The 55,390-nt window shown below is 73.1% G+C and carries 57 protein-coding genes (2 of these 57 only partly in view); 37 read left to right on the top strand and 20 right to left on the bottom strand.

All coding sequences use genetic code 11. The annotated features are described in order from the left end of the window. Together FLL47_RS12350 and FLL47_RS12345 are read right to left on the bottom strand one after the other, a co-directional pair. Positions 1–1,288 carry the 5' portion of an HSP90 family protein gene (locus tag FLL47_RS12350; protein WP_144120633.1) on the bottom strand. Its footprint begins 503 nt before the window's first position, so 1,288 of the gene's 1,791 nt are visible here — the first part of the coding sequence; the start codon lies at positions 1,286–1,288; the stop codon falls past the left edge of the window. A gap of 123 nt (positions 1,289–1,411) precedes the next feature. Beyond that, positions 1,412–2,830 carry an aminotransferase-like domain-containing protein gene (locus FLL47_RS12345; protein WP_144120631.1) on the bottom strand — a complete coding sequence of 473 codons (1,419 nt, stop codon included), beginning with the start codon at positions 2,828–2,830 and terminating at the stop codon, positions 1,412–1,414. Here FLL47_RS12345 and FLL47_RS12340 point away from each other — a divergent pair. Next, positions 2,829–4,064: an aminotransferase class V-fold PLP-dependent enzyme gene (locus FLL47_RS12340; protein ID WP_144120630.1), complete on the top strand. Its 1,236-nt coding sequence runs from the start codon at positions 2,829–2,831 to the stop codon at positions 4,062–4,064. The two genes, FLL47_RS12345 and FLL47_RS12340, sit on opposite strands and share 2 nt — an antisense overlap. 93 nt (positions 4,065–4,157) lie before the next feature. Here FLL47_RS12340 and FLL47_RS12335 read toward each other — a convergent pair whose 3' ends face one another. Further along, positions 4,158–4,622: a hypothetical protein gene (locus tag FLL47_RS12335; protein ID WP_144120629.1), complete on the bottom strand. Its 465-nt coding sequence runs from the start codon at positions 4,620–4,622 to the stop codon at positions 4,158–4,160. 258 nt (positions 4,623–4,880) lie between these two features. Continuing rightward, a complete protein-coding gene (locus FLL47_RS12330) occupies positions 4,881–6,125 on the bottom strand; it encodes a serine/threonine-protein kinase (RefSeq protein ID WP_144120628.1) in 1,245 nt (414 codons plus the stop codon). Between the two features lie 125 nt (positions 6,126–6,250). Here FLL47_RS12330 and FLL47_RS43610 point away from each other — a divergent pair, with 125 nt between their 5' ends. Further along, on the top strand, positions 6,251–7,270 hold the full coding sequence (locus FLL47_RS43610; RefSeq protein ID WP_222106042.1) for a HEAT repeat domain-containing protein: 1,020 nt from the start codon (positions 6,251–6,253) through the stop codon (positions 7,268–7,270). A 5-nt stretch (positions 7,271–7,275) separates the two neighbouring features. Here the strand turns inward: FLL47_RS43610 and FLL47_RS12320 are convergent, their stop codons facing one another. From FLL47_RS12320 to FLL47_RS12310, 3 genes are all read right to left on the bottom strand, one after another. Then, positions 7,276–8,190 (bottom strand): serine hydrolase, encoded by a 915-nt coding sequence (locus tag FLL47_RS12320; protein ID WP_144120626.1) that lies wholly within the window; start codon positions 8,188–8,190, stop codon positions 7,276–7,278. A 128-nt stretch (positions 8,191–8,318) separates the two neighbouring features. Further along, positions 8,319–8,975, bottom strand: coding sequence for a flavodoxin domain-containing protein (locus tag FLL47_RS12315; protein ID WP_222106041.1), 657 nt, complete (start codon positions 8,973–8,975; stop codon positions 8,319–8,321). Continuing rightward, the gene (locus tag FLL47_RS12310; protein ID WP_144120625.1) at positions 8,972–9,223 is read right to left on the bottom strand and encodes a dsRBD fold-containing protein; all 252 of its coding nucleotides are present in this window, start codon (positions 9,221–9,223) and stop codon (positions 8,972–8,974) included. Before FLL47_RS12310 ends, FLL47_RS12315 begins: the two co-directional genes overlap by 4 nt. 409 nt (positions 9,224–9,632) lie before the next feature. On the opposite strand from FLL47_RS12310, the gene FLL47_RS12305 reads away from it, so the two are divergent. From FLL47_RS12305 to lexA, 6 genes are all read left to right on the top strand, one after another. Next, on the top strand, positions 9,633–9,962 hold the full coding sequence (locus FLL47_RS12305; RefSeq protein ID WP_144120623.1) for a nucleoside triphosphate pyrophosphohydrolase family protein: 330 nt from the start codon (positions 9,633–9,635) through the stop codon (positions 9,960–9,962). Positions 9,963–10,088: 126 nt separating this feature from the next. After that, positions 10,089–10,562 carry a hypothetical protein gene (locus tag FLL47_RS12300; protein ID WP_222106040.1) on the top strand — a complete coding sequence of 158 codons (474 nt, stop codon included), beginning with the start codon at positions 10,089–10,091 and terminating at the stop codon, positions 10,560–10,562. After that, positions 10,555–10,779 (top strand): helix-turn-helix transcriptional regulator, encoded by a 225-nt coding sequence (locus FLL47_RS12295; protein ID WP_144120622.1) that lies wholly within the window; start codon positions 10,555–10,557, stop codon positions 10,777–10,779. Before FLL47_RS12300 ends, FLL47_RS12295 begins: the two co-directional genes overlap by 8 nt. Before the next feature lie 59 nt (positions 10,780–10,838). Beyond that, a complete protein-coding gene (locus FLL47_RS12290) occupies positions 10,839–11,951 on the top strand; it encodes a threonine aldolase family protein (RefSeq protein ID WP_144120621.1) in 1,113 nt (370 codons plus the stop codon). A 13-nt stretch (positions 11,952–11,964) separates the two neighbouring features. Further along, a complete protein-coding gene (locus FLL47_RS12285; RefSeq protein WP_144120619.1) occupies positions 11,965–12,576 on the top strand; it encodes a nucleoside/nucleotide kinase family protein in 612 nt (203 codons plus the stop codon). A 202-nt stretch (positions 12,577–12,778) separates the two neighbouring features. Beyond that, on the top strand, positions 12,779–13,408 hold the full coding sequence (lexA, locus tag FLL47_RS12280; RefSeq protein WP_144120617.1) for a transcriptional repressor LexA: 630 nt from the start codon (positions 12,779–12,781) through the stop codon (positions 13,406–13,408). Here the strand turns inward: lexA and FLL47_RS12275 are convergent, their stop codons facing one another. Next, on the bottom strand, positions 13,409–14,281 hold the full coding sequence (locus tag FLL47_RS12275) for an SHOCT domain-containing protein (RefSeq protein WP_144120616.1): 873 nt from the start codon (positions 14,279–14,281) through the stop codon (positions 13,409–13,411). A 93-nt stretch (positions 14,282–14,374) separates the two neighbouring features. Here FLL47_RS12275 and FLL47_RS12270 point away from each other — a divergent pair, with 93 nt between their 5' ends. Then, complete coding sequence (locus tag FLL47_RS12270) at positions 14,375–15,502, top strand: sigma factor (RefSeq protein ID WP_144120615.1); 1,128 nt, start codon at positions 14,375–14,377, stop codon at positions 15,500–15,502. A gap of 61 nt (positions 15,503–15,563) precedes the next feature. Here the strand turns inward: FLL47_RS12270 and FLL47_RS12265 are convergent, their stop codons facing one another. Beyond that, the gene (locus FLL47_RS12265) at positions 15,564–16,535 is read right to left on the bottom strand and encodes an ROK family protein (protein WP_144120614.1); all 972 of its coding nucleotides are present in this window, start codon (positions 16,533–16,535) and stop codon (positions 15,564–15,566) included. 144 nt (positions 16,536–16,679) lie between these two features. Between FLL47_RS12265 and FLL47_RS12260 the strand changes: the two genes are divergently transcribed. Together FLL47_RS12260 and FLL47_RS12255 are read left to right on the top strand one after the other, a co-directional pair. Beyond that, complete coding sequence (locus tag FLL47_RS12260; RefSeq protein WP_144120711.1) at positions 16,680–17,669, top strand: LacI family DNA-binding transcriptional regulator; 990 nt, start codon at positions 16,680–16,682, stop codon at positions 17,667–17,669. 101 nt (positions 17,670–17,770) lie between these two features. Further along, positions 17,771–19,183, top strand: a complete 1,413-nt coding sequence (locus FLL47_RS12255; protein ID WP_144120613.1) for a DUF7003 family protein — start codon at positions 17,771–17,773, stop codon at positions 19,181–19,183. Between the two features lie 60 nt (positions 19,184–19,243). Here FLL47_RS12255 and FLL47_RS12250 read toward each other — a convergent pair whose 3' ends face one another. After that, positions 19,244–20,047, bottom strand: a complete 804-nt coding sequence (locus FLL47_RS12250) for an SGNH/GDSL hydrolase family protein (RefSeq protein WP_144120612.1) — start codon at positions 20,045–20,047, stop codon at positions 19,244–19,246. A 335-nt stretch (positions 20,048–20,382) separates the two neighbouring features. Here FLL47_RS12250 and FLL47_RS12245 point away from each other — a divergent pair, with 335 nt between their 5' ends. The 3 genes from FLL47_RS12245 to FLL47_RS42850 all read left to right on the top strand — a co-directional run bounded on the left by FLL47_RS12245 (position 20,383) and on the right by FLL47_RS42850 (position 22,081). Then, on the top strand, positions 20,383–20,928 hold the full coding sequence (locus FLL47_RS12245) for a PH domain-containing protein (RefSeq protein ID WP_144120611.1): 546 nt from the start codon (positions 20,383–20,385) through the stop codon (positions 20,926–20,928). A 108-nt stretch (positions 20,929–21,036) separates the two neighbouring features. After that, on the top strand, positions 21,037–21,381 hold the full coding sequence (locus FLL47_RS12240; protein WP_144120610.1) for a cupin domain-containing protein: 345 nt from the start codon (positions 21,037–21,039) through the stop codon (positions 21,379–21,381). Positions 21,382–21,430: 49 nt separating this feature from the next. Next, positions 21,431–22,081, top strand: coding sequence for a hypothetical protein (locus tag FLL47_RS42850; RefSeq protein WP_186315685.1), 651 nt, complete (start codon positions 21,431–21,433; stop codon positions 22,079–22,081). Here the strand turns inward: FLL47_RS42850 and FLL47_RS12235 are convergent, their stop codons facing one another. After that, positions 22,082–24,427: a DUF2339 domain-containing protein gene (locus FLL47_RS12235; RefSeq protein WP_144120609.1), complete on the bottom strand. Its 2,346-nt coding sequence runs from the start codon at positions 24,425–24,427 to the stop codon at positions 22,082–22,084. A gap of 110 nt (positions 24,428–24,537) precedes the next feature. Between FLL47_RS12235 and FLL47_RS12230 the strand changes: the two genes are divergently transcribed. Beyond that, positions 24,538–25,473: a nucleoside hydrolase gene (locus FLL47_RS12230; protein WP_144120608.1), complete on the top strand. Its 936-nt coding sequence runs from the start codon at positions 24,538–24,540 to the stop codon at positions 25,471–25,473. Between the two features lie 29 nt (positions 25,474–25,502). Next, on the top strand, positions 25,503–25,688 hold the full coding sequence (locus tag FLL47_RS12225) for a hypothetical protein (RefSeq protein ID WP_144120607.1): 186 nt from the start codon (positions 25,503–25,505) through the stop codon (positions 25,686–25,688). Between the two features lie 105 nt (positions 25,689–25,793). Here the strand turns inward: FLL47_RS12225 and FLL47_RS12220 are convergent, their stop codons facing one another. From FLL47_RS12220 to FLL47_RS12210, 3 genes are all read right to left on the bottom strand, one after another. Further along, positions 25,794–26,822 (bottom strand): DNA polymerase IV, encoded by a 1,029-nt coding sequence (locus tag FLL47_RS12220; protein WP_144120606.1) that lies wholly within the window; start codon positions 26,820–26,822, stop codon positions 25,794–25,796. Between the two features lie 679 nt (positions 26,823–27,501). After that, positions 27,502–28,236: a GNAT family N-acetyltransferase gene (locus tag FLL47_RS12215; RefSeq protein WP_246157841.1), complete on the bottom strand. Its 735-nt coding sequence runs from the start codon at positions 28,234–28,236 to the stop codon at positions 27,502–27,504. Positions 28,237–28,245: 9 nt separating this feature from the next. After that, positions 28,246–28,911: a DUF3159 domain-containing protein gene (locus FLL47_RS12210; RefSeq protein WP_144120605.1), complete on the bottom strand. Its 666-nt coding sequence runs from the start codon at positions 28,909–28,911 to the stop codon at positions 28,246–28,248. Between the two features lie 112 nt (positions 28,912–29,023). Here FLL47_RS12210 and FLL47_RS12205 point away from each other — a divergent pair, with 112 nt between their 5' ends. The 3 genes from FLL47_RS12205 (at position 29,024) to FLL47_RS12195 (ending at position 31,606) form a co-directional block, all read left to right on the top strand. Next, a complete protein-coding gene (locus FLL47_RS12205; protein ID WP_144120604.1) occupies positions 29,024–30,331 on the top strand; it encodes a M20/M25/M40 family metallo-hydrolase in 1,308 nt (435 codons plus the stop codon). Positions 30,332–30,390: 59 nt separating this feature from the next. Next, on the top strand, positions 30,391–31,041 hold the full coding sequence (locus FLL47_RS12200) for a hypothetical protein (protein WP_144120603.1): 651 nt from the start codon (positions 30,391–30,393) through the stop codon (positions 31,039–31,041). 79 nt (positions 31,042–31,120) lie between these two features. Beyond that, complete coding sequence (locus tag FLL47_RS12195) at positions 31,121–31,606, top strand: hypothetical protein (protein ID WP_144120602.1); 486 nt, start codon at positions 31,121–31,123, stop codon at positions 31,604–31,606. Positions 31,607–31,635: 29 nt separating this feature from the next. Here FLL47_RS12195 and FLL47_RS12190 read toward each other — a convergent pair whose 3' ends face one another. The 3 genes from FLL47_RS12190 to FLL47_RS12180 all read right to left on the bottom strand — a co-directional run bounded on the left by FLL47_RS12190 (position 31,636) and on the right by FLL47_RS12180 (position 33,529). Then, the gene (locus tag FLL47_RS12190; RefSeq protein WP_186315684.1) at positions 31,636–32,097 is read right to left on the bottom strand and encodes a GNAT family N-acetyltransferase; all 462 of its coding nucleotides are present in this window, start codon (positions 32,095–32,097) and stop codon (positions 31,636–31,638) included. Between the two features lie 153 nt (positions 32,098–32,250). Beyond that, positions 32,251–32,442 carry a DUF5703 family protein gene (locus FLL47_RS12185; protein WP_120315679.1) on the bottom strand — a complete coding sequence of 64 codons (192 nt, stop codon included), beginning with the start codon at positions 32,440–32,442 and terminating at the stop codon, positions 32,251–32,253. A gap of 118 nt (positions 32,443–32,560) precedes the next feature. Further along, a complete protein-coding gene (locus FLL47_RS12180) occupies positions 32,561–33,529 on the bottom strand; it encodes an aldo/keto reductase (protein WP_144120600.1) in 969 nt (322 codons plus the stop codon). Between the two features lie 166 nt (positions 33,530–33,695). Here FLL47_RS12180 and FLL47_RS12175 point away from each other — a divergent pair, with 166 nt between their 5' ends. From FLL47_RS12175 to FLL47_RS12160, 4 genes are all read left to right on the top strand, one after another. Continuing rightward, the gene (locus FLL47_RS12175; protein ID WP_144120599.1) at positions 33,696–34,787 is read left to right on the top strand and encodes an acyltransferase family protein; all 1,092 of its coding nucleotides are present in this window, start codon (positions 33,696–33,698) and stop codon (positions 34,785–34,787) included. 85 nt (positions 34,788–34,872) lie between these two features. Continuing rightward, on the top strand, positions 34,873–35,925 hold the full coding sequence (locus FLL47_RS12170) for an LLM class F420-dependent oxidoreductase (RefSeq protein ID WP_144120598.1): 1,053 nt from the start codon (positions 34,873–34,875) through the stop codon (positions 35,923–35,925). Positions 35,926–35,931: 6 nt separating this feature from the next. Next, positions 35,932–36,762, top strand: coding sequence for an undecaprenyl-diphosphate phosphatase (locus FLL47_RS12165; RefSeq protein ID WP_144120709.1), 831 nt, complete (start codon positions 35,932–35,934; stop codon positions 36,760–36,762). Between the two features lies 1 nt (position 36,763). After that, the gene (locus FLL47_RS12160) at positions 36,764–37,456 is read left to right on the top strand and encodes an MSMEG_4193 family putative phosphomutase (RefSeq protein WP_144120597.1); all 693 of its coding nucleotides are present in this window, start codon (positions 36,764–36,766) and stop codon (positions 37,454–37,456) included. 274 nt (positions 37,457–37,730) lie between these two features. Here FLL47_RS12160 and FLL47_RS12155 read toward each other — a convergent pair whose 3' ends face one another. Beyond that, positions 37,731–38,357 carry a TetR/AcrR family transcriptional regulator gene (locus FLL47_RS12155; protein ID WP_144120596.1) on the bottom strand — a complete coding sequence of 209 codons (627 nt, stop codon included), beginning with the start codon at positions 38,355–38,357 and terminating at the stop codon, positions 37,731–37,733. A 177-nt stretch (positions 38,358–38,534) separates the two neighbouring features. Here FLL47_RS12155 and FLL47_RS12150 point away from each other — a divergent pair, with 177 nt between their 5' ends. Then, a complete protein-coding gene (locus FLL47_RS12150; protein WP_144120595.1) occupies positions 38,535–39,521 on the top strand; it encodes an LLM class flavin-dependent oxidoreductase in 987 nt (328 codons plus the stop codon). Positions 39,522–39,548: 27 nt separating this feature from the next. Here FLL47_RS12150 and FLL47_RS12145 read toward each other — a convergent pair whose 3' ends face one another. Continuing rightward, positions 39,549–41,123 carry a PucR family transcriptional regulator gene (locus tag FLL47_RS12145; RefSeq protein ID WP_144120594.1) on the bottom strand — a complete coding sequence of 525 codons (1,575 nt, stop codon included), beginning with the start codon at positions 41,121–41,123 and terminating at the stop codon, positions 39,549–39,551. A gap of 105 nt (positions 41,124–41,228) precedes the next feature. Here FLL47_RS12145 and uraD point away from each other — a divergent pair, with 105 nt between their 5' ends. The 13 genes from uraD (at position 41,229) to FLL47_RS12080 (ending at position 54,738) form a co-directional block, all read left to right on the top strand. Continuing rightward, entirely contained in the window at positions 41,229–41,726 is a 498-nt protein-coding gene (uraD, locus tag FLL47_RS12140) for a 2-oxo-4-hydroxy-4-carboxy-5-ureidoimidazoline decarboxylase (RefSeq protein WP_144120593.1), read from the top strand. Positions 41,727–41,822: 96 nt separating this feature from the next. Further along, positions 41,823–42,149 (top strand): hydroxyisourate hydrolase, encoded by a 327-nt coding sequence (uraH, locus tag FLL47_RS12135; protein ID WP_144120592.1) that lies wholly within the window; start codon positions 41,823–41,825, stop codon positions 42,147–42,149. Beyond that, positions 42,149–43,030 carry a factor-independent urate hydroxylase gene (gene pucL, locus FLL47_RS12130; protein ID WP_144120591.1) on the top strand — a complete coding sequence of 294 codons (882 nt, stop codon included), beginning with the start codon at positions 42,149–42,151 and terminating at the stop codon, positions 43,028–43,030. The genes uraH and pucL overlap by 1 nt, the downstream gene beginning before the upstream one ends. Next, on the top strand, positions 43,030–43,881 hold the full coding sequence (locus FLL47_RS12125) for an FAD binding domain-containing protein (protein ID WP_144120590.1): 852 nt from the start codon (positions 43,030–43,032) through the stop codon (positions 43,879–43,881). The genes pucL and FLL47_RS12125 overlap by 1 nt, the downstream gene beginning before the upstream one ends. Beyond that, entirely contained in the window at positions 43,872–44,351 is a 480-nt protein-coding gene (locus FLL47_RS12120) for a (2Fe-2S)-binding protein (RefSeq protein WP_144120589.1), read from the top strand. The genes FLL47_RS12125 and FLL47_RS12120 overlap by 10 nt, the downstream gene beginning before the upstream one ends. Then, positions 44,348–45,700: an 8-oxoguanine deaminase gene (locus FLL47_RS12115; protein WP_144120588.1), complete on the top strand. Its 1,353-nt coding sequence runs from the start codon at positions 44,348–44,350 to the stop codon at positions 45,698–45,700. The genes FLL47_RS12120 and FLL47_RS12115 overlap by 4 nt, the downstream gene beginning before the upstream one ends. Beyond that, complete coding sequence (gene pucD / locus FLL47_RS12110) at positions 45,697–47,967, top strand: xanthine dehydrogenase subunit D (RefSeq protein WP_144120587.1); 2,271 nt, start codon at positions 45,697–45,699, stop codon at positions 47,965–47,967. The genes FLL47_RS12115 and pucD overlap by 4 nt, the downstream gene beginning before the upstream one ends. After that, the gene (gene aceB, locus FLL47_RS12105) at positions 47,968–49,488 is read left to right on the top strand and encodes a malate synthase A (RefSeq protein WP_144120586.1); all 1,521 of its coding nucleotides are present in this window, start codon (positions 47,968–47,970) and stop codon (positions 49,486–49,488) included. It abuts the gene before it with no gap. Continuing rightward, complete coding sequence (locus FLL47_RS12100) at positions 49,488–50,720, top strand: DUF6986 family protein (protein ID WP_144120585.1); 1,233 nt, start codon at positions 49,488–49,490, stop codon at positions 50,718–50,720. Before aceB ends, FLL47_RS12100 begins: the two co-directional genes overlap by 1 nt. Next, on the top strand, positions 50,717–52,018 hold the full coding sequence (gene allB, locus FLL47_RS12095; protein WP_144120584.1) for an allantoinase AllB: 1,302 nt from the start codon (positions 50,717–50,719) through the stop codon (positions 52,016–52,018). Before FLL47_RS12100 ends, allB begins: the two co-directional genes overlap by 4 nt. A 49-nt stretch (positions 52,019–52,067) precedes the next feature. Next, a complete protein-coding gene (gene alc, locus FLL47_RS12090) occupies positions 52,068–53,054 on the top strand; it encodes an allantoicase (RefSeq protein WP_144120583.1) in 987 nt (328 codons plus the stop codon). Positions 53,055–53,057: 3 nt separating this feature from the next. Then, positions 53,058–53,609, top strand: a complete 552-nt coding sequence (locus FLL47_RS12085) for a nucleotidyltransferase family protein (protein ID WP_144120582.1) — start codon at positions 53,058–53,060, stop codon at positions 53,607–53,609. After that, the gene (locus tag FLL47_RS12080; RefSeq protein ID WP_144120581.1) at positions 53,602–54,738 is read left to right on the top strand and encodes an XdhC family protein; all 1,137 of its coding nucleotides are present in this window, start codon (positions 53,602–53,604) and stop codon (positions 54,736–54,738) included. The genes FLL47_RS12085 and FLL47_RS12080 overlap by 8 nt, the downstream gene beginning before the upstream one ends. An 81-nt stretch (positions 54,739–54,819) precedes the next feature. On the opposite strand, the gene FLL47_RS12075 is transcribed toward FLL47_RS12080, so the two are convergent. After that, positions 54,820–55,390: the final stretch of an Lsr2 family DNA-binding protein gene (locus FLL47_RS12075; RefSeq protein WP_144120580.1), read on the bottom strand. It continues 602 nt past the right edge of the window; 571 of the gene's 1,173 nt are visible here — the last part of the coding sequence; its start codon lies beyond the right edge, outside the window; the stop codon is at positions 54,820–54,822.

The following is a 55,390-nucleotide window of genomic DNA, read 5'->3' as shown; positions in this document are numbered from 1 at the left end:
GGGCGGGCAGGCGCGACAGCAGCTCGGCGTCGTACACGTAACCGGCGTTGACGACGGCCAGGCCCTGCGCCGACGCGACGGCGGCGATCTGCCGGAACTCGTCCAGCGACGGCACGAAGCGCACCACGCCGTAGGTGTCGCGGAACTGGGCAAGGGTCATCGGACCGACCGTGGTCTCGAACGGCCACCACTGCTCGACCAGGCGCAGCATGTCGTCGTCGTGCACCGCGAGGGCCTTCACCCCGAGGTGGTGGATGCGCAGGAAGTGCTGCAGCTTCGCCTCGTCGACCGTGCCGAGCCGGGTCATCCAGCCGCGCAGCTGGTCGCCCAGCGACTCGCGCACCTGGGCGAGCAGCGCGTCGTCGTACAGCGCCTCGCGGCTGGCGGTCGGGCGCAGCTCGGTGGTGTCGATGACGCAGCGCACGAAGAACGCCCACTCCGGCAGCAGTCCCTCGACACCCTCGCTGAGCAGCATCTGCTTGAGGTAGACCCGGTGCGCGACGCGGGCGGCCGGGTTCGACGGCATCGGCAGCACGAACGCCACCCCGCGCAGCCCCGCCTCCGCCACGTTCAGGTCGATCACGTCGAACGGGGTGAACCCGAAGGCGTCCTCGGCGTACGACAGCAGCCGCGCACGGCGCGCCACCTGCGCCTCGCCCTCACCCTTCTCCCACGGCGCGAGCCCGGTGGTGACCGGCTCGCCGTCGACGCGCACCCCGATCGGCAGCATCGACCCGTACAGCCCGGCCAGCTCGCGTACGGTCTGCGGCAGCAGCCACTCCTGCGCGCCGTGGCGCGGCTGCAGGATCACCACGGTGCCCGGCGCGGCCAGCGCGTCGTCGCCGTCGAGCACCCGCACCTGGTAGCTGCCGTCGGACGAGCCCAGCCACTCCACCGTGGGCTGGTCGCCGCACCGGGTGCGGACCTGGATCGTGTCGGCGACCAGGAAGCACGACAGCAGGCCGATGCCGAACTGCCCCAGGAACTCGTGCCGGGCGAAGCCCAGGTCGTCGCGTTTGGAACTGCGGCCGATCGTGGCCAGCAGCTCGTGTACCTGCGGCTCGGTCAGGCCGATGCCGTTGTCGGTGATGGTCAGCGGCTGCCCCGGCTCGCGCGGGGTGCTGATCTCGATCGAGCCGGCGTGCTCCGGGTCGTTCACCCGCACCGCGGTGATCGCGTCGACGGCGTTCTGCATCAGCTCGCGGACGTATACCCGCGGGCTCGCGTAGAGGTGGTGGCTCAACAGGTCGACGATGCCGCGCAGATCGACGTGGAAGGTGTACGACACGAGCAGATCCTCCGTGATCGGTGTTCGCGGGGGCCGACCCTACCGTCCGCCACCGACGATCGCGGACCGGTTTTCCGTCCGGAGGTGCGGCCGGCACCGATGCGGCCACCAGGTGCGGACAGGTCACCGCTCCGTCGATCCGGCGGCTTCTCCGGCGGCTGCCTGGGCCAGCCGGCCCACCCCCGTGATCAGCTCAGCCGTGTCGGCGGCCGCGGCGAAGGACAGCCGCACGAACGCGCCCGGCGGCTCGGCGGCGAAGAACTTGCGGCCGGGGTTGACCGCGACGCCGAGTTCCCGCGCGGCCAGCGCGAGCCGCTGCTCGCTGCTCCCGGACGGGAGCGCGGCCCACAGGTGCAGCCCGCCCTCCGGGAGCGCCACGGTCCAGTCCGGACACTCGCGGCCGAGGGCGTCGGCCAGCACCCGGCAGCGTTCCCGCAGCGCCGCGGCGAGGTTGCGCAGGTGGCGGTCCCAGGCCGGGGAGGTGAGCAGTTCGACCGCGGCCTCCTGCAGGGGCCGGGCGATGAACGCGTCGTCGACCAGGCGTACCGCGCGGATGCGGGCCATCACCGGCCCGCGCGCGATGATCGCCCCGACGCGCAGGCTGGGCGCGGCGGGTTTGGTCAGCGAGGTCACGTGCAGCACGGTGCCGTCGCGGTCGTCGGCGGCCAGGGGCGGCGGCACGGTGCGGCCGTGGGTGAGGAACCGGCTGAAGTCGTCCTCGATCACGAACGCCCCGGCGGCGCGGGCGATGTCGACGATCTCGCGGCGGCGCTGCGGTGACAGCACCGCGCCGGTGGGGTTGTGGAAGTTGGGCTGGCAGTAGAGCACCCGTGCACCGGTCATCGCGAACGCGTCGGCGAGCAGGCCGGGGCGCAGTCCGTCGCCGTCCACGGGCACGGGGACCGGCCGCAGCCCGGCGGCGCGGGCCGCGGCGACGACGCCCGGATAGGTCGGCGATTCGACCAGGATGGGGCTGCCGGGCGCGGCGACCGCCCGCAGCGCCATCGACAGTGCACTCTGCCCACCCGCGGTGACCAGGACGTCGTCGGCGGTGACGGTGCCGCCGGCGCTCGTCGCGAACAGGCTGCGCAGCGTGGCGAGCCCGGCGGCCGGGGCCCGGTCCCACGCGCCGGGGCGGCGGCCGGCACGCCCGAGCGCCGCGCTCAGCGCCGCGGTGGGGCGCAGCGAGGCGTGCGGGTAACCGCCGTCGAAACGGATCGTGCCCTCCGGCGGCGGGCCGAGGTCGTCGATGACGGAACCGGTGTCTACGGTCCGGTCGGTGAGCGCGACCGTCTGCCAGCCGGTGTCGGCGCGGGCGGCGGGCTGCCGCGGGCGCGGCGCGACGTAGGTGCCGCTGCCGGGCCGGGTCACCACAGCACCCTCGGCAGCCAGAAGCGCTATCGCGCGGGAGACCGTCGCCGGGCTGATCCGGTGCCGGTCCACGAGATCGCGGCTGCTGGGCAGGCGTTCTCCGGGCGCCATGGTGGACAGCAGTACACGGAGTGTCGCGATCAGACCGTCGTAAGTGCTACTCTCTGACATGAATCAGCATGATAGCGCTACTGCGCCGACCGGAGAACCGCTACTGCTCGACGTCGCCGCGCTGCGGGCCGACACGCCCGGCTGCGAGCACGTGGTCCATCTCAACAACGCCGGCTGCGGCCTGACTCCCCGGTCCGTGCTGTCCACCGTGGTGGAGCACCTGGAGCTGGAGGCGCGGATCGGCGGCTACGAGGCCGCGGCGGCCCGTGCCGCCGCCGTCGCCGACTTCTACACGCAGACCGCGGCGCTGATCAACGCCGGGCCGGGCAACATCGCGTTCGCGGGCAGCGCGACCCACGCGTACTCCACCGCGCTGTCGGCGATCCCGTTCCAGCCCGGCGACGTCATCCTCACCACCCGCGACGACTTCGTTTCCAACCAGCTCGCGTTCCTGTCGCTGGGCAAACGCTTCGGGGTGCGCCTGGTGCACGCGCCCGACCTGCCCGGCGGAGGAGTGGACGTGGCGGCGATGGCCGGGCTGATGCGCGCGCACCGCCCGCGCCTGGTCGCCGCCACCCACATCCCCACCAACTCCGGCCTGGTGCAGCCCGTCGCCGAGATCGGCCGGCACTGCCGCGAGCTGGACCTGCTGTACATCGTCGACGCCTGCCAGTCGCTGGGCCAGCTGCCCGTCGACGTCGCCGAGATCGGCTGCGACCTGCTCACCGCGACCTGCCGCAAGTTCCTCCGCGGGCCGCGCGGCTCCGGCTTCCTCTACGTCGCCGACCGGGTGCTGCGCGCCGGATACGAGCCGCTGTTCATCGACATGCACGGCGCGCGCTGGACCGGCCCGGACAGCTACCGCCCGGCCGACACCGCGGCCCGGTTCGAGGACTGGGAGTTCCCCTACGCCACCGTGCTGGGCTGCGCCGAAGCCACCCGCTACGCGCTGGCCGTGGGCGTCGACGCGGTCGCGGCACGAACCCCGGCCCTGGCCGCCCGCCTGCGGGAGAAACTTCAGGACCACCCGGGCGTACGCGTCCTCGACCGCGGCCCGCAGCTCGGCGCGCTGGTCACCTTCGCGGTGCGGGGACGGCAGCCGCAGGAGTTCAAGGCCGCCCTCGACGCCCGCGGGATCAACTCGGCGCTCAGCTTCCGGGAGTTCGCGCAGTTCGACTTCGGTGACAAGGGCGTCGACTGGTGCGTGCGGCTGTCCCCGCACTACTACAACACCGAGGGCGAGGTGGACCTCGCCGCCGCCGCCGTCGCGGAGATCCTGGGCGGTCGCCGGTGACGCTCACCGCCGGGCGTGCGTCGGACGTCTCGCCGGCCGTGGCCGACGTTCCGCCGCGAGCAGCGCAACGTCGGCCACGGGTGCGCAGGCAGGTCAGGAGAGTTTGCCGGGTGCTTCGCCGGCCGCCGTCCACGCCCCGACCGGCGGCGGCTCCTGCTCGGCGTAGCAGACGGTGACCCCGCACTCGCGGGCGTTGTGCAGGCCGGGGAGGTATCGGGCGAGAATTTCCCGGCGTACGTCCAGCCCTTCGGCCGTCCGGCCGACGGTGTGGAGGTTTCGCTGCTGGGCGTGCAGGGCCCAGATCAGCATGTCGGTGGCGTGATGGTCCTGGACGGGGTCGATCTGTCGAGCGTTCGCGACCGCCTCCTCGGCGAGGCGCAGCCGGGCTTCCGGCGAGTCCGTGGCGCGCTCCAGACGCAGGAGTGCGCTCACCAGGCGGGTGCGGTAGCCGGGGGTGCGGGCCGCCAGCGTGCGGCAGGCCCATACCTCCGTCACCGGATCGGGCCCGGCGGACGAGAGGAGGACGGTCCGTGCGATGTGCTCAGCGTCGATCAACATGCCTCCGTGGCTCTGCGGACAGAACGCGACGCCCGCCGCGCACGGCGGGCGTCGGGTGCCGGTTCCCGAGGGGCGCCACCTCGAGAACGGACACGAGCCGGAAGCTTAGGCAGGTCGGTCTGCAGGTCGCGACGGTCGAACGGCCGAGTGAAGATCGCGCGGAACCGCCTTATGCTGATGGCGGTTCAACCTCCGGCGTGCTGTCAGCCGGTTTGGCGGGGTCGCGGGATCGCCATCGAGCCGTGGGCCGGTGTGGGCTCAGACCGGGGGCCGCCGGGTGTCCGTGGAGGACTTCTTCACCTCGAAGTCGGAACAGCCCGCGTGGGTGACCTCGCCGCGGAGGCTCTGCCCGGCCCGGGGCGAGAACGAGGCTTCGAGTCCGACCAGGACGTAGTCGCCCGGCCGCTTGATCCAGTGGTCCGGCCGCAGCGTGAATCCGGTCGCCGTGTACGTCCCCTTCAGCACCGAGGACCCGCGTGGCACGTCCGGGTTGCTGCTCACCGGATAGAACTCGAAGGTCGCCTCCACCTCGTGGTCGTCGACGACGAAGACGGTGAGCTTCATCCCGGTCAGGCCCTGCCGGCAGCGGTAGGTGCCCTCCCAGGTCCCGGACAGGAAGGCCCGCGCCGCCGTGAGATCGTCCGAGGCGCCCGACGGAGTGGGGGAGGGTGCGGCCGAGGCGTACGCCGAGCGGGTGGGCGTGCCCACGAGGTCCCCGTCGTCCGGGCCGCCGCTCTGCTGGATCAGATACCACGCGCCACCACCGACGAGCACGAGCGCGACCAGCGCGGCCACGCCGGCGAGCACCCAGGTGAGCGACTGCGACGACGAGCCGCCCGAGGTCGACTTCGACGGGGGCGGCGACCACGGCGGCAGCGTGTCACCCGGCGGCGGATACGGACCCGGAGCCAGCGGCAGCCCTCCGGTCATCGCGAGGGTCGGCGGGGTGAGGTCGTTGAGCAGCGCCTCGAGCCAGGTCGCGAGGCTGTGCGGCCGGTCTGCGGGCGGGGCGACCAGCGCGTTGAGGATCCGGTGCTGGAAGGCGGGGAACGCGGCGCACAGCGGGTGGGTGCGCAGCTGCTCGGCGAGCTGCTGAAGATCGGGGCCCTGGTTCGCGAAGCGGACCGGTGGCGGCCCGCCCAGCGCGGCGTGCGCGACGGTGGCGGCGAAGGCGAAGCGGTCCGCGGCCGGGCCGGTCACCGCGCCGGGCGCGAACAGCTCCGGGGCGGCGTACGGGGTGCTGCGGGCGGCCACGAGGGAGCCGTCGACGGTCCACAGCTGACCCAGGTCGGCGGGGCTGGACGAGCCGTCGGGGCGCACCACGACGGTGGCCGGCTTGACGTCCCCGTGGGCCACCGGCACACCGGTGCGGCGACCCGAGTGCATCTCGTCCAGGATCGCGGCGGTGTCGGCCAGCACCCGCAGCCGGTGCGACAGCCCTTCGTACGGATTGAGCGTCAGCCAGTCGAGATAGGACTGATCGCCGAACCGGTTGTCGTACACGGCATCCCCCTGTCGCGGCGCGAGCCCGTCGACAATATAGGCGGCCGTGTCACCACGGACACGCCGCCCGCACCGCGCCGGGAAACAGGTGTGCCGTGGCCTGGACGCGGTGACAGTATGGCCCGGTGATCTCCTCGGAACAGGTGTTCGACCAGGCCGTGTCGGCCTGGCAGGCGGAGCCCCGCGACGGCGGGGCCGTCGACGCGCTGCTCGTGGCGATCGTCAGGCCGGATCCGGCGTCGGCTGTGGACCAGGCGCGGGCGCACCTTGCCGCGGCGGACGACGCCGTGCGCGGCGTCGCCTGGCAGTTGCTCGCGAACGCGGCGCAGCTGGGCGAGAAGGACGTCCAGCACGACGTCGCCGGTCTCGCGATCGCGGCGTACGCCGGGGAGGAGTGTGCCGACGTGCTGGACGGCATCGCCTGGGCGCTCGGCTGCGCGCGGGAGGCCCGCGGGCTGCCCGCGCTGATCGTGCTGGCCGGATGTGCCGACGCCGGGGTCAGGACCAGGGTGTCCGTGAGCCTGCCGTCGGTGATGGACGACCCGCCCGAGGAGGCCGGGGTCGCCGCGCTGATCCGGCTCACCACCGATCCCGACCAGGAGGTCCGGAACTGGGCGACATTCGCGCTCGGCAGGCTGACCGCCGCCGACTCCGCCGCCGTGCGCGCCGCGCTGTGGGCGCGGATCGACGACCCGTACGGCGAGGCGCGCGACGAGGCCGTGGCGGGGCTCGCGCACCGGGGTGATCGCGGAGTGCTGCCCGTCCTGGCGGCGCTGCTGGCCCGGCCGAGCGCGGGCGGGCTGCTGTTCGACGCGGCGGCGCTTCTCGCCGACCCGTCCCTGCTCGCCCTGCTGCGCGAGTTCGACGTCACCGACGACCAGGTGCGCGCGGCCGTGGAAGCCTGCGACCCGCAGGAGCGGGCCCGGCGGGATCGGCTCGACGCCGAGCTGCGCGAGGCCGTCGCCGCCCGCCTGCCGCAGGCGGAGGTGGTGCTGCGGCACCTGTGGGGGAGCACGGAGCGGGAGCTACGCGTGACGGTCGGCGGCGACGAGGTGTGGTACGACGCCGACAGCCTGCTGCGGCGGGCCTCCGGCGACCCGCAGCACGCGGCGCGACTCGTGCGCGCGGACGTCGGCTCGGCCTGACCGGGTCAGATCAGGCTGGACGCGGTGCGCACCTGGGTCGTGACCGACTTGGCGATGTTCACGCCGTGCGACATCCCCAGACCGATGGGGTATTTGGTCAGCACGGCCATGGTCCAGTCGTCGCCGAGCGCCAGGCAGTTGACGTTCCAGACGCCGAGCGCGCTGCGCTGCACCCACCCGTTCTTGATGGCGATGGTGGGCTGCTCCGCGGCGGGGAAGACGCGGCGGATGCCGAAGTTGCCGTCGCCGCGCACCGCGCGCATCTCGTCGATGAGGTAGCCGGTCCACTTCGGGCCGGCCGCGGTGCCCGTGCCGATGGCGTGGGCGATGCGGCAGGTGTCGCGGGCGGACAGCAGGGTCTTGCTCCAGTCCGGGCCGGCCTCGGAGTCGGTCAGCTTGCAGATGGAGATCAGGCGGGCGATCGTCTCGCGCCCGCCGAGCTCGTTCCAGAGCGCCGAGGCCACGTCGTTGTCGCTGTCGCGGATCATCTTGCGGACGTCGGCCAGCTGCGCCGGGCTCGGGGTCCGGCCGGCCGCGGCGGCGCGGCGCAGGTAGTCGGCGGCCAGCCAGGCTTTGATCATCGAGGCGGTCATGTTCGTCTCGTGCATGTTCTTCGAGCCGAGGATCTCACCCGTGGTGCGGTCCATCAGCGCCCAGTTGTACCAGCCGCTGGTGCTCACCTTGACCAGGTCGCCCGCGTTGGCCGCGGTCAGCGCGCCGGCGCGCTCCACGCCCGGCGGGCCGGGCTGGGCGGGCACGGTGCCCGGCGCGTTGTCGCCCGGCTCGGGCGGGTCGTGCCAGACCGGGGCCGCGACGGGGGCTGCGGTGCCGCGGCCCGCCAGCCAGAGGCCGCCCGTGGCCAGCGCGGTCACGCCCGCGCCGCCGGCCAGCAGGGCACGTCGACGGGTGTGCTCGGTCATGAGGGGGTCTCCGGGGGGTGCGGAGTGGCGGCCGGCGGCGGGGGTGCGCGTCGGCGGTTCAGGACGAGGGTGCGGTCATGCCGACGATGATGCCCGAAGTCGGGACTTCGCGTGGTCCTCGTTCCGGGTCAGTCCAGGCTGATCGTTCCGGTGATGGTGGTCGGACCCGGCGCTTCCAGCGCGTCGGCGATGCCGGCGGCCCAGCCGCGGATCGCGTCCCAGTCCCGGAAATCGCCCTCGGGCGCGCGCAGCGCCACGACGAGGGCCTGCTCGGCGATGCTCAGCCGGCTGTGCTCGAGCCGCCCCGCGAACACCCGGTGCTCGCGGGCTCCGGTGGCCTCGGCGATGGCGGTGACGTCGACCGGGTCCTCGTCGGGCATCGGCGGGTCGCCGACCGGGCCGCTGGAGAACAGCCACACCGGGCGTGACGACAGCACCGCGGCGTGGCTCTGCACGAACCAGCGGGCCGGTTGCAGCCAGTGCCCGGAGTAGACCGCGCTGCCGATGACGAACGCGTCGAAGCCGTCGACCTGCACCGACGGATCGATCTCGCAGGCGCTGGCGGCGAAGCCGCGCTCCTCGAGCACCTTGGCGATGGCGTTGGCGATCTCCGCGGTCGCCTCGTATTTCGACGCCGCGGCCACCAGCACCCGGCGCGGCGGGCCGGTCTGGCCGGTGAGCGCTTCGGGCAGCTCCTCCAACTGCGCCATGACCAGGCGCTGTAGCGGCGGCTCCAGCAGCGGAGGAGCGGTGGTCGGGGCGGCGGGGGCGGGAGCCGTGGTCATGCGGGGGTCCGCTCGAGGTCGGCGTCGGCCTGCGCGAGCAGCCGCTGTCCGAGTTCCACCAGCGCGCGGCCGGCGGCCAGCTCGTCGCCGATCACCGGCACGTCCTCGTCGAACCGGTTGCGCGCCGCGCTGCCGTCGCCGCGCATCGTGGGCGTCGCGGCGCCGGTTTCGAGCAGGGCGTGCGCCTGCGTACGGCCGGAGCCGTCGTCGTCGATGGTGATGTCGACGGTCCAGTGCTTCGTGCTCATCGGCCCGGCCTCCCGGCAGTCACGCGCCGACACGCCGTCAGGTCGCGTGCCGCCCCTGCCATTGTCGCCCTCGCGGCGCTCGGGTTGGGCCGGTTGGCCTGCACAAAGGCGTTTTGTCCCGGTGCGCGCCCGCCGCGCCCGGCGCTGTGATGGCGGCGGAACGGGCCCGTGCTCACTATGGTGTGCGTGTGTCCAGCGAACAGGTGTACGCCGGCGTGTTCGGCACCGTCCTCGGAATCGCGCTGCTCGTGGCCGCCATCCGCTGGATGTTCGGCAAGCGGTGACCACGCCGCGCACGGGCCGGCGACCGGTCGGTGCCGGATCATGATCGGTCGTGACCGGGGTCGCGCCGCCCGCGCGTGCGGCGTGTCCCTGGCTGGTCGGGCGGGCTCGACCATACTGGTCCGCCATGGACCTTGATGAGTATCAGCGCGGCGCCCTGCGTACCGCCGCGCCACGTGACAAGAGGAACGAGCTGCTCCACCTGGTGCTCGGGCTGGTCGGCGAGTCGGGTGAGATCGCCGAGAAGTTCAAGAAGTGGGTCCGCGACCTCGACAGCGACGAGTTGCGGATCGACCGGGCCGACATCGCCAAGGAACTCGGTGACGTGCTCTGGTACGTGGCGGTGCTCGCCGACTACCTCGACCTGTCGCTGGACGACATCGCGACGGCCAACCTGGCCAAGCTGGCCGGCCGCCAGAGCCGTGGCGTACTGCACGGCAGCGGCGACAACCGCTGAGGTCGCGGGGGATTTCCGGGGCGTCGACCAGGTGGATGTAAAGAATAGCTGACATCGTGTACGCTCAGTCGTACCCGTCGGTGTCAAGAATTCTTTACATCGCCGGTACGACTGAGAGGATCTGCCATGACCTCGTGCAAGCCCGTGCCCGCCGACGACGACGACCGCGTCCCGACCACCTTCGAGGAACGCAACACCTGGTGGATGGCCATCCTTGTGCCCGTCACGACGCTGGCCTACTTCGCCGTGGTGATCCCGCGCCTCTGGAGCCGGCCCGCCGCAGAGGTGGCCTGGGTGACGCCGATGCTGTGGGCGATCGGCGCCACGTTCGTCGGCACCATCCTCGGCTCGATCGTGTCGGCGATGTTCGCCCGGGACGGCCACACCGAGTCCGACGTGCGGGACAAGCAGATCGTTCGCCACGGCGACGGCATCGCCCAGGCCGTGATGGGGTTCGGCGCCGCGGCGGTGCTGGTGCTCGCGATGGTGCGGGCCGACCAGTTCTGGATCGGCAACGTCCTGTTCCTCATCGGGGCCGTCGGCACGACCTGGGGCGCGATCGCGAAGATCCGTGCGTACCGCGGGGCGTTCCATGGTTAAACCCACCCGCGTCACCAACCGCATCCGCGTGCTGCGCGTCGAGCACGGCGAGATGACGCAGGCCGAGCTGGCGGAACGGGTCGGCGTCACCCGTCAGACCGTCATCGCCATCGAGCAGGGGCGCTACTCGCCGTCGTTGGAGATGGCGTTCCAGATCGCCCGCGTCTTCAAGGTGCCCCTCGACGACGTGTTCCAGTACCCCGGGGACACCGACTAGCGGCTCCGCGTGCCGACGCCCCCGGCCTGGCGTGCGCCGGGTGATGGCATCATGGCCCGATGGCTGCTGAGGATCCCGCGGAGCGCCGCTGGCGTTCGATGCGCGGCTGCGACCGGATCCTGTCCGGGCACCGCACGCCGTCCGTGCGTGAACGGCTCGAGGACCTCGCCGCCGTCGACTACGACGGCCTCGACGACCGGCCCGACTTCTACGGCGGCGGGCCGGTCGCGGCGCTGGAGCGGCGGATCGCCGGGCTGCTCGGCAAACCGGACGCGGTGTTCTTCCCGACCGGCACCATGGCCCAGCAGGTGGCGCTGCGCTGCTGGGCCGAGCGCACCGGCAACCGGGCCGTGGCGCTGCACCCGCTCGGACACCTGGAGGTGCACGAGCGCAAGGCCTACCAGACGCTGACCGGGCTGCGCGGGGTGTGGCCGACGACGGAGCCGCGCCAGCCGACCGCCCAGGAGGTGCGCGACCTCGACGAGCCGTTCGGCACGCTGCTGGTCGAATTGCCGCTGCGCGACGCGGGCTTCCTGCTGCCCACCTGGGACGAGCTGAACGCCCTGGTGGCGGCGGCCCGGTCGCGCGGCGCGAAGGTGCACTTCGACGGGGCCCGGCTGTGGGAGTCGGTGTTCCACCTGGGCCGCGACCTGCCGACCGTGGCCGGGCTGGCCGACAGCGTCTACGTCTCGCTGTACAAGACCCTCGGCGGGCTGTCCGGCGCGCTGCTCGCCGGAGCCGAGGACTTCACCGCGCAGGCGCGCGCCTGGCGGCACCGCTACGGCGGGCAGCTGTTCCAGCAGTGGCCGGCGGTGCTGGCCGCACTGGGCGGCCTCGACCGTGAGCTGCCGCGCCTGCCGGAGTACGTCGCCCACGCGAAGACCGTCGCCGCGGCGCTGGCGGCGCTGCCCGGCGCGCGGGTGTTTCCGCAGGAGCCGCACACGCACCAGTTCCAGCTGTGGCTGCCCGGCCCGGCCGCGGCGCTCAACCAGGCCGTGCTGACCCTGGCCGAGCAGCAGAAGACGTGGTTCGCCAACTCGTTCACCGACCGGTCGCCGGGGATGGCGATGGCCGAGATCACGGTGGCCGCGCCGGCGCTGGAGTGGACCGCCGCCGACGTCACCGCGGCCGGTCTCGCCCTGCTGGAACTGGCCGCCACGGCAGCGGGCTGAGAGACTGGCCGTGATGCTCACGACGCTGCTCGACGAAGTGGACCGGCTGCGCGCGGCCCGGCCGGGCCGACTGCTGGTCGGCATCGCCGGCGCGCCCGGCGCGGGCAAGTCCACCCTCGCCCTGGAACTGGCCGCGAAGCTCGACCACGCCGTGGTGGTGCCGATGGACGGGTTCCACCTGGCCAACACGGAGCTGCGGCGGCTGGGCCGGGCCGACCGCAAGGGCGCCCCGGACACTTTCGACGCCGCCGGCTACGCCGCGCTGCTGCAGCGGCTGCGCGAGGCGACCGGCGAGACGGTGTACGCGCCGACGTTCGACCACGTCCTCAACGAGCCCGTCGCCGGGTCGATCCCCGTCCCGCCGGACGCCGAGGTGATCGTCACCGAGGGCAACTACCTGCTCCTGGACACCCCGCCGTGGGACCGCGTCCGGCAGCTGCTCGACCTGGCGGTCTACCTGTCGGCCGACGACGGGCCGCGGGTCGACGGGCTGCTCGCCCGCCAGCACGCCAAGGGCCTGGACCCCGACGCCGCCCGCGACTGGGTGCACCGCAGCGACGAGGCCAACGCCCGCGTCGTCGAGGCCACCGCCGCCCATGCAGACCTGCGCCTGCACCGCTCCTGACCCACCCACCCGCCTGTGTGCGCGCCGCACCGGGCGCCCACCGCGCATGACCGTCGGACTTGCCAGGCAGACGGGCGTATGCGGGTTCAAGATACGCACACCTGCCAGGCAAGTCCGACGATCAAGGACCCGCTGGCGCCGCCGGTCGGCCCGCCCGGCACGCTATGCGGCTTATGCGGAGATGGTCCGCTAGCCTGCCAGGGTGTATTCGAAGCTCAGCGAGCGGCAGCGGCGCATCCTCGAGGTGATCCAGGACGGCGTGACCAGTCGCGGTTATCCGCCCACGCTGCGGGAGATCGGCCGGGCGGTGGGCCTGGCCGCGTCCTCGTCGGTCGCGTACCACCTGCGCGAGCTGGAGGAGAAGGGTCTGCTGCTGCGTGATCGGGGCCGGCCGCGGGCGCTGAGCGTATGCCTGCCGCCGGCCGACGACGGCATCCCGCAGCAGCGCACCGCGGCGACGGTGCAGGTGCCGCTGCTCGGCACGATCGCCGCGGGCGGACCGATCCTGGCCGAGCAGTCGCTCGAGGAGACGCTGACGCTGTCGCGGGACCTGGTCGGCCACGGCACGCTGTTCTCGCTGCGGGTGCGCGGCGACTCGATGGTCGACGCGGCGATCTGCGACGGCGACGTGGTGGTGATCCGGCAGCAGCCGACGGCCCACAGCGGGGAGATCGTCGCGGCGATGATCGACGGCGAGGCGACGGTGAAGGTGTACCGGGTCAGTCGCGGGCACGTCGAGCTGGTGCCGTGCAACCCGGCGTACGACCCGATCCCCGGCGACGACGCGGTCGTGCTGGGCAAGGTGGTGGCGGTCGTACGCCGGGTGCGGTGACTATCCGTTCAGGCGGGCGCGTTCGGCGGCGTACTGCTCGTCGGTCAGCTCGCCCCGCTCGCGGCGGCGTTCCAGGGTGGCCAGTTCCTCCGCGACCTGCTCGGGCGTGCGCGGAGCCGGCGGCGCGGCGGCCGGGACCGGCGTGCCAGGCAACGGTGCGGCGGGGTATTGCGCGGCCGGGTACGGTGCGGCGGGGTACTGCGCGGCCGGGTACGGTCCGGCCGGGTGGCCGGGTGCGGGATAGCCGGCGGGCGCGCCGTAAGGGCTGGGCGCGAAGCGCGGCGTGCGCCGGAAGTAGGCGTTGGCGGCGGGCATGGCCAGCAGCACCGTGGCGGTGATCAGGGCCAGCGCGCCGAGGGTGAACAGCGCCAGGCTGCCGTACCGGTACCAGTCCGGGTAGCCGTCGGGCAGGCGCTGGGCGAACACGTGCACGCCGGACCTGTCGCGGCTGGAGGCGTTGACGTACGCGATGCTGCTGAACGCGGGCGTGCCCGCCGAGCCGAGCCCGCACACGTTGCACAGCAGCGCGAAGCCGGTGGCGATCCAGGTGAGGATTCGGCCGACGGTGCTGCCGCGGGAGATGGTGAGCGCCAGGATCAGCACCACGGCGGCCGAGAGGATGCTGAACCCGGCGACGACGACCGGCAGCGCGCCGGTGAAATTGCCGACGATCTGCCAGGCCCGGGGGTCGACGCCGGAACCCTCCATCGCTTCGCGCACCCGGTCCGGGTAACCCCCGGAGCCGGCCATGATCATGACCGCGTCGATCAGGTAGGCGGCGGCCACGGCGACGAGCAGCCAGGTCGCCGCGGTCACCGCCGCCGGGCGGAGCTTGGGTGCGGGCGCAGCGTAGGGCGCGGCGGTGTCGGTCATGGTTCCTCCCCGTGGACAGGGCTGCGAGGCTAACAGGCACCCACCAGCCGGGATGACCTGCCATGGGATCCATCCATTGTGTTAACTGTCGAGATGCGGGCCTGGGAGGACGAGTACGCCGAGTTCGCCACCGCGCTGGCTCCCGCGCTGCGGCGTCAGGCGCGTGCGCGGTGCGGCGACTGGGCGGTGGCCGAGGACCTCGTCCGGCGTACCCTGCTGCGGCTGTACCGGCGCTGGCCGGCGCTGGGCTTCGAGCCGCCCGAGGCGTACGCCCAGCGGACCCTGCTGCGGGCGCTGCGCCGGCACCGTCCCGGCGAGCCGCATGAGGGGCTCGAGCCGCCGCTGGGCCTGGCCACGGCGGAGCTGGTCACCGCCGGACGGCGGCTGCGCCGCCGCGATCTCGCGGTGAGCACCCTGCTCACGGTCGCGCTCGCGGCCGGTGTCGGGTTCGCGGTGATCGTGCTGCGGCCCGATCCCGGCGGCACGCCGCCGCCCGAGGAGGTCGACTGCATGGCGGGGGTCCCCGGCCCGACCCCGCTGCCGTCGCTGACGCGCTCGCCGGTGCCGCCCGCGCCGCCGCAGGCCGGAGGCCGGACCGGGGTCGACCGGTTCGCGGTGCTGTCCGGCGCCATGCCGCTGCCCCAGGCCGAACCGGTCACCGCGGACGAGGCGCTGACCGAGCGCTACACCTGCCTGATGGCCGAGCTGGTCCTCACCCGGGTCAACCCGCTCGGCCTGCACCGCAACGACCTGGGCCTGGCCGACGGCGGGGACACCCGCGAACTCGCCCCGCTGCCCGACCCGGCACTGGCTCCCGGCGCGCTCACGGTGAGCCTGCAACTGGTCAACGGCAACGGCTACGGCACCCTGACCATCTCGGTCGCGCCGACGACGTATGTGCCCGACCTGAGCCACTGCGAGCGGTTGACCTGGTGCGGGTTCAGCGCCGAGCTGGACAGCGGCGCGGTGCTGGAGCAGTACGGCGTCCGCGAACAACCTGAGGACCGCCGCGCCGGCTTCGCCCTGGGCCCCGACGCCCAACTCTGGACCGTGACCGTCTACACCGGCCACTCCCTGGTCATGGTCACCATCACCAACACCCCCGACCCCTTCGCCGCCCAGCCCTCCAGCCAGCGCAACCCCGCCCTCGGCATGTCCGTCACCCAATTCGCCGCCGACCCCCGCCTGGCCATCTTCGACCCCCCGGCCCCCACCCCCTGAACCGCGTTGATCATGAACTTATGGCACGGCTCGACGGCGTGTCACCGGCCCAACTTCATGATCAACGTCTGGCGGGCGGCCAGTAGGGGTCGGGGGAGTGGATGAGGGCGGCTGCGCCGACGAGGCCGGCGTCGCCGCCGAGGTGTGCGGCGCGTACGCCGATGTCCTGGAGGAAGCCGAGGCGGCCGAAGCGGGCGAGGCCCTCCTTCAGCGGGGGGAAGAGCAGGTCGGCGGCGTTGGCGACGCCGCCGCCGATGACCACCTGGTTGAGGTCGCACATCGCGGCGGCCGAGACGATGCCCGCCGCCAGCGCGTCCGCGGAGCGGGTGAACGCGCGCAGGGCCACCGCATCCCCGGCGCGCGCCGCGTCGGACAGGTCGCGGGCGGTGCCGTCGCCGGTCGGCAGCCAGCCCTCGCGGCGGGCGTACCGGACCATGCTCGGGCCGCTCGCGATCGCCTCCACGCAGCCGCGCCCGCCGCACGGGCAGTCGTCGCCGCCGAGGTCGACGACCATGTGGCCGACATGCCCGGCGTTGCCGGACGCCCCGGTGAAGGGGCGCCCGCCGTGCACCAGACCGCCGCCGACCCCGGTCGACACCACGAGCACCAGCAGGTCGTCGTGGCCGCGCCCGGCGCCGCGCCAGTGCTCGCCGATCGCCGCGCACACCCCGTCGCCGGCCAGCCGCACCGGCACGCCGGGCACCTGCGCGGCGAGCCTGTCCACCAGCGGGAAGCCGCGCCAGGCGGAGATGTTGACCGGGCTGACCGTGGCACCGGCCAGATCGAACGGGCCGGCGGTGCTGGTGCCGACTCCGATGATCGGGCGGCCGCCGGTGGCGTCGAGCAGACCGTCGAGCATCGCCGACAGGCCCGCCCACACCTGCTCGCCCGCGTCCGGACCCGGCAGCGGGCGCGGCGTGGGGATGCGGTCGGCGGCCAGCACGGTCCCGTCGGCGTCGACGAGTCCGGCGGCCATCTTGGTGCCGCCGATGTCGACGGCGAGAGCGAGCGGTCCGGCAGCGCGGTGCGGCATGGGGGCTCCTGGAGAGGCGGGCGTTGGAGAGAGTATGACAACGTTGTCCGACCGTCGCCGCCCCGCCCTCGGCAACCGGGTACCGTTCCTGCCGTGACGAGCGAGCACAGCGAACCCCCGGGCCGGGCCGGCCGCCGCCCCACCATGGTCGACGTCGCCCGGCTCGCCGGGGTCAGCCTCAAGACCGTGTCGCGGGTCGTCAACGGCGAGCCGCACGTGCAGCGTGCCATGGCCGACCGGGTGCTGGCCGCCGTCGCCGAGCTCGGCTTCCAGCGCAACCACATGGCCAGCGCACTGCGGGCGGGCCGGGCCAGCGCCACCATCGGCCTGATCATCGAAGAGCTGGCGAACCCGTTCTACTCCACCATCGCCCACGTCACCGCCGAGATGGCCCGCGACCGCGACACCCTGCTGCTGTCGGCCTCCTCCGAGGAGGACCCCGTACGCGAGGAGCAGCTGCTGCGCGACCTGTGTTCGCGCCGCGTCGACGGGCTGCTCGTCGTGCCCGCCGGATGCGACCACTCGTTTCTGAACTCGCAGGTCGAGATGGGCATCCCGGTGGTGTTCCTGGACCGTCCGGGCACCAACATCGACGCCGACGCGGTGCTGCTGGACAACCGCGGCGGGGCGCGCAGCGGCGTACGCAGGCTCGTCGCCGACGGCCACCGCCGCATCGGCGTGCTGCTGGACTCCGTCGACGTGCACACCATGCGCGAACGCCTCGCCGGCGCGCAGGACGCCCTCGCCGACGCCGGGATCGGCTACGACGGCGCACTGGTGCGCGACGGCGTACGCGACCCGGCCACCGCCGCGGCCGCCGTCGCCGACATGCTCACCCAGCCGAACCCGCCGACCGCGTTCCTCGCCCTGAACAACCGCATCACCGTCGGCGCGGTCCAGGAGCTGTGGCAGCGGGGCAGCGACGCCGCCCTGGTCGGCTTCGACGACTTCGAGCTGTCGCACCTCATGCCGCGGCCGCTGACGGTCATCGGATACGACACCCGGGAGCTGGCCCGCCGGGCCGCCCAGCTGCTGTTCGCCCGCATCGACGGGGACCGGTCGCGGCCGCGTACCGTCGTGCTGCCGACGGAGCTGGTCGAGCGTGGGCTGACCGCGGGCCGTCTGCCGCGCTGACCGCCCGGGCCGAAACGGCCTGGCCGCAGGCGGCGTGCGCCGTGGGGTTCGCTGATGAACAGCCGCCGCGGATGTCGGCGACAGCCGTTAAGGTGCCGACCATGTCAGCCGGATCTTCGACGTTCGGGCCGGACCTGCGGGCGGCCATCAGGGACGCGCACCTGCCCGAGCACGATGCCCGCGGCCTGATGCCGCTCGCTGCGGCCCGTCGGTGGCTCGACAACCGGACCGTGTACGAGAAGGGGACCGGATCGACCACCGGTGGCCACCACGTGCTGGAGTCCGACACCACCTGGGCGGCGCTGGTGAGCCTGGCGGACGCGGCGGAGTTCGTCGCGCACGCGCGGCGGCTGTGGTGGCGTTTCCACGTCCGGGGCAATGACAACATCGCCCTGGTGGAACGGTATGGCGACGGCGTCCTGCCCTGGCTGGCCGACCGGGTCGACTCGCGCGGCGTGCTGCACAACGTGCCCTGGTGCGTGCTGCCGTGCCTGCTGGCCTTGAACACGGAGGCGGCTTACGGCGTCGCGGCCAGGGTTCGCGCGGTGACCGAGCAGATCGACACGCCCGCGTGGCGGCCGGCCGGCTGCGACACCGAGGTGCTGCGCCAATGGGTCGTACGGCATCCGGAGCCCGGCTACCGGCTGCTCGCCGAGCGGGCCGAGGCCGCCGACGAGGTCGCGGTCACGGCGGTCGGCACGCTGTTCCGCACCGACCCCCGAGGCACCGCGCAGCGGCTGGCCGCCGCCGTCGGCGAGCCCGCGGCGCAGCGGCTGCTCGACCGGCTCGGCCTGGCCGTGCCGCCGCTGCCGGAGGCCGTGCGCGCGCTGCTGGAGCAGGCGCCGGTGCTCGACGTCGCGGCCGGGGCACCGGTGTCGCTCACCGAGCTGGACGAGTTCTTCGCCGACGGGCTCGGGCCGATGTGGGACAACGCCAACTACTACACCGCGGCGATGCGGCTGACCGGCTTCGCGACCCCGGGCGGCACCGACGGCCTGGTGTTCCAGTCGGTGGTGACCGGGCTCGGCGACGCCGGAGTGCACCTGGACTTCCACCGGTTCGGGTTCGGCCTGGCGGCCGGTCCGATGTGGAGCATCGCTCGCGAGCTGGTCGACGAGGACGAGGCGGCGCGGCTGACCGAGATCACCGACGCGGAGGACGTGAGCCTGCCCAACGGTGTGGTCCGTCTGGAGACCCCGTCCGCCGAACAGCGGGGCCGGATGGACGCGCTGATGGTGGCACTGACCGCCGATCGTGCCGCACGTGACTGCGCGTTCCTCGACGCCGCGCAGCTCAAGCAGGAGCTGTCGTTGCCGGATGCGACGCGGGAGCTGTTCGTGCTGGACGCGTGGGGCCATCCCGACATGGGTGAGCAGTCGCCCAGCGAGACCGTGGACATCGTGCTGGCGGTCGAGGCGCTGCGCGCCCGCCGCGCCATCACCCGCTCGGTGACCGGGAGATCACGCGACGCCCACCTCCACGACCGGGACCGGATACTCGGCGGCTGGGCGTGATAGCGGGTTGAGAAGGGCACCTTCCAGTACGTATGGCGATAAGAAGGTGCCCTTCCTTCGTCAGGCGGCGGCGGTGCGGAAGACGGGGTAGTAGCCGCCGGAGTGGCCGGTGGCCATGGGGTGGTACGAGATGCCGAGGCTGGCGAAGTTGAGGGCGTGCAGCCACTTGTCGCCGCTGCAGAGCTGGTGGCCGACGAAGATGGAGCGCACGTCGGCGAAGACGAACCCGTGCCGGCCTGCGGCGGTGCGGGTGAGGTCGTCGACCAGGTTGATGCCTTCGTTGATCTTCGCGTGGGACGTGGCGCTGAGCCCGACGCACACGGTGCCGAGCTGGTAGAAGACCGGGTAGCCGAGGACCACGACACGGGCGTTGGGGGCGCGGGCGCGGATCGCGTTGTACACGTTGTCGAGCAGGCCGGGCAGGGACGCGCGGGCCTTGTCCTCGGCGGCCTGTACGGCGGCGACGCACTGGGTGGTGCCGTTGAGGGCGCAGGTCTTCATGATGTTGGCGAAGCCGACGTCGTTGCCGCCGACGGTGATGCTGACCAGCGTGGTGGAGCTGCTGAGGGCGGACAGCTGCGAGCTGGTGACGCTGGTGGTGGTGGCGCCGGAGCAGGCGACGAAGGCGTACGAGGCGGGAGCGTTGGCGGCGGCCCACAGGGCGGGGTAGGCCTTGGTGCTGCGCTGGCACGCACCGCTCTCGGACGTGTAGCTGCCGGCGCCGACGCCGGAGGAGTAGGAGTCGCCGAGGGCGACGTAGCGGACGGTGGAAGCGGCCTGGGCAGGGGTGGCCACCAGGGCGACCATCACGGTGAAGGCGGTGGCGAAGCTCGCCGTGAGGGTCAGCAGACGCGATCGGGTCAAGTCGTCCTCCGGGTCAGGGGTCGATCGATCGCATATGGATATCAGTTGAACCGTCGATTGTGAAGATCTCAATTCGCAAGTGTTGCAAGATGTTTCGGGGGTCTGGCGCGACGGCGCGACGGTGGCTACATTGGATCCGTTTGCCCAGCCAGTGAGTGCGTTCGGGGCTTAGTCACCGGCGTGCCACGGGATCAGGCGGTGATCGACTCTCGAGCCCTGGCAGCGTCTTGGAGCGGCCGCTGCCGGTCAACTTCTTGCAAGAAGCGGCGAGCGGCTGAGCGACGCGGTGTGCAAGGCTCCGCAAGAGTCTCGACAGGCGTCGTTAACGTGTCCGGATGGGGCATGGGGGAGTCGTCAATCGGGGCCAGAACGCACTGGTGGCCGCGGGCATGCTGGTGATAGCACTGTGCGGGGTCGGCAACGTCGTCGCCGCGGTGCGGCGGGCCGAGGTCACCTCCGTCGCGGGGATCCTGATGACAGGCCTCGGCCTGGCGGTCTGGTGCGCGGTCTGGCTCACCCTCGCCGTGCGGGCCGCGACGCAGGGCGTGTTCGCGCGGCCGGAGTATCTGCTGGTGCGAGGCCTGCTTCGGACCTGGCGCATTCCCTGGCCGAGCCTGCGCGCCGTCCGGATCTACGAGGGCTCCCACGGCAAGGGCGGACTCTACTACGCGCCCGCGATCGATTTCGTGGTCACCCCGGCCCGGACCGGGCGCGACGGATCGCGCGATCTGCCGGGTCGAGTAGGGACACCACCAGCCCCTGAGTTTCGGACGGTCAACGTCCACTGGTTGGCGACTGTGACGGAGCAGCACGTCCAGCGCCACGCCGACCGGATCCGCGCGCTGGCGGTCGAGTCCGGCGGCGGGCTGGAGGGCGGCTGAGCGCCGCCGACGGACGACCCGGGTCGTCGCGACAGTGGCGGCCGCCCGCTGCGCGACTCCGGTGCCGTGCTCATGGTCCGATCCCGACGGATGGTTAGGCTGACCGCCATGGAGATCATCGAGGGGGCGGGACGGTGGACGCCGCCGCCGGCCGGCACGGCCAACGACTGGGTGGAGCACCTGAAGGTGCCGGATCTGTCCGTGGGCACCTATTGCATCCCTGCGGGCGGGGTCGACGACCAAAGCCCGCATACCGAGGATGAGGTCTACGTGGTCATCGCGGGCCGCGCCCGGATCGTGACACCAGGCGGCGAGGCCGCGGTCGGCCCGGGTGCGGCCATCTTCGTGCCGGCTGGGGAGGAGCACCGCTTCGTGGACGTCACCGAGGACCTGACGCTGCTGGTGTTCTTCGGCCCCGCCTACGGCTCGCGCGGCCGTACCACCGAGGCGTGACGGCCGCACGGCGCGACGTCACTTGATCGTCTGTGGTGTACTGCCGGGCATGTCTCGGGGGCGTCAGAAGATCTATGCGGTGGTACTCGTGGTGGCCGTCGCGGCCGGGTTCGCCGTCTACCGCTGGTGGCACGAGCGGCCGCCGTACGGCGCCGAGGGGCTGGGGTTCGCCGCCACGGCGGAACTGCTGCCGTCTGACAAGCGGCCGGAGGACGAGTACCACGGTGTGCGCTTCCTTGCCCGCGAGAGGTCAGTGGCCGTCGGCGGGCGGCTCACGTGGCGGCCGGCACCGGGAAGCAGCGCCGACTGGCAGGACGACGGCCGGTTCATGATCTTCGTGGTGGACAAGCGCGTCCAGCTCATGCCACCGCAGATCTGGGGCGCCTCACCGAGCGGGATCGAGGTGCTGTCCGGCGGTGACGGCGTGCAGGAGCGGGTGGCGGAGGAGTATCCGTGGCTGCGCGGAGTCGGCAGCATCAAGCTCTACGACAACGTCTCGCGCAGCGGCGGGAGCTGCCTGTCGACCGCCCCCGCCGCAGGCGAGGTCGCCTTCGTCGCGGTGTTCCCGCCGATCCCGGAGGGCGATCCGGAGCGGCGCTTCCTGGCCGCCGCCCCGATCGCCGTCTCGGACATCATGGTCGCCGTGGCGTTCATCGGCCCCGATCGGCAGGTGTACTGGGCCGAGCGGGTGTTCGGCTGACTAGAGCCCCACCTCGCTCTCGGTCATCGGCGGGCCGGGCTGCACGGGCACCTTCGGCCCGGCCGCGAGCGCCGCGGCCAGCTCGTCGACCTGCTGCCACACCGCCGGGTCGTCCCAGTAGCCGGTGTGCCGCCGGGCCAGCGGCAGCGGCTGGCCGTAGATGTACCAGCAGGTCTCCGGGTCGGGCAGCAGCACGTCCACGGCCGACTTCGGCTCGGCGGCCAGCGCCGCGCCGCCGATGTAGTCGGTGTCGTAGTAGAAGTTGCGCCACGCGCGCAGCCGCGGCTCCAGCGAACGCAGCACCGGGTCGGTGAAGTAGGCCGGGAACGCCCACCCGTACAGGGTGCGCAGCGGCGAGCCGAAGGTGACCAGCGCGTACTGGCCGTCGGCGGGCAGGTTGTCGCGCTGCAGCAGGGCCGCCGCGGCGATGATGCTGCCCTGGCTGTGCGCCGCGACCACGGCCTTGCCGCCGTTGCTGTGCAGCCGCCACAGCCGCCGCTGGACTTCGGGCACGGCGCGCTCGGCGTACGACGGCGGTGCGAGCGGGTGGAACGCGCGCGGCCAGAACGTGCACACGTCCCAGATCACGCCGATGCGGCGGCGGCTGGCCAGGTTGGTCCAGCCGCGTCGCAGCAGCAGCACGACCAATATCGGCAGCGCGGCGGTGAGGTAACTGCCCGCGGTGACCGTCCACGCCGTGCCCCAGGGCAGCTGGTGGAACACCCAGTAGCGGATCTGGATCGCGATCAGCAGGATCACGCCGACGACCGCCATCGCGGTGAGCAGCCGGTCGATGTGGCGCGGCATCCGGGCGACCACCCGGGCCCGCACCACACTCGCGATCCAGCGGCGCTGCGCGGCCGCGTTGTCGTACCAGTCGGGTTCGCCGCCGGGCTGCGGGTAGCGGTCGACGGTGTAGAACTTCTCGGCCGCCGCGCGGGCCTTGCGGCTCGCGCCGGCGCGCCAGTACGCGATCAGCTCGAAGACGCCGAACAGCACGATCAGGGCCAGCGGGACCAGGGTCAAATACTGGTGCAGCGTGGTGATGATCGGGTAGATGTACAGCTCGCCGGGCGCGGCCGGGGCCACCGGCACCAGCGACAGCGAGTTCACCTCGCCGAACAGGTCGGTGATACGCAGCATCGCGCCGAGCATCACCGCGTTCAGCAGTGCGATGCTGACCGCGAGCACCACGAACGGGCCGAAGATGAAGAAGACGCCCCGATTCCAGCCGCCCAGCAGCGTGGACACCAGGGTCAGCCCCAGTGCGCCGAAGATGCCGCCGAAGGCGATGTTGATGGCGTACCGCATGTTCGGCAGGTATCCCCAGGCCTTGCCCATCTCGGGCTGGGCCAGCAGGAACACGGCCGCGGCGGCCAGCGCGGCGACGGCCAGGGCGATCAGCAGCCCGGCCGCCCACCGCCGGCAGGCGTCCAGCGCGGTCACGATCAGCGCCCCGAGCACGGCCGCGCCGCCGAGGCCGATCGCCGCGAGCAGCGCCCATCGGGCGGCCGGCCCGGGCAGGCCGCTGCCGGACACCATGCCGTGGCCCGTGTACGCCAGGGCCAGCGCGATGAAGGCCAGCGCCGCGGCGACGTGCGCGCAGCCCAGATCGAAGGCGCTGCGGCGGCCGTCCCAGAACGTGCGGTCGGCCAGCGTCAGCCGGGGCTGGGCGGCGCTGGTCGCGGCACGCGGCGGCTTGTCGCCCACCTGGTACGGCGGGTCGACCTCCTCGTACCGGTTGATGCTGCGCACCGTCAGTACCGCCAGGAAGGCCACGAACAGCACCGGCACCAGCGCGCCGAGCAGCACCCGCCGTCCGGCGTGCTCGGCCAGCAGCGGGCCGCGCAGCCAGCTCAGCAGCCAGTTGTCACCGGCGCAGTCGTCGCGCCCGCCGCACTGGTAGGCCAGCAGCTCCATGGTGCCCATCGCCATGACCAGCACGACGTTCACGGTGATGCCCAGCGCGGTCCAGCGGACGAAGGTGCGGTGCAGCCGGAACCGCCAGCCGGAGCCGTGGGTCTTCGGCGTACACATCCACCCGGCGAGGTTGGCCATCGCGAACGGCAGCAGCAGCAGCCACAGCACCCGCGAACCGCTGCGCGAGGTGAGGCCGCCCCACGAGTACGCCTCGACGTGGCGGGCGGGCAGGTCGGCGGTGCGGTAGAAGCCGGCGATGCGGTCGCCGGAGACCTGCTGCGGGGCGAGGTCGCCGAGCAGGTCCTCCGCGGTGGTGCCGCCGACGCCGTGCAGGCGCAGCTCGGTCACCCCGGACAGGTCGACAGGAGGAGGGATCAGGCCGGACGGGCGGTCCACCGGCGCGGAGTCGTAGCGGGGCACGGGCATGGGGACACCTTGTTGCCGGGCAACGGGTCTGGCAACCGTCCGAATCGGCATACCGGGCGTCGCGAGCGCGACGGGCGGCGGCCGATCAACCGATGGGGGAGGATGGCGGCATGGCGCGCGCTGTGATGATCGACTGTGATCCGGGTATCGACGACATGATGGCGCTGCTCACCATCTGCGCCAGCCCCGAACTCGACCTGCGCGGCGTCACCACCGTCGGCGGCAACGTCGGCATCGCGCTGACCACCCGCAACGCCAGATCCGTGCTCGCCCTGGCCGGCCGCGGCGACGTCCCGGTCGCCGCGGGCGCGGCCCGCTCGCTGGTACGCAGTCCCGTCAGCGAGAAGGAGCACGCCCACGGCGACGACGGGCTCGGCGGCATCGTCCTGCCCGAGCCGCCCGGCACGGTCGACGCCCGGCCCGCGGCCGAGTTCCTGGCCGCGACGGTGGCCGCCGCGACCGAACCGGTCACCCTGTTCGCGGTCGGCCCGCTCACCGACGTGGCCCTGTTCTACGCGATGTATCCGCAGGTCGCGGCGCGGCTGGAACGGCTGGTGGTGATGGGCGGGTCGATCGGCGCGGGCAACATGACCCCGGCGGCGGAGTTCAACGTGTGGTTCGATCCGGAGGCCGCGCACCGGGTGCTGACCGACCCAGGCGTGCGTGTGCCGACCACCCTGGTGCCGCTGGACGTGACCCGCCGCACCGGCCTCGGCGACGCCGACCTCGCGGTGCTCGCCGGGTCCGGCCCGATCGGCGCGCTGACCGCGCAGGCGCTCGGCGGCTACCGCCACGGCCTCGGCGCCGTCACCCCCGTGCACGACGCGGTCGCGGTGCTGGCCGTGCTGCACCCGGAGCTGATGACGACGCGGCCCGCCCGGATCCACGTCGACACGGGCTACGGCCCCAGCCGCGGCAGCACCGTGGTCGACCTGAACCCCGCTCCCGCCGGCGGCCCGACCGTCGACGTGGTCGTCGACGCCGACCACCGTGCGGTGGTCGGCGCGCTGCTCGACCGGGTGACCAGCCTCGACCGGCGGGTTTAGGGACGGGTCCGGCGAGGTAGCCGTCAGTCATGGACGAGGACCGCACGACCTCACGAGCCGAGAAGCTGCTGCCCGAGGAGTTGGCCGTCGGTAGCGACGATCCCCAGGCCCAGGCGGAGGCGATCCTGGCCGAGTCGGACATCCGCACCCTGCGCGCCGAGCGTGGCCCCGACCTCTACACCGAGCGCCGCACGTCGGAGGAGGCCGCCGGGTAACCGCCGGACCCCTCCCGCTTTTCATTGACGTTGGCCTATTACGTCGACTTTGAGCCGCGTTTATTCGATGAGATAGGCCAACGTCGATTAAAAGCGGGGGGCTGGTCAGCTGGGCGGGGTGAACTCGGCGCGGACGCCGAGGAGACGGACCGGGCGATCGGCGGGGAAGGCGGCGAGGGCCGCGAGGGCGGCGCGCTCGACGGCGGCCGGATCGGTGGTGGGGGCGTCGAGGGCGTGGCCGTGGGTGCGGGTGGTGAACGGGGCGTAGCGCACCTTCACCACCACCCGCCCCACCGGGCGCTCCTGCGCCACCACCGCGTCGGCCACCTGCGCGGCCAGCACCAGCACCTCCCGGCGCACCTCGGCCCAGTCGTCGAGGTCGGTCTGGAACGTCGTCTCCTTGCCCAGCGACCGTGCTACGTACGGCGCCCCGGTCACCGGGGTGTCGTCCTCGCCGTGCGCGAGCCGCACCAGCCACGGCCCGGTGGCCGGACCCAGTGCGCCGGCCAGTTCCTGCGGGTCGGCCGCGGCCAGCTCGGCGACGGTGTGCAGGCCGTGCGTGGCCAGCCGCTTCGCCGTCTTCGCGCCGATGCCCCACAGCGCGTCGGTGGGCCGGTCGTCCATCACCTCGCGCCAGTTCGCCCGGGTCAGCCGGAACACCCCGGCGGGCTTGCCGAACCCGGTGGCGAGCTTGGCGCGCAGCCGGTTGTCGCCGATGCCGACGCTGCAGTCGAGGCCGGTCGCGTCCCGCACCCGCCGCTGGACGTCGCGGGCGGCGGCCTCCGGGTCGTCGGTGTCCACGGCGAGGAACGCCTCGTCCCAGCCGAGCACCTCCACCACCGCGCCGGTGTCCCGCAGCGCCGCCATGACCAGCGCCGACGCCTGCTCGTACGTGTCGGAGTCGACGGGCAGGAACACCGCGTCCGGGCATTTGCGGGCGGCGACACGCAACGGCTGACCCGAGTGCACGCCGTACTCGCGGGCCTCGTACGAGGCGGTGCTGACCACGCCGCGCTTGGCCGGGTCGCCGTCCCCGCCGACCACCACCGGCTGCCCGCGCAGCTCCGGGCGGCGCAGCACCTCGACCGCGGCCACGAACTGGTCCAGGTCCACGTGCAGCACCCAGCCGGTCACCGCCCCATCGTCGCCCGGTCGGGGTGCCGACCGCGGCGAACCGGCAGATAATGGTGGGGACCGTGATCATGGGGGTGGTCGGTGTCCTCCGTTCGTCGGCCTCGGCCGGCACTGGCACTGGGCGTCGTGGCGCTGCTGACGGCGGCGTCCGTTGCCACCGCTGCCTCGGACGGCTCGCGTCCGTGGCCGCCGCCAGGCCCCTCGGTCTCCGACACCCGGCAGCTCACGCCGTTGGTGCGTCCGTGGCCGCCGCCACGGCCTGACGTTTCCGACATGCAGCCCGGCGCGTCGCAGTCGCGTCCGTGGCCGCCGCCCCGGCCGGGCACTGCCGACGCTTAGCCCGAGCAGCACCCGGTCCGGGGTCGACGGTACGCACCGCAACCGCCAGACCCCGCGCGGGCACGCCATGGCCTTCCACGGCCCCGGCGCGAGGCGCGCCACCGACCGAGGGCGACGGGGCGGGGAGTGGGAACGTCGAGCCGACCAGCGCGTTGCGCAACGCGCGTGCCGGGCCGGGCCTGCCGTCCGGTGTGACTGCCGACGGCGGATCGGACAACCGGCGTAGTCGGCTCGCCGTCCACAAAGTCCAGTTAAGCACGCTGTATGCGGTGTCGCGCATGCGTTCGCATGGATGTTATGTGAACGTTGTGTTATAACGCGATGGCAGACGGTGGCCGGATCAGCGGTGGCGGACCCAGACGTTGGGTTCGGTGTACACGCCGGCGCCGGTCGCGCGGTCGACGTGCAGGGTGCTCAGCCCGTCGGGGATGACGTAGTCGCCCGAGTCGGGCAGGGCCAGGCCGGTCCAGCTCTCCCAGTCGGCCACCGTGCCGGTGATGACCTGCGAGCGGGGCGCGGCGGCCAGCACCTGCGCGCCCATCCGGACATGGGTGCGCAGCCACGGGTCCTGCGGCAGCCCGTCCGGGCGGGTCCATGCCTGGTAGCGCTCGATCGTGGTGAGCGGGTAGCGGGCCTTGTGTGTGGGCCGGACCGGGCAGATCACCCGGCTGCGGCCGCGCCGCGCGGCGTCCTCGCACAGTGCGGTGAGCAGCTTCGCGGCCAGTCCCGCGCCCTGCCGGCCGGGGTGCACCTGCGCGGCGAGCACGGCGTGCGTGTCCGGCGTGCGCCCTGCATCGTGCGCCGCCAGGGCGCGGGCGAGGCTGTCGTTGTACCCGGCGGGCAGGTCGTCCACCTCGCCGTTCCAGCACAGCGGCACGGCCCAGCCCGCCGCCACCGGCTCGTCCCCGTCCAGCAGCACCAGCTCCAGATCGGCGAACAGCTCGCGGACGCGTCCGATGTGAAGTCCGGTCTCCTGGTCGTGGAAGATGAACTCCGGCCAGCCGCCGTCGAACAGCCGGTCGAGCTGCTCCTGCGAGCGGGGGCGGGCGTGCATGGGCTCCGTGGTGAGGCTCACCAGGCGAGGCTAGACCCCGGCGGGCGCGGTGTTGATGACGGGGTGGCGCAGGCCGGGGTGGCCCTCGGGCAGGGATCGGCGCATCACGTACCAGCTGACGGCCAGGCAGGCCGCGACCAGCGGCCAGGTCAGCGCGATGGTGGTGACCGTCAGCGCCTCGACCTGGCCGACCCAGGCCAGCGGCAGCCACACCGCGAGCCGCACCACGTACTGCGCGACCCAGACCCAGCTGGCCCGGCTGTACGCGCGCAGCAGTGCCGGATCACGGCGCCAGGTGCCGCGCTGCCCGAGCACCCCGCCGACGACCACGCCGAGCAGCGGCCAGCGCAGCACGATGCTGACCGCCCAGGCCAGCGCGCTGGCCGCGTTGGTCGCGATGCGGATCAGGAAGAACGCTTCCGGCCGGCCGGTGCGGAGCGCGATCAGCGCGGCCACGACCACGCCGAGCAGGCCGAGGAGCACCGCGCCGAGCTTGTCCCCGCGCAGCAACCGCCAGATGCCGAGCACGACGGTGACCGCGATCGCCGCGCCCACGCCCCACCCGATCGACCTGCCGCCGGCCACGAACCCGATGCCGAAGGCCAGCGGGCTCAGCGTGGCGTCGAGCGCGGCACGGCGTCCACCGAGCAGGTCGGCGAAGCTCTCACCGGCGGGGTCGGGCCGGGTGGCGGTCACGTGATCTCCAGCGGTCGTCGGGGTTAGGTGAGCCTAGCCTGTCCAGCATCGGGCGGGAAGCGGCCGCGTCCTGCGCTGGGACAATCCGGCCCGACCTGGTAGGAAGATCCTTATGCGTAAGCCCGCCACTGACGAGGTTATCGACCTCTGCCGCGACCTGATCCGCATCGACACCACCAACACGGGTGATCTGGCCACCAGCGCCGGGGAGCGGGGCGCCGCCGAGTACGTCGCGACCAAGCTCAGCGAGGTCGGCCTCGACCCGCAGCTGTTCGAGAGCCGGCCCGGCCGGGCCAGTGTGGTCACCCGCATTCCGGGCGCGGACTCCTCCCGCGGCGCGCTGCTGGTGCACGGGCACCTGGACGTGGTGCCGGCCGACGCGAGCGAGTGGTCGGTGCACCCGTTCTCGGGTGAGATCAAGGACGACTTCATCTGGGGCCGGGGCGCGGTCGACATGAAGGACTTCGACGCCATGGCGCTGGCGGTGGTGCGCGAGTGGCAGCAGACGGGCTACGTCCCGCCGCGCGACATCGTGCTCGCCTACACCGCCGACGAGGAGGCCGGCAGCGACTACGGCGCGGCGTTCCTCGTCGACGAGCACCCGGAGCTGTTCGAGGGTTGCACCGAGGCGATCGGCGAGGTCGGCGGCTTCTCGTACACGGTCAGCAACGACCTGCGCCTGTACATGATCCAGACGGCCGAGAAGGGCATCGACTGGCTGCGCGTGCACGCCACCGGCCGCCCCGGCCACGGCTCCTTCGTGCACGACGACAACGCCGTGACGGCGCTGTGCGAGGCCGTCGCCCGGGTGGGCCGGCACCGCTTCCCGGTCGTGGTGACCCCGACCGTGCGGGCCTTCCTGGAGGAGGTCGGCGAGGCGCTGCACATCGAGATCGACCCCGACGACCCCGAAGCCGCCATCGCCAAGCTCGGCCCGATCGCCACCATGATCGGCGCAACGATCCGCAACACCGCCAATCCGACCCGCCTGAACGCCGGATACAAGGACAACGTCATTCCAGGGCGGGCGAGCGCCACGATCGACTGCCGGACCCTGCCGGGGCAGTTCGAGCTGTTCCGCGAGCAGCTGGTGGAGGTGCTCGGGCCGGATCTGGAGATAGAGTCGATTCACCGCCAGCCCGCGCTGGAGACCGGGTTCGACGGGGCGCTGGTGGATGCGATGGCACTGGCGCTCAAGGCCGAGGACCCGGGCGCACATGCAGTCCCGTACATGCTCTCGGGTGGCACCGACGCCAAGTCGTTCGCCCGGCTCGGTATCCGCTGCTTCGGTTTCGCCCCGCTGCGCCTGCCGCCCGACCTGAACTTCTCCGCGTTGTTCCATGGCATCGACGAGCGCGTGCCGGTGGAGGGACTACAGTTCGGCGTGCGGGTACTGGACAGGTTCCTGCGGCAGAGTTAGGCCCGGTCGTGCGCGGCCGGGAACCGGCCTGTCTCGTCGTATGAAGGAGTAACCGAGTAATGAGCGACAACCACGCCGCCGTCGAGGCCGCGCTGGAAGAGATGATCACCGCCGCCCGGGCGCACCTGGCCGCTGTACGCGACGCCAAGGGCGAGGTCGACAGCGATGACGTCTGGCGTGCCTACGTGGCGTTCAACAACGCCGCCGTCACCTACGACGACGCCCTCTCGGAGACGTACGGCGAGCCGCTGCCCTGGGAGGTGGAGCCGATCGACCTGGAGAAGGCCGACCGGTTCATGGCCGACCTCGTCGCCGCCGAGCAGGCCCCGACCGACCCGCACCCGAAGGTGATCTCGGTCCGCCAGCGTCGCGACTACCTGATCCCGAGCGTCTCCGCGCTGATCAACGCCGCAGAGCTGGCCCGCCGTGAGGCCGGCCTCAGCGACGCCGACTCCGAGCCGGTGGCCTCGGTCGCCGACGCGGTGCTGGAGCTGCTGCAGAGCTCCGACGGCTCGCTCGCCGCCCTGGACATCCCGGAGCTGGAGCCGCTGGACGGCATCGTCACCGTCGCCGAGGTGGACAAGTCCCTGGAGCCCGACGACTTCGAGGAGACCGACGCCAACGGCCCGTTCACCCTGGGCGCCTCCGACAAGCTGGTGGCCCGCCTGGACGAGCACCTCAACGGCGACATCATGGAGGACCAGGACTGACGTCCTGCCTCAGTCGACGACGGCGCGCGCCCGCAAAGGGCGCGCGCCGTCCGCGTTGCGGCGGGCATACTCCTCCGCCATGGGTGGAACAGCATTGTGCGTCTTCAGTCCGCATCCCGCCGAACTGGTCGAGCCGATCGTGCTGGCGGCATTCCGGGCGGAGGGCCTGATCCGGCACGGGTCGGACGCCGGTGACTGGCATGACACCGACGGGCGGCCCTACGGCTACCGCATGGAGGCGGTCGACTTCGAGTTCGGCCCGGAGGCGACGCAGCCACTGGAGCAGGTGGCGGGGATCGCGATGGCCTGCCAGGTGCAGATCCACATCTGGATCAGCGACCCGAGGGGCAGGCCCGCACTGGGACGGATAGCGCAGCGGGTGGCCGACAGGGTCGACGGCTGGGTGTACGTCGACCTCCACGATCCGCCTCCCGCGGGCATTCGCGGGCACTTCGACCGGGCTGGGCGCCGTGTCGTCGCCGACGACGACGGCACCGCCTTCTTCCTCGACGCGGCGGCGATGGCCGCGTGGCTCGGGCATCCCGACTTCTACGTGATCAAATAGGCGCTCGCCCGCCCCGGTCCCGGAGCCGCTCAGAGGCTCGTCTCCAGGACGGGAGTCCGCGAGGCGGAGCGCTGGTGGCGGTGCAAGCGGATCGCCGATTCGTGGCTGATGTGGCCGCCGACCGCAACCCGGTCGGCGTGCCGTTCGGCGGCCCAGGCGCGGAACGCGGCGACCAGCCGCGGGCCTACACCCGCGTGGCGGTGCGCGGGGAACACGTACATGCCGGCCAGGGTTGCCACCCGCAGCGGGCGGATCCCGGCGGACGCGGCGACGGCGCCGGTCAGATGCCCGACGATCCGGTCGCCCTCGACGGCCACCAGCACGAGGCGGTCGTCGTCGGCGATCCCGAAGGCGAGGTCGGTGGTTGGGGGCTGCCGCGGCGGGCGGTCGAGGGTGTGGTCGCCGGCGTCGTCCGCGATCAGGCTGGCGACGGAGGCCACCAGGCCGACGACGTCCTGCGGTCGGGCCTTACGGATGTCGATGCCTGTCATGTTCGGCAGGTTAGCGCCGGGGTATGTCACATCGCCCGGCATGATCACTTCCGGACTTCTCGCGCGCGCGTTCCGGCGGCCGGCGGGGGCAGCGCCACCACGCCGGCACCTTCCCGCCTCGCGAGGTCCGGGGCGGGCGGGCCGGTCAGACCGTCAGACGGAGAGGCCGGGCAGGGGAAAGGCCCGCAGCGGCCGACGGAGCAGCACCTTGCGGGTGCCGTCCTTCATCAGCTGCACGCGGGCCAGTTCCCAGCCGCCGTACTCAGCCTGGATCGCGAGCCGCACCGCGGCGGTCAACCGATCTACATCCGGAGGTAACCGCAGCGGTGCGTATTCGTAGTCCATAGAGCGATGGTGCACCTCTGCCACAGGTCAGGCAAGCAGGGCGGGCATCCTATCTGGCGGTATTACGCCCGTTAGAGCCCTGATTGCGGCAGAACACCCCGTTCCGAGGGCCTCGGCCTTAGTCGAGTTCGGGGTAGCCGACGGTGATCGCGGAGACGTCGTCGAGGGCGCGGGAGATCTCCGAGGGGAGGGTGATCTCCTCGACCTGCAGTGCCGCGACCAGCTGGCCGACGTTGCGGGCGCCGAGGATCGGCGCGGTCACGCCGGGGCGGTCGCGCACCCAGGCCAGCGCGACCTCGGCGGCGGACACGCCCAGGCCGTCGGCGGCGGTCGCCACCGCCTCCACGATCGCCGAGCAGCGCGGCTGCAGGTAGGGCAGCACCGAGCGCTCGAAGTGCGGTGACGCCGCCCGCGAGTCGGCGGGACGGCCGTGGCGGTACTTGCCGGTCAGCACCCCGCGGCCCAGCGGTGACCAGGGCAGCACGCCCAGGCCCAGCGCCGCGCACGCGGGCAGCACCTCGCGCTCGATGCCGCGCTGCAGGAGCGAGTACTCCATCTGGGTGGCCACGATCGGGGCGCGCCCGGGCCAGGCCCGCTGCCAGGTCACGGCACGGGCGGTCTGCCAGCCTGAGAAGTTCGACACACCGGCGTAGCGGGCCTTGCCCGAGCTGACCGCGTGGTCGAGCGCGGCCAGCGTCTCCTCCCACGGGGTGTCCGGATCCTGGCCGTGTACCTGCCAAAGGTCTACATAGGACACGCCGAGGCGGCGCAGCGTGGTGTCGAGCGTACGCAGCAGGTGCCCGCGCGAGCCGTCGTGCCGGCGGCCCGCCCGCGCCCGCAGCCCGGCCTTGGCGACGATCAGCACGTCCTCGCGCGACACCATGGCGTCCAGCAGCGTGCCCAGCACCGCTTCGGCCTCGCCGTCGGCGTACACGTCGGCGGTGTCGAGCAGCGTGCCACCGGCGTCCACATAAGCCTTGAGCTGCGCACCCGCGTCGTCCGGATCGGTGTCCAGACCCCAGGTCATGGTGCCCAGGGCGAGGCGGGAGACCACCAGCCCGCTACGGCCGAGCGGTCGTTGCTGCATGGGGTGAACTGTATTCGGCTTGACGCCGTGTCGGCGATGGGCGGGTGGCGCGCGCCCCGTGCGGAGGAAAACAGTGCGCCGGAGCGGTTTACCGAGCTTGCTTTGAGGGAAATGGGCTGTGGTTGAGGTGCACGGTCGACCCAGCCCCCAGGAGCGCCGAACCATCATGTGGACCAGTACGGCCAGCGGCAGTCCGGCTGAGCCGGCCACCGTCCGCTCCCGCAGCCCCTACATCGACACCCTGCGCGCCGCCGCGATCGTCCGGGTGTTCCTGCAGCACACCGCGCCACTGGGTGCGCTGACCGCACTACTGCCCGCGATGTGGGTCATGTTCGGTCTCGCCGGCTACCTGACCGCGGTGTCCTTGCGGCGGGGCGGCGCCGTACGCACCGTGCGCTCGCGGGTGCGCCGGCTGCTGCCGCCGCTGTGGATGCTGGGCGCGATCGGGGTCCCGCTGATGCTGCTGCACGGCTGGCACCCGTTCACCTGGAGCGACCTCATCCCGTGGGTGTTCCCGCTGGTGAACCCGCCGGGCAGCGAGTGGGGTGCGGCACTGGTCGTCACGCTCTGGTATCTGCGCGTCTACCTGTGGTTCGTGCTGCTCTCCCCGCTGCTGTGGTGGCTGTTCCAGCGCGCGCCGGTGGCGACGCTGCTGACCCCGCTCGGGGCGGCCGTGCTCCTGTCGACCGTGCTCACGCTGCCGGGTTCCCGGGTCACCGACGTGGTCTGGAGTACGGCGGCGTACGGCACCGCCTGGGTGCTCGGATACGCCCGCGAGTCCGGCCTGCTGGACAGGCTCGCCTGGCCCGCCTGCCTGGCCGCCGCCGGAGGGCTGGGCGTGGCCGCGCTGCTGCGCGCCGCCGCCGATCCGGAAGGGCTGCAGGACCAGCTGGCGCTGGTGCTGTGGGGCACCGGGGTGGTGCTGGTCGCGCTGCGGGCGCGCCCGCAGCTGGCCTGGCTGGCCGCGGCGGCACCGCTGCGCCGGGCGGTCTCGCTGCTCAACGCGCGGGCGGTGACCGTCTATGTGTGGCAGTTGCCGATGGTGGCCGTCGGCATGTGGTTGCTCGGCGGGCTGGCCGGGCCGCCCGTGCTCACGGTCGCGGTGACGGCGGCGCTGACGGCCTGCGCGGTGCTGTGCTTCGGCTGGGTGGAGGACCTCGCCGCGAAGCGGCCGCCCGCGCTCGTGCCGGCCGTTCCCGCGGCTCGGCGTGCTGCTGTCGCCGGGGTACGGGCGCCGTCCGGCGCGACCGCGGCCTGAGACGGGGGTCATCCTTCCCAAGATTCTTACTAGTCGGTAACGTTGGCCCACCGCCGCCGACGCGGCCCGGCCAACGGAGGTCACCATGCGACTCGGTCTCAACATCGGCTATCTGACGCCGTGGTCCACGCCCGAAAGCCTGCTGGCCCTGGCACGGGAGGCCGACCAGCTCGGCTTCTCGGTGGTCTGGGCGGCCGAGGCGTACGGCTCGGACTCGCCGACCCTGCTCTCCTGGATCGCCGCGCAGACCGAGCGCATCGACATCGGCAGCGCCGTCATGCAGATCCCCGGCCGCACCCCGGCCGCCACCGCGATGACCGCCGCCACCCTCGACACGCTGTCCGGCGGCCGCTTCCGCCTCGGCCTGGGCGTGTCCGGCCCGCAGGTCTCCGAAGGCTGGCACGGCGTGCGCTTCGCCAAGCCCCTCGCGCGCACCCGCGAGTACGTCGACGTCGTCAAGCTCGCCCTGTCCCGCAAGCAGGTCACCTACGACGGCGAGTTCCACACCCTGCCGCTGCCCGACGGCCCCGGCAAGGCGCTGCGGCTCAACTTCCACCCGCTGCGCACCGAGATCCCGGTCTACCTCGCCGCGGTCGGCCCGAAGAACCTCGAACTGGCCGGTGAGATCGCCGACGGCTGGCTCGCCGTGTTCTACGCGCCCGAGTTCGCGCAGGAGCAGCTCGCACAGATCGGCGCGGGCCGGGCCAAGGCGGGCAAGACGATGGACGGCTTCGACGTCGTGCCCAGCGTGCCCGTCGTCATCGGCGACGACGTCGAGATGTGCGCCGAACTCGTGCGCGCCTACGCCGCGCTGTACGTCGGCGGCATGGGCAGCCGACAGCAGAACTTCTACAACCAGCTCGCCACCCGCATGGGCTACGGCGAGGCCGCCGCGCAGGTCCAGGAGCTGTACCTGGCCGGGCGCCAGCGCGACGCCGCCGCGGCCATCCCGATGGAGTTCATCGACCGCACTTCATTGCTGGGTCCCAAGGACCGCATCGCGCGACGCCTGCGTGACTACGCCGATTCGGGCGTGACTACGCTGTCGCTGGCGCTGTTCGTGGCAGACGCCGACTCCGGCAGGGAGACCTTGCGTACGGTGGCCGAGGCGTACGCGGAGAGCGGACTGGGAGACTAAGTGGAGATCGAGATCTGGCAGGCGATCGTGCTGGGCATCGTGGAGGGAATCACCGAATTCCTCCCGATTTCCTCAACGGGCCACCTGACCATCACCGAAAAGCTGATGGGCCTGCCGATCGACGATCCCGCCGTCACCGCCTTCACCGCCGTGATCCAGATCGGAGCGATCGCGGCGGTGCTGGTGTACTTCTTCCAGGACATCACCCGCCTTGCCGGGGCCTGGTTCAAGGGCCTGTTCTCCGCCGAGGCGCGCCAGATCTTCGACTACAAGTTCGCCTGGTACGTCATCGCCGGCTCGATCCCGATCGGCATCGTCGGCTTCCTCGGCCGGGACCTCATCACCGGTCCGCTGCGCAGCATGTGGTTCGTGGCCGGCTCGCTGCTCGTGTGGAGCGCCGTGATGGCCTTCGCCGAGTACGCCGCCACCCAGACCCGCGGCGAGAAGCAGCTGCGCCTGTCCGACACGCTGGTCATCGGCTTCGCCCAGTGCCTGGCCCTGATCCCGGGCGTGTCCCGCTCCGGCGCCACCATCACCACCGGCCTGCTGCGCGACATCGACCGGGTCACCGCCACCCGGCTGTCGTTCTTCCTCGGCGTGCCCGCGCTCGTCGCCGCCGGCATCTACGAGCTGCCCGAGGCGCTGGGCAGCCCCACCGTGACCGCCGCCTCGCTGATCGTCGGCACGGTCGTCAGCTTCCTCGTGGCGTACGCCTCGATCGCCTGGCTGCTCAAGTTCGTCGCACACCACTCGCTGATGGCTTTCGTGTGGTATCGCGTGATCCTGGGCGGCGCGATCATCGCATTGCTCGCCACGAACACCATCTCCGCCACCTAGGCTGGCGATCGTGGCCACGCTACTGCTGCTGCGGCACGGACGCACCACCGCCAACGCCGACGGCATCCTCGCCGGGGATCTGCCCGTGGAGCTGGACGAACTGGGCGTCGCCCAGGCCGAACAGGCCCGGGGACGGCTGGCCGGACTGCCGTTGGCAGTCGTGGTGAGCAGCCCGCTGCGCCGCTGTCGGCAGACTCTGGAACTCGCCCTGCCCGGCGTCGCCCCGGTGGCCGAGGAGGGGCTGCGCGAATGCGGCTACGGCGAGTGGTCCGGGCGCTCGCTCAAGGAACTCGCGGACAACCCGCTGTGGTCGACCGTGCAGCACCATCCGGCCGCGGTCGTGTTCCCGGGCGGGGAGGCGATGGCGGCGATGGCCAACCGCGCCGTCACCGCCGTACGCGCCTGGGACGCCCGGATCACCGAGTCGCACGGCCCGGACGCGGTGTGGCTGGCCTGCAGCCACGGCGACGTGATCAAGGCGATCGTGGCGGACGCGCTGGGCATGCACCTGGACCTGTTCCAGCGCATCTCGGTCGAGCCGTCGTCGGTGACCGCGATCCGCTACACCCCGCAGCGGCCGTTCGTGCTCCGCGTCAACGACACCGGCACGCCGGTCTCCGCCCTGCTGCACAAGCACCGCCCGCCCGCCGAAGAGACCGCCGAGAGCGACGCCGTCCTCGGCGGCGGCGCCTAACCCACCCCCACCCCGTCCCCAACATCGCGACGATCTTGCGCGGGTGACTACCACGACACGCCCATATCGAGCACGGACGGTGCCATTCGCGCAAGATCGTCGTGATCTTGGCGGGACGGCACGGCGCGGCGGGGTGGGGCTTGATCGTTCGACTTGCCTGGCACCTGTGCGTATCTTGACCCGCCATTCGCCCACTTGCCGGGCAAGTCGAACGATCTTGGTGAGGGATCTGCTGCGCCGTTCTGCCGGAGCGGCGGGGCGCGCGGTTTGCGCGCTAGTGGCCGGGGGTCGCCTGGGCGGCGTCGGGTAGGGGTGTGGCGGCTGAGGTGCGCAGGCCGTCGAGGGCGACGTGCAGGATGCGGCGCCAGGCGGGCTCGGGCACGACCGGGGCGATCCGGCCGAGGGCGACGAGCAGCAGGGACACGTCCTCGGCGGTGATGTCGGGGCGCAGTTCGCCGGACTCGTGGGCGGCGCGTACCAGGTCCGCGATCAGCGGACCGACCTGCTGGCGGCAGTGCTGGCGGGCGGTGTTTCCGGCCTGGCCGGGCAGCGCCTGGCAGTAGGCGTCGAGCAGCCCGGGTGAGGCGGTCTGCCGGGTCAGTGCGTCGGCGAGGAATCCGCTCAGGTCCGGCCAGGCCCGGCCGGTCAGCGCGGCCGTCGCCGAAGCGGCCCAGGACGTGAACACGTACTCCAGCGCCGCGTCGAGCAGCGCCTCCTTGGTGGGGAAATGCCGGTAGAGGGTGCCCATGCCGACCTCGGCCCGGCGGGCGATCTCGCGTACGTCGACGTCGCTGCCGCGCTCGGCGATCAGCCCGGCGGCGGCGTCGAGCAGCCGGCCGCGGTTGCGGGCGGCGTCGCTGCGCGTCGCGGCCGAGGACGCGGCGGCCGAGGGTGACGTCATGCACACACCCTACCGGAGCGGCTGCTCCGTTTCGGTGCTACGGTCGAGCGGTAGCCGGAGCGAGTGCTCCGTTTCACGCCGGCCGGTGTCACCGGACGTGGCCGGCGGGACCGTGCCAGGTCTCGCCGGCCGACCGGGCGGCCCGCCGGTGCCCGTTCGCGTCAGAAGGACAGCCGCATGACGATCCCGCTCTCCATCCTCGACCTGGCCCGCATCGGTCCCGGCGAGACCGCGCGCGACAGCATCGCGGCCAGCGTCGACCTCGCCCGCACCGCGGAGGAGCACGGCTACCGGCGCGTCTGGTACGCAGAGCACCACAACATGCCGACGATCGCCTCCTCGGCACCCGCGGTGCTGATCGCGCACGTCGGCACGTTCACCCGCGAGATCCGGCTCGGCGCGGGCGGCGTCATGCTGCCCAACCACACGCCGCTGACCATCGCGGAGCAGTACGGCACCCTCGACGCGATGTACCCGGGGCGCATCGACCTGGGCTTGGGCCGGGCTCCCGGCTCGGACCAGAACACCATGCGCGCGCTGCGCCGCGACGCACAGTCGGCCGAGGGCTTCCCGCAGGACGTCCTCGAACTGCAGGCCTATCTGGCCGGGAAGTCGCGCATCCCCGGTGTGGACGCGGTGCCGGGCAAGGGCTCACAGGTGCCGCTGTACATCCTGGGCTCGTCGCTGTTCGGCGCGACCCTGGCCGCCGCGCTCGGCCTGCCGTACGCGTTCGCCTCGCACTTCGCGCCGCAGGCCCTGGAAGCCGCCGTGGCCGCATACCGGCGGGAGTTCCGGCCCTCCGACCAGCTCGACCGGCCGTACGTGATCGCCGGGGTCAACGTCGTCGCCGCGGACACCATGGCCGCCGCCCGCGAGCAGTTCCAGGGCACCCGGCGGGCGTTCGCCACGGGCCTGTTCGGGCGCGGGCAGAGCTTCACCGACGAGCAGGCCGATCAGCTCCTCGCCCAGGGCGCGGGTGCACACGTCGACCAGATGCTGCAGTACTCCGCCCTCGGCACCCCCGCCGAGGTGCGTGCCTACCTGGATGCGTTCGTCCGGCAGGCGGGCGTGGACGAGCTGATCGTCGCCCACCACGCCACCGGCGAGGCCCGCCTGCGCTCGGTCGCCCTCCTCGCCGAAGCGATGTCGCCGGCCCACGCCTGACCGGCCCGCCCACGTAGCGCGGGGTGGCTAGGCCTCCAGGCGCAGCGCCAGGTAGAGGTCGACGCGGTCGGTGAAGCGGTCCAGGTCGCGGCCGGTCAGGTCGGCGATACGGCGGATGCGGTAGCGCAGCGTGTTGACGTGCAGGTGCATCGCGCTCGCGCAGCGGGTCCACGAGCCGTCGCAGGCCAGGAACGTCTGCAGGGTGCGTACCAGGTCGGCTTGGTGGTCGGCGTCGTAGGCGCGCAGCGGTGCGAGCAGCCGGTCGGCGAACGCCTGCCGCGTCGCTCGGGGCACGGCCGCGAGCAGCAGATCGTGCGAGGCCAGCTCGTCGCTGCCGATGACGGACACCCGCTCCTGCCGGTCCAGCGCATATCGGTGTGCGTGCCGGGCCTGCGACAACGCCCCGGACAGCTCGGCAACCCCCGCCGCAGGTTCACTCAATCCCGCCGCGAATCGCATCCCGCGTGCCGCCGTGCTCAGATGCCGGGCAGCCTCCCGCAGCCCGCTCAGCCCATCCACCCCCGCGACCACCGCCACGACCTCGCCCGCCGATACCGCCACAGCCGCCCCCGGCACCATCTCCTCCACGACCGCGACGGCTTCGCCGTCCGCGTCGTGCAGTTTCGAGGAAAGTGCACGCTTCGCCAACCCGTTCCGGGCAGTTTCCCGGAAACTGCCGGAGCCGGGCGTGGCGTCGGCGGGGGGAGCGGGCGACGTGGCGGGGAGGGAGGCGGCGAGGACGGTGTAGGGGCCGGTGGGGGGCAGGCCGCAGGCGTGGAGGGCGGCAGCGACCTCGGCGGGATCGGGGGCCGACGTCAGGATGTCGGCAAGCTGGGCGGCGAGCCGGCGTTCGATCCGGCGGGCGCGTTCGGACCGGGCCGCGTCCAGCGCGGTCAGCTCGACGAGCTCTTCGAGCAGTGCGGGGTCGGCGCAGGCGACGAAGCGCATACCCGGGGCCGCCGCGGGCGCGGGCGCGTCGAGGTGGAACTCCCGCTCGCCGATCCGGCAGCGGGCGGGCAGGGTGTCCGCGCGCAGGAACGCCGTCGCGAGCCGCCGCCCGACGGGGAGGTCGTGCGGTGTGCCGCCGGGATCGCCCACGATGACGCGACCGGTGCAGGTGAGCACCCAGGCTCCGGCAGCGGGCCACACCTCGGCCAGGTCGGCCCCGGCGGCGAGGGTGGCGACGAGGCCGCGGCGGCGGCTGCGGGCGGCCACCGCCCCGGCTTCGCGCTCGGCCCAGAGCACCGTGTTGATGCGTTCGGTCACCTCGCGGAACGACACCTCGGCGGGCACCGCGAACAGCGGCAGCCGGTGCCGCCGGCAGGCCTCTACCAGGTCGGCGGGGACCGGCCCGAGCAGCGCCTCACCTGCGCCGAGCGCGGCGACCCCGGCCCCGGCCAGCGCGGCGACGAACAGCTCGGAGTCGGCGGGCTCGCGCCGCCACATCATCCCGGTCAGCACGACCTCGCCGCCCGCGAGATAACGGGCGGGGTCGAGCAGGTCGGTGGTGTACGCGAGGTGGGCGGGACGGTCCAGCTCGCCTTCCCCGGCGAGCACCGGCAGCCGGACACCCGGCTGTTCCAGCACGTCACGTAGCCGCATGCGCACCGCCTTTGTCGTAACCTCCAAAGAGCCTAGCCAGGCTTTGTTGCAGTTTCGGTCCTTCTCACCCTTCAGCGCCAGAGGGCGGGGCAGTTGACTCATTCCATGTCGCCGGCCGAGTTCAACGCTCTGCCCGCCCCCGACGCCGAACGCGAGTTGCTGACCTGCAACGCGTCGAGTGCGTGGGCGCGGGCGGTGACCGCCGCGCGGCCCTACACGGACCTTGCTGAGCTGCGCGAAGTCGCCGCCGGGGCGGTCGCGGCACTGTCCTGGCCGGACGTGCGGCAGGCGCTCGACGCCCACCCGCGTATCGGTGAACGGGCCGCGGGCACCGGCCGCGAGGCGGCCTGGTCGCGGCGCGAGCAGTCCGGGGCCGCGTCCGCCGACGAGCAGACCGCGGCCGCGCTGGTCGAGGCCAACCGGGCGTACGAGGACCGTTTCGGCCACGTGTTCCTCGTCTTCGCCAGCGGCAAGTCGGCCGAGCAGATGCTCGCCGCGGCCCGGCAGCGGCTGGCCAACGACGAGGCCGCCGAGCGCGACGTGGTACGCCGCGAGCTGACGGCGATCACCTTGCTGCGTGTTGACCGGTTGTTCGGGACATGAGCGAGCGCAGCGAGCGAATCATGTCGCAGGTCTCATGCCGCCGACGAGCGTAGCGAGGAGAAGGCATGAGCGAGCGATGACGAGGGGATACGCGGGATGACCCTGTCGACCCATGTGCTGGACACCTGTCGCGGGGAGCCCGCGGCGGACGTGCAGGTGACGCTGCAGCGGCTGGGGCAGTACGGCTGGGTCGTCGTGGCGACCGGGACCACGAACACCGACGGGCGGCTCGCCGACTGGGTGCCGGCCGAGCAGTGGCTGGTGGGCCGCTACGGGCTGCGCTTCGATGTCGCGGCATACCAGGGGCTCGGCAGTTTCTTCCCCGAGGTGACCGTGGTCTTCGACGTCACCGAACCCGACCGGCACCTGCACGTGCCGCTGCTGCTGAGCAAGTTCGGCTACACCACCTACCGGGGGTCCTGATGACGATCCGACTGGGACCCAACCGGTACGGCAAGGCCGAGTGCCGCCTGGTCACCGTGGTCCGCGACGGCGAGCGGCACGAGCTGACCGACCTGAACGTCAGCACCCGGCTCGCGGGCCGCCTCGACGCGACGCACCTGACCGGCGACAACGCCGACGTGCTGCCCACCGACACGCAGAAGAACACGGTGTACGCGTTCGCCCGCGACGGCTTCGCCAGCATCGAGCAGTTCGGGCTGCGGCTGGCCCGCCACTTCGTCACCGGCCAGGACGCGATCGAACGGGCGCAGGTGCACCTCGAGTCGTACGGCTGGCGGCGGCTCGGCGGCCACTCGTTCGCGCGGGCCGGGGACGAGGTGCGCACCGCGACGGCGACCGCGACCGCCGAGCAGGCCTGGGTCGTCGGCGGGCTGCACGGGCTGACACTGCTGAACACGACCGGCTCGATGTTCAAGGGCTTCCCGCGCGACCGGTACACGACGCTGCCCGAGGCCGACGACCGCATCCTGGCCACGGCCGTGGACGCCCGCTGGCGCTTCGCCTCGACGGAGGTGGACTGGAACGCCGCGTTCGCGGCGGTCCGGGACGGCCTGATCGGCGCGTTCGTCGACACGTACAGCCGCTCGCTGCAGCAGACCCTGTACGCGATGGGGGAGCGGGTGCTGCAGCGGGTGCCCGAAGTCGCGGAGGTGCGGCTCGCACTGCCGAACCGGCACCACTTCCTGGTCGACCTGTCCCCGTTCGGGCTGGACAACCCCGACGCGGTGTACTTCGCGGCCGATCGCCCGTACGGCCTGATCGAGGGCACGGTGCTACGCGACGACGCGCCACCGGCCGGGCTAGCGTGGACAGGGCACCTATGGGAGCCGGGAGCGGCCTGATGGACTTCATGACGCCGTCGACCTGGGCCGACGCCCTGGCGATCAGGGCGGACCGGCCGGACGCGCTGCCGATCGCCGGCGGCACCGACGTGATGGTCGAGATGAACTTCCACCGGCGGCGACCGGGCGTGCTGCTCGACCTGACCCGCATCGGCGACCTGACGACCTGGGCGATGGACGGGGAGCTGCTGCGCATCGGCGCGGGCGTCTCGTACACCCGGATCATCGAGGAGCTGGGCGACCGGCTGCCGGGGCTGGCCATGGCCGCGCGCACGGTCGGCTCGCCGCAGATCCGCAACCGGGGCACGCTCGGGGGCAACCTCGGCTCGGCCTCGCCCGCGGGCGACGGCCACCCGCCGCTGCTGGCGGCCGGTGCACAGGTCGAGCTGGCGTCGGTGCGCGGCACCCGCCTGGTGCCGATCGACGGGTTCTTCACCGGCCCCAAACGCAGCGTGCTCGCGCCGGACGAGCTGATCGCCGCGGTGTGGGTGCGCCCCGCCGACGGCCCGGAGCAGTTCTCGAAGATCGGCACGCGCAACGCGATGGTGATCGCGGTCAGCTCGTTCTCCCTGGCGCTGCACCCCGGACGCCGCGAGGTCGGCACCGGCATCGGCTCGGCCGCGCCGACGCCGCGCCGGGCGACCGAGGCGGAGCTGTTCGCCGCCGGGCAGCTGCCCTGGGACACCCTCGCCGGGCTCGCACCCGACGTGGCGCGGCGCTTCGGCGAGCTGGTCGCCGCCGCCGCTGCACCGATCGACGACGTGCGCGGCACGGCCGCGTACCGCCGACACGCGCTGGCCGTGCTGGCCCAGCGCACCCTGACCTGGGCCTGGAGGGACCTATGCGGGTGACCTGCACGGTCAACGGAACGACCCGGACCGCCGACGACGTCTGGGAGGGCGAGAGCCTGCTCTACGTGCTGCGCGAGCGGCTCGGCCTGCCCGGCAGCAAGAACGCCTGCGAGCAGGGCGAATGCGGGTCGTGCACGGTCTACCTCGACGGGACGGCGGTCTGCGCCTGCCTGGTCGCCGCGGGCCAGGCCGCCGGACGCGACGTGCGCACCGTCGAAGGCCTGGCCCCGGAGGGCGAGCTGGACCCGGTGCAGCAGGCGTTCCTGCAGACCGGGGCGGTCCAGTGCGGCTTCTGCACGCCGGGGCTGATCGTCTCGGTGCACGACCTGCTGGCACGCGTCCCGCACCCGAGCGACCCCGAGATCCGCGAGGCGCTGGCCGGCAACCTGTGCCGCTGCACCGGCTACGAAAAGATCATGGATGCGGTACGCCTGGCCGCAGGCAGCCCGACCGAGGCGGGGACGCGATGAGGACCGTCATCAACGGCTGTGCGATCGCGACCGTCGACGCGGCGGGCGCCGAATACCTGCGCGGACATGTCGTGGTCGACGGCGACCGGATCACCGAGGTCGGCGCGGGGGACTTCGAGGGACCCACCGACCAGGTCATCGACGGCCGGGGCTGCCTGGCCACACCCGGCCTGGTCAACACGCACCACCACCTCTACCAGTGGGCGACCCGGGGCCTGGCCCAGCAGAGCAACCTGTTCGACTGGCTGGTCGAGCTGTACCCGGTGTGGGCCGGGCTCGACGACGAACTCGTCTACGTCACCACCACCGCGGGCCTGAGCGCGCTGGCGCTGTCGGGCTGCACCACCGCCGCCGACCACCACTACGTGTTCCCGCGCGGCTCCGGTGACCTGATCGGGACCCAGGTCGAGGCGGCCGCTTCGGTCGGCGTACGGCTGCACGCCTGCCGCGGCTCGATGGACCTGGGCGCGTCGCAGGGCGGGCTGCCGCCGGACAACGTCGTCGAGTCGACCGACGCCGCCCTCGCCGCGACCGCGGCCGCGATCGAGCAGCACCACGACCCGTCGCCGTCGGCGATGGTGCGCGTCGCCGTCGCGCCCTGCTCGCCGTTCTCGGTCACCTCCGACCTGATGCGCGAGGCCGCGTCCCTGGCCCGCGCGCACGGGGTGCGGCTGCACACCCACCTCGCCGAGACGGTCGAGGAGGACGAGTTCTGCCGCGAACGGTTCGGCTGCACGCCGGTGGAGTACGCGGAGAAGCTCGGCTGGCTCGGCGACGACGTGTGGCTGGCGCACGGCGTGCACCTCGACGACGCCGCGGTGGCCCGGCTCGGCGCGACCGGCACCGGGGTGGCGCACTGTCCCAGTTCCAACGCCCGGCTCGGCGCGGGCATCGCCCGGGTGCGCGACCTGCTCGACGTCGGCGCGCCGGTCGGCCTGGGCGTCGACGGTGCGGCCTCGCAGGAGGCCGGTGAGCTGGGCCCGGAACTGCGCCAGGCGATGCTGGCCGCACGCCTGCGCGGCGGCCCGGCGGCGCTGACCGCCCGCGAGGCGCTCGCCCTGGCCACCACGGGCGGGGCCCGCTGCCTGGGCCGCGACGGCGAGATCGGCATCCTGGAGCCGGGCCGGCTCGCCGACGTCGCGCTCTGGCGCATCGACGGCCTCGGCCACGCCGGCATCGAGGACCCGGTCGCCGCCCTCGTCTTCGGCCCACCGGCCCGCGTCGAAGCCCTGCTCGTCGGCGGCAACCTCGTCGTCCGCCACGGCCGCCTCGTCCACACCGACGAGGACTCCCTGGCCCGCGACCTGACCCGCGTCAGCCGCACCCTCCTCCGAAAGGCCGGCCGATGAGCTCGACGGTGCATGTGGGGTTGGCGGCCACTGTCACGGGTGGGGTGGGGGCGTCGCCGGGGCGGCCGGACGGGCGGTTGAAGGTGACGGGGGAGTTCGCGTTCTCGTCGGATCTGTGGGCCGAGGACATGCTGTGGGGGGCGACGCTGCGCAGCCCGCATCCGCGGGCGCGGATCACGAGCCTGGATCTCGGTCCGGCGCTGCGGATTCCCGGGGTGTACGCGGTGCTCACCCACGAGGACGTGCCCGGGCGGCGGCTCTACGGCCTGGAGCATGTCGACCAGCCGGTGCTGGCCGCCGGCGAGGTCCGCTACCAGGGCGAGCCGATCGTGATCGTGGCCGCCGACCATCCGGAGACCGCGCGCCGCGCCGTCAATGCGATCGGGATCGGCTACGACGTGCTCGACCCGGTCACCGACCCGGAGGCGGCGCTGCACGAGGACCGCGCGCCCCGGGTACACGCGGACCGGCCGAACCTGCTGCGCCACGTGCCGATCCGGCGCGGCGACCCGCAGGCCACCGCCGCGGTCGTGGTCACCGGCGAGTACGAGGTCGGCATGCAGGACCAGGCCTTCCTCGGCCCCGAATCGGGGCTGGCCGTGCCCGCCGAGGACGGCGGCATCGACCTCTACATCGCCACCCAGTGGCTGCACGTCGACCAGCAGCAGGTCGCCGCGTGCCTGGGCATGGCCGCCGACAAGGTGCGGCTCACCCTGGCCGGGGTCGGCGGCGCGTTCGGCGCGCGCGAGGACCTGTCCATGCAGGTCCACGCCTGCCTGCTGGCGCTGCGCACCGGGCGTCCGGTGAAGATGGTGTACGGGCGGGAGGAGTCGTTCTTCGGCCACGTGCACCGGCACCCGGCCCGGCTGCGCTACGAGCACGGCGCGGACGCCGACGGCCGCCTGGTCTACGTGAAGGCCCGCATCCTGCTCGACGGCGGCGCGTACGCGTCCAGCTCCGGCGCGGTCGTGGCCAACGCGGCGACGCTGGGCATCGGCCCCTACGACGTGCCGAACGTGGTGATGGACGCCTACGGGCTCTACACCAACAACCCGCCGTGCGGGGCGATGCGCGGCTTCGGCGCGGTGCAGGCGTGCTTCGCGTACGAGTCGCAGATGGACAAGCTCGCCGCGGCGCTGGGCCTGGACCCCGTGGAGGTGCGGGTCCGCAACGCCCTGCACACCGGTGACCGGATGCCGACCGGCCAGCTCGTCGAAGGCCCCGCGCCGGTCGAGGAGCTGCTCCGCCTGGTGCAGTCGAAACCACCGGCCGGGCAGGCCGACTTCCCGCCCGGCGGCACCGCCAACACCACCCGCGGCGAGGGCGTGGTCCGCGGCGTCGGCTACGGCATCGGCATCAAGAACGTCTGCTTCTCCGAGGGCTTCGACGACTACGCCACCGCCCGTGTGCGCCTGGAACCGGTCGGCGGCCGCCCCGCCGTGCTCGTGCACACCGCCGCCGCCGAGGTCGGCCAGGGCCTGGTCACCGTCCAGGCCCAGATCGTGCGCACCGAACTCGGCGTCGACCAGGTCACCATCGCCCCCGCCGACACCGCGGTCGGCAGCGCGGGCTCCTCCTCCGCCTCCCGCCAGACCTACATGACCGGCGGCGCCGTCCGCGCCGCCTGCCAGGCCATCCGTAGCCGCCTGCTGGACCGGATCGGCGGCCGGCCGGACGGGCTGCGCCTGGTCGACGGGCAGGTCCTCGACGAGGCCGGCACGGTCCTCGCAAAGATCGCCGAGCTGCTCGGGGACGAGGCGATCGAGGAGACGGTGCAGTGGCGGCACCGGCCGACGCATCCGCTCGACCCGGAGACGGGTCAGGGCGACGCGCACGTGCAGTACGCGTTCGCCGCGCACCGGGCCACCGTCGACGTCGACATCGAACTCGGCCTGGTGAAAGTCGTCGAGATCGTCACCGCGCAGGACGTCGGCAAGGCCGTCAATCCGGCCGCTGTCGTGGGTCAGATCCACGGCGGCACCGCCCAGGGTCTCGGCCTGGCGCTGATGGAGGAGATCCAGCTGGTGGACGGGAAGGTGCGCAATCCCTCCTTCACCGACTATCTGCTCCCTACGATCATGGACATGCCGCCGATGACAGTGGACGTGCTCGAACTGGCCGACCCGCACTCGCCCTACGGCCTGCGCGGGGTCGGCGAGCCGCCTACGATCTCGTCCACACCGGCCGTCGTCGCGGCGATCCGGGCGGCAACCGGGGCCGCGCTGACCCGGGTGCCGGTCCGGCCCGAACACATCGTGGGGGTATGAGTGACCGAGATCCTGACGCCTGAAGCGGTCGCGTTCGTCACCGAACTGCAACGCCGCTTCCGCCCCCGCCGCGACGAGCTGCTCGCGGCGCGCCAGGCCCGGCAGTCCGAGATCGACCGCACCGGCACGCTGGACTTCCTGCCGGAGACGGCGGGTATCAGAGACGGCGAGTGGACGGTCGCGCCCGCCCCGGCCGACCTGGTCGACCGCCGGGTCGAGATCACCGGCCCGACCGACCGCAAAATGACCATCAACGCGCTGAACTCGGGCGCGAAGGTGTGGCTGGCCGATCTGGAGGACGCCAACACCCCGCACTGGGCCAACGTGATCGGCGGCCAGCAGAGCCTGTACGAGGCGGTCCGCCGGACCATCAGCCTCCAGCAGGGCGACAAGCTGTACGCCCTGCACCCCGGCCCGCTGCCCACCATCGTGGTGCGGCCCCGCGGCTGGCACCTCGACGAGCGCCACTTCGAGGTCGACGGCAGTCCCGGCGTCGCCGCGCTGGTCGACTTCGGGCTGCACTTCTTCCACAACGCCGCCGAGCTGCTGGCCCGCGGCAGCGGCCCGTACTTCTACCTGCCGAAGATGGAGAGCCACCTCGAAGCGAGGCTGTGGCAGGACGTGTTCACCGCCGCGCAGGAGCTGCTGGGCATCCCGTACGGCAGCATCCGGGCCACCGTGCTCATCGAGACGATCACGGCCGCGTTCGAGATGGACGAGATCCTGTGGGAGCTGCGCGACCACGCCAGCGGCCTGAACGCCGGGCGCTGGGACTACCTGTTCAGCCTGATCAAGAAGTTCCGCGCGTTCCCGGCGTACACGCTGCCCGATCGGGGGCAGGTGACGATGGCCGCGCCGTTCCTGCGGGCGTACGCGCAGCTGCTGGTCAAGACGTGTCACCGCCGCGGCGCGTACGCGATGGGGGGCATGGCGGCCTTCATCCCGAACCGGCGCGACCCGGGCGTCACCGCGACCGCGCTGGCCAAGGTCCGTCAGGACAAGGAACGCGAGGCCGCCGACGGCTTCGACGGCTCCTGGGTGGCGCACCCCGACCTGGTGCCGCTCTGCCTGGAGGTCTTCGAGAAGGCGCTGGACGGGGCGCCGAACCAGCTCACCCGCCAGCGCCCGGACGTGCAGGTCAGTGCCCACGACCTGCTCGACGTGCGCACCACCGAGGGTGAGCCGACCCTGGCGGGGGCGCGCGCCAACATCCACGTCGGCATCCGCTACATCCAGTCCTGGCTGAACGGCAACGGCGCGGCCGCGATCGACAACCTGATGGAGGACGCCGCCACCGCCGAGATCTCCCGCTCGCAGCTGTGGCAGTGGCTGCACAACGGCGCGGTCCTCGACGGCGGCACCACCCCGGTCACCCGCGAGCTGCTGGAACAGCTCATCGAGGGGGAGATGGCCGGGCTGGGGCCGGAGTACGCCCCCGCCCGCCGGGTCTTCGAGCAGGTCGCGCTCGCCGACGACTTCGTCGAGTTCCTGACCCTGCCGGCCGGGGAGCTGATCGACTGATGACGCCCGCCGGAACCGAGGAGTTCCTCGGCGTGCCGCGCGAGCCGCGCGACGGGACGGACCACCTTCCCGCCCGGGAGCTGGACCGCAGACTGGCGGCGGCCGACGGACTGCTCCGCGACCGCTGGCCGGGCGAGCAACCCGGCCGCCAGCCGCTGCACACCGTGTACGTGCCCGCCGACCGGGTGCGCACCGGTCTCGCGTCGCGCTGGGGCGAGCAGGCCCTCGCGGCGCTGGCCGAGCACGGCCTGCCGTATCCGGAAATGCTGCACGAGCGGATCAGCCGCAAGCTGTCCGCCGAACCGATCGAGGACCTGCGGGTGGACTTCGAGGACGGTTACGGCCGCCGCGAGGACGCGACCGAGGACGCGCACGCCCGCAGCGTCGCCGCGTTCCTCGCCGCCCGTCCGGCCCCGTTCACCGGCGTACGGATCAAGAGCCTGGAGCCCGACACCCGGCCCCGCGCGCTGCGCACCCTCGACCGGCTGTTCGACGCGCTGGGCACGATCCCGCCGAACTTCGTGATCACGCTGCCGAAGGTCAGCTCGGTGGACCAGGTCGAGGCGCTGGTGTGGCTGTGCCGTCACCTCGAACCGGCCGCCGGGCAGCTGCGCTTCGAGCTGCAGGTGGAGATGCCGCAGGCCATCCTGGGCCCGGACGGGGTGTGCCCGCTGCCCGCGATGATCCACGCATCGCAGGGGCGCTGCGTGGGGCTGCACTACGGCACCTACGACTACTCGGCGGCGCTGGGCATCGCGGCGGCGTACCAGTCCATGGAGCATCCGGCCGCCGATCACGCCAAGCAGGTGATGCAGGTCGCCGCAGCAGGTACGGGGGTACGCGTGGTCGACGGCTCCACCAACGTGCTGCCGATCGGCGACACCGCCGCCGTGCAGGCCGCCTGGGCGCTGCACCAGCGCCTGGTCCGCCGCAGCCTGGAACGCGGCTTCTACCAGGGCTGGGACCTGCATCCGGCGCAGCTGCCGACGCGTTACGCGGCCGCGTACGGCTTCTTCCGGGAGGGTGCGCCGTCGGCCGCGACCCGGCTGCGGGCCTGGCTGGCCGGGCGCGACAGCGCCGCGCAGCGCGACAGCGGCGCGCGCGGCACCGGCTACCTCGACGAACCGGCGACCGCGCGGGCGCTGTCCGGGTTCCTGCGACGCGCCGTGGAGTGCGGCGCGCTGGATATCGGCGAATTCGGCGTCGATCGATCTATGCTGGACCCGCTGTGAACTACGACCTGATCCTGCGCTCGCACCGCACGCTCACCCCGGACGGCGAGCGGCCCGCCGACGTCGGCATCCGCGACGGAGTCATCGCCGCGGTCGCCGGCTTCCAGGCGCTGGCCGGCAACGACGTCATCGACCTGGGGGAGTGCGCGCTGCTGCCCGGCCTGGTCGACACCCACGTGCACGTCAACGAGCCGGGGCGCACCCAGTGGGAGGGCTTCGACAGCGCCACCCGGGCGGCCGCCGCGGGCGGCGTCACCACCATCGTCGACATGCCGCTGAACTCGATTCCGCCCACCGTCGACGTGCAGGCGCTGCACGTCAAACGGGCCGCCGCCGTCGAGCAGTGCTTCGTGGACGTCGGCTTCTGGGGCGGCGCGGTGCCCGGCAACGCCGCGCAGCTGCCCGCGCTGCACCAGCAGGGCGTGTTCGGCTTCAAGGCGTTCCTCATCGACTCGGGGGTGCCGGAGTTCCCGCCGCTGGACCCGGCGGGGCTGGAGGAGGCGCTCGGCGCGGTCGACGCGCTGTTCGTGGTGCACGCCGAAGACCCGTCGCTGGTCACCGCCGCGTACGGCGAGCACTTCGCGGACTTCGTCGCCTCGCGCCCGCCGCGGGCCGAGCGCCGTGCCGTCGCCGCCGCGATCGATGCGGCCCGGCGCACCGGAGCCCGGGTGCACATCCTGCACCTGGCCGCCGCCGACGCGCTCCCGCTGATCGCCGCGGCGCGCCGCGAGGGCGTCCGCATCACCGCCGAGACCTGCCCGCACTACCTGACCCTGGACGCCGCCCAGGTGCCCGACGGCGCGACGCAGTACAAGTGCTGCCCGCCGATCCGGGACAAGTCCCATCAGGATGCGCTCTGGCAGGCGCTGGCCGACGGGGTGATCGACTGCGTGGTGTCCGACCACTCGCCGTGCCCGCCCGAGCTGAAAGCCGGCGACTTCGGCACCGCCTGGGGCGGTATCGCGTCCGTGCAGCTCGGGCTGCCGCTGATCTGGACCGCCGCGGCGCAGCGCGGGCACAGCCTCGCCGACGTGGTCCGCTGGATGGCCGGCAACACCGCCGACCTGGTCGGCCTGCCCCGCAAGGGACGGATCGCCGAGGGCGCCGACGCGGACCTGGTGGCCTTCGACCCCGACGCCGAGTTCACCGTCGACGCGACCCGGCTGCTGCACCGCCACCACGTCTCGCCCTACGACGGCCGCCCGCTGCGCGGCGTCGTGCGCGACACCTGGCTACGCGGCCGCCTCGCCGGTGTGGAGCCGATCGGCCGCCTGCTCCGGCCGGGAGGCGGGGCATGAGCGCGGGCCCGGACGGGTGCTGCGCCGCCGGTCGCGGGCAGGTGGCGCCGTGAGCTTCGAGGAGCTGCTCGACCTCGCGTCGCGGGCCGTGGGCGGCAGCGTCGTCGCCGCCAACGACGAGTTCTTCGCCGAGCGCGACAACCTGGTCAACCCGTGGGCGCCGACCTTCACCCCGCGCACCTTCGGCGCGAAAGGCCAGGTGTACGACGGCTGGGAGACCCGCCGCCGCCGCGAACCCGGCCACGACCATGCCGTGCTCCGGCTCGGCGCGCCCGGCCACGTGCACGGCGTCGTCGTCGACACCGCGTTCTTCACCGGCAACTACCCGCCCGAGGCGTCCGTCGAGGGCTGCCGGGCCGACGGCTACCCCTCGCCCGCCGAGCTGACCGGCGCGGACTGGTTCCCGCTGGTCGGGCGCTCGCCGCTGCAGGGGGACACCCGCAACCGCTTCCCGGTCGACGCCGGGCCGCTGGTCACCCACGTCCGGTTGACCATCCATCCCGACGGCGGGGTGGCCCGGCTGCGGGTGCACGGCATCCCCGCCCCCGACCCGCGCCTGCTGCCGGACACCGTCGACCTCGCCGCCGCAGAACTCGGCGGGCGGGTCGTCGACTGCAGCGACCGCTTCTACGGCTCGCCCGGCAACCTGCTGCTGCCCGGCCTGGCGGCCAGCATGGGCGAGGGCTGGGAGACCCGGCGGCGGCGCGACGACGGCAACGACTGGGTGCAGGTGCGCCTCGCCGCGCCGGGCGTGCTCCGGCTGGCCGAGCTGGACACCTCACATTTCAAAGGCAACGCCCCCGGCTGGGCGGCGCTGACCGGGCCGGACGGCGAACCGCTGCTGGCACGCACCCGGTTGCAGCCCGACACCCGCCACCGGTTCCGGCTGTCGTACGACGGCCCGGTCGACGGGGCACGCCTGGACGTCTACCCCGACGGCGGCATGGCCCGGCTGCGCCTGTACGGCAGCCTGACGGCCTCCGCCCGGGAAGAACTCGCCGCACCGTGGACGGATCAGGAGGCTGGGGGAGGCTGACATATGGCGGTCGGGGGATTGCTGCTCGCGGCGGGGGCCGGGCGGCGCTACGGGATGCCCAAGGCACTGGCGACGGTGCCGGGCGACGGGGAGATGATGGTGCAACACGCGCTGCGGACGCTGCGCGACGGGGACTGCGATCCGATCGTGGTCGTGCTCGGCGCGGGAGCCGGGCGCGCGCCGGCGCTGCCCGGCGCGTTCGTGGTGGTCAACAAGGATTGGCGGACCGGTATGGGCTCGTCCCTGCGGGCCGGGTTGGCGGCGCTGCCGCCGCAGGTGGACGCTGTAGTGGTGCTGCTGGTGGACACCCCGGGGATCACCGCCGAGGCGGTGCGCCGGGTCGGCGCGGGCGCGGGCCCGGCCACGCTGCGCGTCGCGACCTACGGCGGGGACGGCGGGCATCCGGTGCTGCTCGGCCGGGACCACTGGGCCGGGGCGGCGGCGCTCGCCGTGGGCGACGTCGGGGCCCGGCCGTACCTGGCCAAGCGCGACGTGGAGACGGTGCCCTGCGACGACGTATCCGACGGCGCGGACCTGGACGTCCCCCATGCGTGACGTGCTCGACGACCTGTTCCGGGTCTGGGAGTCCGGCGGGGTCGCCGGCGTGGCGACCGTGGTGCGCACCTGGCAGTCCGCGCCGCGGCGGCCGGGTGCGTCCATGCTCGTCGCGCCGGGCGGGGAGGCCGTCGGCAGCGTCTCCGGCGGCTGCGTCGAGGGCGCCGTGTACGAGCTGGCCACCGACGTCGCCGCCGACCCGGGGGCGCGGCCGGTGCTGCAGCGCTACGGCGTCACCGACGACGACGCGTACGCCATCGGCCTGACCTGCGGCGGCATCATCGAGGTGTTCGTCGAGCAGGTGTCACGCGAGACGTTTCCGCAGCTCGGTGAGGTGGTGGCGGCGGTCCGGGCGGGCCGCCCCGTGGCCGTGGCGACCTGCATCGCCCCGGCCGACTCGCCGCGCTTCGGGCACCGGATGGTCATCGAGGAGGGCGGGGTCGCGGGCACGTTCGGCTCCGCAAGGCTCGACGACGCCGTCGCCGACGACGCGCGCGGGCTGCTGGCCGCCGGGCGCACCGGGACGCTGCACTACGGCCCCGACGGCGAGCGCCGCGGCGACGCGCTGGCCGTGTTCGTGAACTCGTACGCCCCGCCCGCTCGCATGATCGTGTTCGGGGCGATCGACTTCGCCGCCGCGGTGGCGCGCATCGGCTCGTTCATGGGCTACCACGTGACGGTCTGCGACGCGCGAGCCGTGTTCGCCACCCCGAAACGTTTTCCGTTCGCCGACGAGGTCGTCGTCGAGTGGCCGCACCGCTACCTGGAGGGTGAGGTCACCGCGCAGCGCGTCGACGGGCGCACCGTGCTGTGCGTGCTCACCCACGATCCGAAGTTCGACGTGCCGCTGCTGGTGCTGGCCCTGCGGCTGCCGGTGGCGTACGTCGGCGCGATGGGCTCCCGCCGCACCCATGAGGATCGGCTGGCCCGGCTGCGCGAGGACGGCCTGACCGAGACCGAGCTGGGCAGGCTGCGCTCGCCGATCGGTCTGGACCTGGGGGCGCGCACCCCGGAGGAGACCGCGGTCAGCATCGCCGCGGAGATCGTCGCGCTGCGCTGGGGCGGCACCGGCGCCGTACTGTCCGAGGTGGACGGACCGATCCACCGTGCGGGCCCGCTGGGCCGCTGACCGGCGGTCCGCGGCGTGCGCGCAGGCCGAGGCCGCCGACGGTCAGCGGCGCGGGTGCGCGTACGCAGCCGCGTCGACCTGTCAGCGGCGCGGGTGCGCAGCGAGGTAGGCCTGCACGACCTCGGCACGTGGGCGGCCGCGCTCGTTGACGGCGATGCCGTGACGTCGCGCCCAGGCCCGGATCTCGACCGCACCCGGCGGCGCCACCCGTTCGGGTGCCGGGTCCGCCTCTGGCGCAGCGGCTTCCGATGCCGTGTCCGCTTCCGGTGTCGAGGCGGGCGGCGGGAACGGCTCGGCCGCCTCTCCGGTCAGCACCGGGGATGACCAGCGGTGCCGCACCATCGCCTCGTACGCGGGCGTCAGGGCCTGTGCGAAGTCGACGCCACGGACCGCGAGGCCCAGCGGGCCGAGCCGCTGCAGCAGCCGGGCCGCCGCCTGCGGGTCGGCGGGCGGCGGCGCGGGCAGCGGCCCGCTGGTCCAGAAGCCGCGCAGCTCGTCGCGCTCACCGGTGCCCTCGGGGGCGCCGCCGCCCTGCGTTAGCCGGTGCGCCCGCAGGGCGTCGAGCAGCTCGGCGCGGGGCATGCCGCGCCAGTGCAGGATGGTGAACGGGTCCTCGTCGAACTGCTCGGCCAGCAGGTAGCACACCGCCGCC

It is taken from the genome of Catellatospora sichuanensis, assembly GCF_007483665.1.
In the GTDB taxonomy this organism is placed as follows: Bacteria; Actinomycetota; Actinomycetes; order Mycobacteriales; family Micromonosporaceae; genus Catellatospora; species Catellatospora sichuanensis.
The sequence above is the reverse complement of the archived record's forward strand: the minus strand, read 5'-3'. Positions and strand labels throughout refer to the sequence as shown.

Coding starts and splice junctions, on each gene's coding strand:
- FLL47_RS12340 (WP_144120630.1), top strand. CDS start 2,829: ATGAATCAGCATGATAGCGCTACTGCGCCGACCGGAGAACCGCTACTG.
- FLL47_RS12345 (WP_144120631.1), bottom strand. CDS start 2,830: ATGTCAGAGAGTAGCACTTACGACGGTCTGATCGCGACACTCCGTGTA.
- FLL47_RS12335 (WP_144120629.1), bottom strand. CDS start 4,622: ATGTTGATCGACGCTGAGCACATCGCACGGACCGTCCTCCTCTCGTCC.
- FLL47_RS12320 (WP_144120626.1), bottom strand. CDS start 8,190: ATGACCGAGCACACCCGTCGACGTGCCCTGCTGGCCGGCGGCGCGGGC.
- FLL47_RS12315 (WP_222106041.1), bottom strand. CDS start 8,975: ATGACCACGGCTCCCGCCCCCGCCGCCCCGACCACCGCTCCTCCGCTG.
- FLL47_RS12310 (WP_144120625.1), bottom strand. CDS start 9,223: ATGAGCACGAAGCACTGGACCGTCGACATCACCATCGACGACGACGGC.
- FLL47_RS12305 (WP_144120623.1), top strand. CDS start 9,633: ATGGACCTTGATGAGTATCAGCGCGGCGCCCTGCGTACCGCCGCGCCA.
- FLL47_RS12300 (WP_222106040.1), top strand. CDS start 10,089: ATGACCTCGTGCAAGCCCGTGCCCGCCGACGACGACGACCGCGTCCCG.
- FLL47_RS12295 (WP_144120622.1), top strand. CDS start 10,555: ATGGTTAAACCCACCCGCGTCACCAACCGCATCCGCGTGCTGCGCGTC.
- FLL47_RS12290 (WP_144120621.1), top strand. CDS start 10,839: ATGGCTGCTGAGGATCCCGCGGAGCGCCGCTGGCGTTCGATGCGCGGC.
- FLL47_RS12285 (WP_144120619.1), top strand. CDS start 11,965: ATGCTCACGACGCTGCTCGACGAAGTGGACCGGCTGCGCGCGGCCCGG.
- FLL47_RS12275 (WP_144120616.1), bottom strand. CDS start 14,281: ATGACCGACACCGCCGCGCCCTACGCTGCGCCCGCACCCAAGCTCCGC.
- FLL47_RS12270 (WP_144120615.1), top strand. CDS start 14,375: ATGCGGGCCTGGGAGGACGAGTACGCCGAGTTCGCCACCGCGCTGGCT.
- FLL47_RS12265 (WP_144120614.1), bottom strand. CDS start 16,535: ATGCCGCACCGCGCTGCCGGACCGCTCGCTCTCGCCGTCGACATCGGC.
- FLL47_RS12260 (WP_144120711.1), top strand. CDS start 16,680: ATGGTCGACGTCGCCCGGCTCGCCGGGGTCAGCCTCAAGACCGTGTCG.
- FLL47_RS12255 (WP_144120613.1), top strand. CDS start 17,771: ATGTCAGCCGGATCTTCGACGTTCGGGCCGGACCTGCGGGCGGCCATC.
- FLL47_RS12245 (WP_144120611.1), top strand. CDS start 20,383: ATGGGGCATGGGGGAGTCGTCAATCGGGGCCAGAACGCACTGGTGGCC.
- FLL47_RS12240 (WP_144120610.1), top strand. CDS start 21,037: ATGGAGATCATCGAGGGGGCGGGACGGTGGACGCCGCCGCCGGCCGGC.
- FLL47_RS42850 (WP_186315685.1), top strand. CDS start 21,431: ATGTCTCGGGGGCGTCAGAAGATCTATGCGGTGGTACTCGTGGTGGCC.
- FLL47_RS12235 (WP_144120609.1), bottom strand. CDS start 24,427: ATGCCCGTGCCCCGCTACGACTCCGCGCCGGTGGACCGCCCGTCCGGC.
- FLL47_RS12230 (WP_144120608.1), top strand. CDS start 24,538: ATGGCGCGCGCTGTGATGATCGACTGTGATCCGGGTATCGACGACATG.
- FLL47_RS12225 (WP_144120607.1), top strand. CDS start 25,503: ATGGACGAGGACCGCACGACCTCACGAGCCGAGAAGCTGCTGCCCGAG.
- FLL47_RS12205 (WP_144120604.1), top strand. CDS start 29,024: ATGCGTAAGCCCGCCACTGACGAGGTTATCGACCTCTGCCGCGACCTG.
- FLL47_RS12200 (WP_144120603.1), top strand. CDS start 30,391: ATGAGCGACAACCACGCCGCCGTCGAGGCCGCGCTGGAAGAGATGATC.
- FLL47_RS12195 (WP_144120602.1), top strand. CDS start 31,121: ATGGGTGGAACAGCATTGTGCGTCTTCAGTCCGCATCCCGCCGAACTG.
- FLL47_RS12190 (WP_186315684.1), bottom strand. CDS start 32,097: ATGACAGGCATCGACATCCGTAAGGCCCGACCGCAGGACGTCGTCGGC.
- FLL47_RS12185 (WP_120315679.1), bottom strand. CDS start 32,442: ATGGACTACGAATACGCACCGCTGCGGTTACCTCCGGATGTAGATCGG.
- FLL47_RS12180 (WP_144120600.1), bottom strand. CDS start 33,529: ATGCAGCAACGACCGCTCGGCCGTAGCGGGCTGGTGGTCTCCCGCCTC.
- FLL47_RS12175 (WP_144120599.1), top strand. CDS start 33,696: ATGTGGACCAGTACGGCCAGCGGCAGTCCGGCTGAGCCGGCCACCGTC.
- FLL47_RS12170 (WP_144120598.1), top strand. CDS start 34,873: ATGCGACTCGGTCTCAACATCGGCTATCTGACGCCGTGGTCCACGCCC.
- FLL47_RS12155 (WP_144120596.1), bottom strand. CDS start 38,357: ATGACGTCACCCTCGGCCGCCGCGTCCTCGGCCGCGACGCGCAGCGAC.
- FLL47_RS12150 (WP_144120595.1), top strand. CDS start 38,535: ATGACGATCCCGCTCTCCATCCTCGACCTGGCCCGCATCGGTCCCGGC.
- FLL47_RS12145 (WP_144120594.1), bottom strand. CDS start 41,123: ATGCGGCTACGTGACGTGCTGGAACAGCCGGGTGTCCGGCTGCCGGTG.
- uraD (WP_144120593.1), top strand. CDS start 41,229: ATGTCGCCGGCCGAGTTCAACGCTCTGCCCGCCCCCGACGCCGAACGC.
- uraH (WP_144120592.1), top strand. CDS start 41,823: ATGACCCTGTCGACCCATGTGCTGGACACCTGTCGCGGGGAGCCCGCG.
- pucL (WP_144120591.1), top strand. CDS start 42,149: ATGACGATCCGACTGGGACCCAACCGGTACGGCAAGGCCGAGTGCCGC.
- FLL47_RS12125 (WP_144120590.1), top strand. CDS start 43,030: ATGGACTTCATGACGCCGTCGACCTGGGCCGACGCCCTGGCGATCAGG.
- FLL47_RS12120 (WP_144120589.1), top strand. CDS start 43,872: ATGCGGGTGACCTGCACGGTCAACGGAACGACCCGGACCGCCGACGAC.
- FLL47_RS12115 (WP_144120588.1), top strand. CDS start 44,348: ATGAGGACCGTCATCAACGGCTGTGCGATCGCGACCGTCGACGCGGCG.
- pucD (WP_144120587.1), top strand. CDS start 45,697: ATGAGCTCGACGGTGCATGTGGGGTTGGCGGCCACTGTCACGGGTGGG.
- FLL47_RS12100 (WP_144120585.1), top strand. CDS start 49,488: ATGACGCCCGCCGGAACCGAGGAGTTCCTCGGCGTGCCGCGCGAGCCG.
- FLL47_RS12085 (WP_144120582.1), top strand. CDS start 53,058: ATGGCGGTCGGGGGATTGCTGCTCGCGGCGGGGGCCGGGCGGCGCTAC.
- FLL47_RS12080 (WP_144120581.1), top strand. CDS start 53,602: ATGCGTGACGTGCTCGACGACCTGTTCCGGGTCTGGGAGTCCGGCGGG.